This window comes from Rhodococcus sp. PSBB066 (genome assembly GCF_017068255.1).
GTDB lineage: Bacteria > Actinomycetota > Actinomycetes > Mycobacteriales > Mycobacteriaceae > Rhodococcus > Rhodococcus aetherivorans.
In genome coordinates this window covers 3,534,982-3,592,652 of record NZ_CP070859.1, presented here as the reverse complement: position 1 = coordinate 3,592,652, position 57,671 = coordinate 3,534,982, and the positions used below count along the sequence as shown (strand labels likewise).

The 57,671-nt window shown below is 72.5% G+C and carries 54 protein-coding genes and 1 riboswitch (1 of these 55 running past the window's edge); of the genes, 16 read left to right on the top strand and 38 right to left on the bottom strand.

The window, feature by feature from the left end; all coding sequences use genetic code 11:
• The 22 genes from ileS to JYA75_RS16360 all read right to left on the bottom strand — a co-directional run.
• Positions 1–738, bottom strand: the beginning of a protein-coding gene (ileS, locus tag JYA75_RS16465; RefSeq protein ID WP_006933421.1) for an isoleucine--tRNA ligase. The gene continues 2,424 nt to the left of window position 1, outside the view; 738 of the gene's 3,162 nt are visible here — the first part of the coding sequence; its start codon is at positions 736–738; its stop codon lies beyond the left edge, outside the window.
• A gap of 289 nt (positions 739–1,027) precedes the next feature.
• Positions 1,028–1,249 carry a hypothetical protein gene (locus tag JYA75_RS16460; RefSeq protein WP_006933419.1) on the bottom strand — a complete coding sequence of 74 codons (222 nt, stop codon included), beginning with the start codon at positions 1,247–1,249 and terminating at the stop codon, positions 1,028–1,030.
• Positions 1,250–1,292: 43 nt separating this feature from the next.
• Positions 1,293–2,147 carry a DivIVA domain-containing protein gene (locus tag JYA75_RS16455; RefSeq protein WP_043801962.1) on the bottom strand — a complete coding sequence of 285 codons (855 nt, stop codon included), beginning with the start codon at positions 2,145–2,147 and terminating at the stop codon, positions 1,293–1,295.
• Between the two features lie 148 nt (positions 2,148–2,295).
• Positions 2,296–2,586: a YggT family protein gene (locus JYA75_RS16450; protein ID WP_003938221.1), complete on the bottom strand. Its 291-nt coding sequence runs from the start codon at positions 2,584–2,586 to the stop codon at positions 2,296–2,298.
• A gap of 114 nt (positions 2,587–2,700) precedes the next feature.
• Complete coding sequence (locus JYA75_RS16445; protein WP_006933414.1) at positions 2,701–3,369, bottom strand: cell division protein SepF; 669 nt, start codon at positions 3,367–3,369, stop codon at positions 2,701–2,703.
• A 31-nt stretch (positions 3,370–3,400) separates the two neighbouring features.
• Entirely contained in the window at positions 3,401–4,138 is a 738-nt protein-coding gene (locus tag JYA75_RS16440; protein ID WP_043801958.1) for a YggS family pyridoxal phosphate-dependent enzyme, read from the bottom strand.
• Positions 4,135–4,890, bottom strand: a complete 756-nt coding sequence (gene pgeF / locus JYA75_RS16435) for a peptidoglycan editing factor PgeF (protein WP_006933412.1) — start codon at positions 4,888–4,890, stop codon at positions 4,135–4,137. The genes JYA75_RS16440 and pgeF overlap by 4 nt, the downstream gene beginning before the upstream one ends.
• Positions 4,887–6,083, bottom strand: a complete 1,197-nt coding sequence (gene ftsZ / locus JYA75_RS16430) for a cell division protein FtsZ (protein ID WP_006933411.1) — start codon at positions 6,081–6,083, stop codon at positions 4,887–4,889. The genes pgeF and ftsZ overlap by 4 nt, the downstream gene beginning before the upstream one ends.
• Positions 6,084–6,285: 202 nt before the next feature.
• Positions 6,286–7,020 carry an FtsQ-type POTRA domain-containing protein gene (locus JYA75_RS16425; protein WP_006933410.1) on the bottom strand — a complete coding sequence of 245 codons (735 nt, stop codon included), beginning with the start codon at positions 7,018–7,020 and terminating at the stop codon, positions 6,286–6,288.
• Positions 7,017–8,549 carry a UDP-N-acetylmuramate--L-alanine ligase gene (gene murC / locus JYA75_RS16420; RefSeq protein WP_029544177.1) on the bottom strand — a complete coding sequence of 511 codons (1,533 nt, stop codon included), beginning with the start codon at positions 8,547–8,549 and terminating at the stop codon, positions 7,017–7,019. Before murC ends, JYA75_RS16425 begins: the two co-directional genes overlap by 4 nt.
• Entirely contained in the window at positions 8,546–9,700 is a 1,155-nt protein-coding gene (gene murG / locus JYA75_RS16415; protein ID WP_006933407.1) for an undecaprenyldiphospho-muramoylpentapeptide beta-N-acetylglucosaminyltransferase, read from the bottom strand. Before murG ends, murC begins: the two co-directional genes overlap by 4 nt.
• The gene (gene ftsW, locus JYA75_RS16410; protein WP_006933403.1) at positions 9,697–11,205 is read right to left on the bottom strand and encodes a putative lipid II flippase FtsW; all 1,509 of its coding nucleotides are present in this window, start codon (positions 11,203–11,205) and stop codon (positions 9,697–9,699) included. Before ftsW ends, murG begins: the two co-directional genes overlap by 4 nt.
• Positions 11,202–12,707, bottom strand: coding sequence for a UDP-N-acetylmuramoyl-L-alanine--D-glutamate ligase (gene murD / locus JYA75_RS16405; RefSeq protein ID WP_029544179.1), 1,506 nt, complete (start codon positions 12,705–12,707; stop codon positions 11,202–11,204). The genes ftsW and murD overlap by 4 nt, the downstream gene beginning before the upstream one ends.
• Before the next feature lie 4 nt (positions 12,708–12,711).
• A complete protein-coding gene (gene mraY, locus JYA75_RS16400; RefSeq protein ID WP_003934158.1) occupies positions 12,712–13,794 on the bottom strand; it encodes a phospho-N-acetylmuramoyl-pentapeptide-transferase in 1,083 nt (360 codons plus the stop codon).
• Positions 13,791–15,317: a UDP-N-acetylmuramoyl-tripeptide--D-alanyl-D-alanine ligase gene (gene murF / locus JYA75_RS16395; protein WP_050035361.1), complete on the bottom strand. Its 1,527-nt coding sequence runs from the start codon at positions 15,315–15,317 to the stop codon at positions 13,791–13,793. Before murF ends, mraY begins: the two co-directional genes overlap by 4 nt.
• Complete coding sequence (locus tag JYA75_RS16390) at positions 15,314–16,897, bottom strand: UDP-N-acetylmuramoyl-L-alanyl-D-glutamate--2,6-diaminopimelate ligase (RefSeq protein ID WP_044475739.1); 1,584 nt, start codon at positions 16,895–16,897, stop codon at positions 15,314–15,316. Before JYA75_RS16390 ends, murF begins: the two co-directional genes overlap by 4 nt.
• Before the next feature lie 236 nt (positions 16,898–17,133).
• Positions 17,134–19,047, bottom strand: coding sequence for a penicillin-binding protein 2 (locus tag JYA75_RS16385; protein ID WP_006933393.1), 1,914 nt, complete (start codon positions 19,045–19,047; stop codon positions 17,134–17,136).
• A complete protein-coding gene (locus JYA75_RS16380; protein ID WP_231772756.1) occupies positions 19,044–19,769 on the bottom strand; it encodes a hypothetical protein in 726 nt (241 codons plus the stop codon). The genes JYA75_RS16385 and JYA75_RS16380 overlap by 4 nt, the downstream gene beginning before the upstream one ends.
• 165 nt (positions 19,770–19,934) lie before the next feature.
• Complete coding sequence (gene rsmH, locus JYA75_RS16375; protein ID WP_006933391.1) at positions 19,935–20,945, bottom strand: 16S rRNA (cytosine(1402)-N(4))-methyltransferase RsmH; 1,011 nt, start codon at positions 20,943–20,945, stop codon at positions 19,935–19,937.
• 256 nt (positions 20,946–21,201) lie between these two features.
• Positions 21,202–21,633 carry a division/cell wall cluster transcriptional repressor MraZ gene (mraZ, locus tag JYA75_RS16370; protein ID WP_006933390.1) on the bottom strand — a complete coding sequence of 144 codons (432 nt, stop codon included), beginning with the start codon at positions 21,631–21,633 and terminating at the stop codon, positions 21,202–21,204.
• A 438-nt stretch (positions 21,634–22,071) separates the two neighbouring features.
• A complete protein-coding gene (locus tag JYA75_RS16365) occupies positions 22,072–22,488 on the bottom strand; it encodes a DUF3040 domain-containing protein (RefSeq protein ID WP_006933389.1) in 417 nt (138 codons plus the stop codon).
• Positions 22,489–22,707: 219 nt separating this feature from the next.
• Positions 22,708–23,217, bottom strand: a complete 510-nt coding sequence (locus tag JYA75_RS16360) for an SAV_6107 family HEPN domain-containing protein (RefSeq protein ID WP_081636941.1) — start codon at positions 23,215–23,217, stop codon at positions 22,708–22,710.
• Positions 23,218–23,395: 178 nt separating this feature from the next.
• Here JYA75_RS16360 and JYA75_RS16355 point away from each other — a divergent pair, with 178 nt between their 5' ends.
• From JYA75_RS16355 to JYA75_RS16335, 5 genes are read left to right on the top strand one after another with little or no spacing between them, the layout of a single operon-like run.
• On the top strand, positions 23,396–23,995 hold the full coding sequence (locus JYA75_RS16355; protein WP_029544191.1) for a GNAT family N-acetyltransferase: 600 nt from the start codon (positions 23,396–23,398) through the stop codon (positions 23,993–23,995).
• A 10-nt stretch (positions 23,996–24,005) separates the two neighbouring features.
• Positions 24,006–25,595, top strand: a complete 1,590-nt coding sequence (locus tag JYA75_RS16350) for an NAD(P)/FAD-dependent oxidoreductase (protein ID WP_203329204.1) — start codon at positions 24,006–24,008, stop codon at positions 25,593–25,595.
• On the top strand, positions 25,592–26,395 hold the full coding sequence (locus tag JYA75_RS16345) for a carotenoid biosynthesis protein (RefSeq protein ID WP_006933385.1): 804 nt from the start codon (positions 25,592–25,594) through the stop codon (positions 26,393–26,395). The genes JYA75_RS16350 and JYA75_RS16345 overlap by 4 nt, the downstream gene beginning before the upstream one ends.
• A 31-nt stretch (positions 26,396–26,426) precedes the next feature.
• Positions 26,427–27,128 (top strand): DUF3153 domain-containing protein, encoded by a 702-nt coding sequence (locus JYA75_RS16340; RefSeq protein ID WP_006933384.1) that lies wholly within the window; start codon positions 26,427–26,429, stop codon positions 27,126–27,128.
• Between the two features lie 4 nt (positions 27,129–27,132).
• On the top strand, positions 27,133–28,269 hold the full coding sequence (locus JYA75_RS16335; RefSeq protein WP_006933383.1) for a glycosyltransferase family A protein: 1,137 nt from the start codon (positions 27,133–27,135) through the stop codon (positions 28,267–28,269).
• 8 nt (positions 28,270–28,277) lie between these two features.
• Here the strand turns inward: JYA75_RS16335 and metF are convergent, their stop codons facing one another.
• Positions 28,278–29,186, bottom strand: coding sequence for a methylenetetrahydrofolate reductase [NAD(P)H] (metF, locus tag JYA75_RS16330; RefSeq protein WP_029544197.1), 909 nt, complete (start codon positions 29,184–29,186; stop codon positions 28,278–28,280).
• A gap of 241 nt (positions 29,187–29,427) precedes the next feature.
• Between metF and JYA75_RS16325 the strand changes: the two genes are divergently transcribed.
• From JYA75_RS16325 to JYA75_RS16310, 4 genes are all read left to right on the top strand, one after another.
• Positions 29,428–30,501, top strand: a complete 1,074-nt coding sequence (locus tag JYA75_RS16325) for a polyprenyl synthetase family protein (protein WP_232334180.1) — start codon at positions 29,428–29,430, stop codon at positions 30,499–30,501.
• Positions 30,501–32,033: a phytoene desaturase family protein gene (crtI, locus tag JYA75_RS16320; protein WP_029544201.1), complete on the top strand. Its 1,533-nt coding sequence runs from the start codon at positions 30,501–30,503 to the stop codon at positions 32,031–32,033. The genes JYA75_RS16325 and crtI overlap by 1 nt, the downstream gene beginning before the upstream one ends.
• A 116-nt stretch (positions 32,034–32,149) precedes the next feature.
• Positions 32,150–33,748 carry an alpha-(1->6)-mannopyranosyltransferase A gene (locus JYA75_RS16315; RefSeq protein WP_050035366.1) on the top strand — a complete coding sequence of 533 codons (1,599 nt, stop codon included), beginning with the start codon at positions 32,150–32,152 and terminating at the stop codon, positions 33,746–33,748.
• Positions 33,745–34,653 (top strand): phytoene/squalene synthase family protein, encoded by a 909-nt coding sequence (locus JYA75_RS16310; protein WP_029544205.1) that lies wholly within the window; start codon positions 33,745–33,747, stop codon positions 34,651–34,653. Before JYA75_RS16315 ends, JYA75_RS16310 begins: the two co-directional genes overlap by 4 nt.
• A 10-nt stretch (positions 34,654–34,663) precedes the next feature.
• On the opposite strand, the gene JYA75_RS16305 is transcribed toward JYA75_RS16310, so the two are convergent.
• Positions 34,664–35,035 (bottom strand): Rv2175c family DNA-binding protein, encoded by a 372-nt coding sequence (locus tag JYA75_RS16305; RefSeq protein WP_241009807.1) that lies wholly within the window; start codon positions 35,033–35,035, stop codon positions 34,664–34,666.
• 259 nt (positions 35,036–35,294) lie between these two features.
• Between JYA75_RS16305 and pknB the strand changes: the two genes are divergently transcribed.
• Positions 35,295–37,313, top strand: a complete 2,019-nt coding sequence (gene pknB, locus JYA75_RS16300; protein ID WP_029544209.1) for a Stk1 family PASTA domain-containing Ser/Thr kinase — start codon at positions 35,295–35,297, stop codon at positions 37,311–37,313.
• 49 nt (positions 37,314–37,362) lie between these two features.
• On the opposite strand, the gene JYA75_RS16295 is transcribed toward pknB, so the two are convergent.
• The 12 genes from JYA75_RS16295 to JYA75_RS16240 form a co-directional block, all read right to left on the bottom strand.
• On the bottom strand, positions 37,363–38,748 hold the full coding sequence (locus tag JYA75_RS16295; protein WP_006933364.1) for a 3-deoxy-7-phosphoheptulonate synthase class II: 1,386 nt from the start codon (positions 38,746–38,748) through the stop codon (positions 37,363–37,365).
• A gap of 102 nt (positions 38,749–38,850) precedes the next feature.
• On the bottom strand, positions 38,851–39,342 hold the full coding sequence (locus JYA75_RS16290; RefSeq protein WP_006933363.1) for a polyadenylate-specific 3'-exoribonuclease AS: 492 nt from the start codon (positions 39,340–39,342) through the stop codon (positions 38,851–38,853).
• A 52-nt stretch (positions 39,343–39,394) separates the two neighbouring features.
• Positions 39,395–40,132, bottom strand: a complete 738-nt coding sequence (locus JYA75_RS16285; RefSeq protein WP_006933354.1) for a lysophospholipid acyltransferase family protein — start codon at positions 40,130–40,132, stop codon at positions 39,395–39,397.
• 131 nt (positions 40,133–40,263) lie between these two features.
• Positions 40,264–41,244: an ROK family protein gene (locus JYA75_RS16280; RefSeq protein ID WP_203329203.1), complete on the bottom strand. Its 981-nt coding sequence runs from the start codon at positions 41,242–41,244 to the stop codon at positions 40,264–40,266.
• A gap of 13 nt (positions 41,245–41,257) precedes the next feature.
• Positions 41,258–41,665: a hypothetical protein gene (locus tag JYA75_RS16275; RefSeq protein ID WP_203329202.1), complete on the bottom strand. Its 408-nt coding sequence runs from the start codon at positions 41,663–41,665 to the stop codon at positions 41,258–41,260.
• Positions 41,662–42,882, bottom strand: a complete 1,221-nt coding sequence (locus tag JYA75_RS16270) for an ArsA-related P-loop ATPase (RefSeq protein ID WP_203329201.1) — start codon at positions 42,880–42,882, stop codon at positions 41,662–41,664. Before JYA75_RS16270 ends, JYA75_RS16275 begins: the two co-directional genes overlap by 4 nt.
• Before the next feature lie 32 nt (positions 42,883–42,914).
• The gene (locus tag JYA75_RS16265) at positions 42,915–43,352 is read right to left on the bottom strand and encodes an SRPBCC family protein (protein ID WP_006933347.1); all 438 of its coding nucleotides are present in this window, start codon (positions 43,350–43,352) and stop codon (positions 42,915–42,917) included.
• A 129-nt stretch (positions 43,353–43,481) separates the two neighbouring features.
• Positions 43,482–43,880 (bottom strand): polyketide cyclase / dehydrase and lipid transport, encoded by a 399-nt coding sequence (locus JYA75_RS16260; protein WP_203329200.1) that lies wholly within the window; start codon positions 43,878–43,880, stop codon positions 43,482–43,484.
• Positions 43,881–43,957: 77 nt separating this feature from the next.
• Positions 43,958–45,085 carry a glycosyltransferase family 4 protein gene (locus JYA75_RS16255; protein ID WP_006933343.1) on the bottom strand — a complete coding sequence of 376 codons (1,128 nt, stop codon included), beginning with the start codon at positions 45,083–45,085 and terminating at the stop codon, positions 43,958–43,960.
• A gap of 42 nt (positions 45,086–45,127) precedes the next feature.
• Positions 45,128–46,456 carry a hypothetical protein gene (locus tag JYA75_RS16250; protein ID WP_029544220.1) on the bottom strand — a complete coding sequence of 443 codons (1,329 nt, stop codon included), beginning with the start codon at positions 46,454–46,456 and terminating at the stop codon, positions 45,128–45,130.
• 58 nt (positions 46,457–46,514) lie between these two features.
• Positions 46,515–47,561, bottom strand: a complete 1,047-nt coding sequence (locus JYA75_RS16245; RefSeq protein WP_006933341.1) for an NlpC/P60 family protein — start codon at positions 47,559–47,561, stop codon at positions 46,515–46,517.
• A 202-nt stretch (positions 47,562–47,763) separates the two neighbouring features.
• A complete protein-coding gene (locus tag JYA75_RS16240; protein WP_006932087.1) occupies positions 47,764–48,345 on the bottom strand; it encodes a C40 family peptidase in 582 nt (193 codons plus the stop codon).
• Positions 48,346–48,359: 14 nt separating this feature from the next.
• Positions 48,360–48,527, bottom strand: a riboswitch (cyclic di-AMP (ydaO/yuaA leader).
• Between the two features lie 488 nt (positions 48,528–49,015).
• Here JYA75_RS16240 and JYA75_RS16235 point away from each other — a divergent pair.
• Positions 49,016–50,761, top strand: a complete 1,746-nt coding sequence (locus JYA75_RS16235; protein ID WP_050036378.1) for a DEDD exonuclease domain-containing protein — start codon at positions 49,016–49,018, stop codon at positions 50,759–50,761.
• Positions 50,762–50,802: 41 nt separating this feature from the next.
• Complete coding sequence (locus JYA75_RS16230; protein WP_006932084.1) at positions 50,803–51,078, top strand: Lrp/AsnC ligand binding domain-containing protein; 276 nt, start codon at positions 50,803–50,805, stop codon at positions 51,076–51,078.
• Between the two features lie 26 nt (positions 51,079–51,104).
• On the opposite strand, the gene trpD is transcribed toward JYA75_RS16230, so the two are convergent.
• Positions 51,105–52,175, bottom strand: a complete 1,071-nt coding sequence (trpD, locus tag JYA75_RS16225; protein WP_180986951.1) for an anthranilate phosphoribosyltransferase — start codon at positions 52,173–52,175, stop codon at positions 51,105–51,107.
• Positions 52,176–52,243: 68 nt separating this feature from the next.
• Positions 52,244–52,690, bottom strand: a complete 447-nt coding sequence (locus JYA75_RS16220; RefSeq protein ID WP_029544227.1) for a hypothetical protein — start codon at positions 52,688–52,690, stop codon at positions 52,244–52,246.
• Between the two features lie 137 nt (positions 52,691–52,827).
• On the opposite strand from JYA75_RS16220, the gene JYA75_RS16215 reads away from it, so the two are divergent.
• The 4 genes from JYA75_RS16215 (at position 52,828) to JYA75_RS16200 (ending at position 57,139) form a co-directional block, all read left to right on the top strand.
• Positions 52,828–53,439 (top strand): heme-copper oxidase subunit III, encoded by a 612-nt coding sequence (locus JYA75_RS16215; RefSeq protein WP_006932077.1) that lies wholly within the window; start codon positions 52,828–52,830, stop codon positions 53,437–53,439.
• Positions 53,440–53,538: 99 nt separating this feature from the next.
• Positions 53,539–54,372 carry a cytochrome c gene (locus JYA75_RS16210; protein ID WP_044475654.1) on the top strand — a complete coding sequence of 278 codons (834 nt, stop codon included), beginning with the start codon at positions 53,539–53,541 and terminating at the stop codon, positions 54,370–54,372.
• Positions 54,369–55,496: a ubiquinol-cytochrome c reductase iron-sulfur subunit gene (locus JYA75_RS16205; protein ID WP_029544230.1), complete on the top strand. Its 1,128-nt coding sequence runs from the start codon at positions 54,369–54,371 to the stop codon at positions 55,494–55,496. The genes JYA75_RS16210 and JYA75_RS16205 overlap by 4 nt, the downstream gene beginning before the upstream one ends.
• Positions 55,493–57,139 (top strand): cytochrome bc complex cytochrome b subunit, encoded by a 1,647-nt coding sequence (locus JYA75_RS16200; protein WP_029544233.1) that lies wholly within the window; start codon positions 55,493–55,495, stop codon positions 57,137–57,139. Before JYA75_RS16205 ends, JYA75_RS16200 begins: the two co-directional genes overlap by 4 nt.
• Positions 57,140–57,671 lie beyond the last annotated feature (532 nt).

Below are 57,671 nucleotides of genomic sequence, written 5' to 3'. Positions count from 1 at the left end.
GCCGTCGAGTTCGCTGCCCGGTGCGCGCACCACCATGTCGACGGTGACGGCCGGGTCCTGACGCATCTTGTAGGCGTCGTCGAGCCGGGTCTCCTGGTTCGACAGCGGGGTCTGCTCGTACCACGAGTACGGCAGGACCCGGAAGCCCTGGTAGATCAGGCCCTTGTCGTAGAGCTGCTTGAAGGCCCACATGACCGACTCCATGAAGTCGAGGTCCAGGGTCTTGTAGTCGTTGTCGAAGTCCACCCAGCGGGCCTGCCGGGTGACGTAGTCGCGCCACTCCCCGGTGTACCGCAGCACCGACGTCTTGCAGTAGGCGTTGAACTCGGCCAGCCCCATCGTGTCGATCTCGGACTTGTCCTTGATCCCGAGCTGCTTCTCCGCCTCGAGCTCGGCGGGCAGGCCGTGACAGTCCCAGCCGAAGCGCCGTTCGACCTTCTTGCCGCGCATCGTCTGGAAGCGCGGGATGAGGTCCTTGACGTAGCCGGTGAGCAGGTGCCCGTAGTGGGGCAGGCCGTTCGCGAAGGGCGGGCCGTCGTAGAAGACGAACTCGTCGGCGCCGTCGCGATTCGCGACCGAGGCGCGGAAGGTGTCGTCCTTCGCCCACCCGTCGAGGACCTTCACCTCGAGCTCGGGGAAGTCGATGCCCGAGTCCTTGGCGACCCCGTAGTCGACGCGCGGGTATCCGCCGGTCGGTGCGTCGGGGGCCTGCGGGCGGTCGGGGGTGCTCTTCGTCACAGCGTGACTCCTCGTGCCTAGACGTGTCCGGCACGGGGACGATCGCCGCGCCCTGTGCGCCGGCAACCGCGGTACCACCCCGCTTGCACCGTCCCTCCGGGCTCTGCCGGCCGGACGGGCCTCTCGTTCGGGCTGTGACGGGCCCACCCGTTCGGTTCTACTGAGTCGTGCCGGTCGGCACGGCCGTTCTTCCGAAGGCTCCCCGGTGATGGCCGGATCGACGCCGTCCCCGGCGGCTGCCGGGGGAAAGCACTGCAAACTGTTCTCGGACTATTCTATGCCGCCGCGCTCACTCGCTCGGATCGCGTCCCTCGCGGCGCCGTCTCGGCTCGGATCCCGTCGTCGTCGGGGGCGCGGTCCGCTTGCCACTCAATGCGCTGATCAGCAACAGGACCGCGCCCACCACACACACGACGATGCAACCCCAGGCCCACAGCACGGACCCCGTCATGAGGGCCACGACGAGCATGCCGAAGCCGACGGCTGCAAGGGCGAGAGTCACCACCAGCACGGCGCACCCTCATCGGAACCCGACCATCGGACCGCCGCCTCGATCAGCTGTTGCCCTTGGCGAAGGACGTGGAACCGAACGAGGAGTTCGACTGATTGAACGCCTCCTGGCCACCGTCGACCGGCACGGCGGAACCGCGCTGTTCGAGCTCCTCGAGCTGAGATTCGAGGTAGGACTTCAGGCGCACCCGGTACTCGCGCTCGAAGGTCTTGAGCTGCTCGATGCGGCCCTCGAGCACCGAGCGCTGCTGGTTGATCGTCGCCATGATCTCGGTGTGCTTCTTCTCGGCGTCCGCCTGCAGCGCGTCGGCCTTCTCCTTGGCCTGGCGCAGCTGCGTCTCGGAGCGGGTGCGGGCGTCGGCGAGCATCGCCTCGGACTTCTGCCGCGCGTCGGCGATCATCGCCTCGCTGCGGGTGCGCGCATCGGAGATGAGCTGCTCGGAATTGGTGCGGGCGTTGCGCAGCAGCTCCTCGGCCTCGGCCTTGGCGTCGCCGGTGAGGCGGTCCGCCATCTCCTGGGCCAGGCCCAGGACCTTGGCGGCCTGCATGCTCGCGTCTCCGGAGGCCGGTGCGGCCGCAACCGGTGCGGGGGCCGGTGCGGGCGCCGGCGCCGGAGCGGGTTCCGGCGGCTTCGGCGCCTCGACGACGCGAGCGGGCTCCGGTTTGGCCGGCTGGGCCGGTGCCGCCGCGCCGGGTCGGGCACCCTTCTTGGCCTCGGCGAGCTCCTGGTCGAGCTCGGCCACCCGCTGCCGCAGGTCGGCGTTCTCCTCGATCAGGTGGGTCAGTTCCTGCTCGACGAGATCCAGGAACGCGTCGACCTCGTCCTCGTTGTAGCCACGCTTTCCGATCGGCGGCTTGCTGAACGCGACATTGTGCACATCAGCTGGGGTCAGCGGCATGGAAGGATCCCTTCACGCGTCGTGTGAGCGGTCAAGCAAGCATTCAGTTATATCCACAGTGCGTCACGCGTATCAAACTCACTGTAACTGGCACCCCATTCTGGCACAGGGCGGCTTTCGCGCGGATCGTCCGAGCAGGTGTCGGCCCTCAGAGCGTCCCACCTCGGGGAATGAACGCCATCAGGAAGTAGACGATGAACAGCAGCACCATGATGGACAGATCCAGTCGCACTCCCCCGAGATTCAGCGGAGGAATGAGCCGGCGCAACAGTTTCACCGGCGGATCGGTGACCGTGAAGATTGCTTCGAGAACGACGACGACGAATCCCGTCGGCTTCCAGTCCCGCGCGAACGTCCGGATGAACTCGACAATGATCCGGCCGATCAGCAGCAGCCAGAAAATGAACAGCAGGAACCAGAGCACCTCGAATACGGCCACCCGCCCACTCTGCCCGACGACGGCGGATCGAGCCAAACCGAAACGCCCGGCGTCCGGTGTTGTACACCGGGCACCGGGCGTCGACCGTGCCGGAACCGCCGCTGCGGGTTCAGGTCACTGCTGGTTGTAGAACCCCGTCTCCGCGATCCGGCGGCGCTCCTCGGCGGAGACGTCGATGTCCGCCGGGGAGAGCAGGAACACCTTGGTGGCGACCTTGTCGAACGAGCCGCGCAGCGCGAAGGCCAGCCCGGCGGCGAAGTCGACGAGCCGTTTGGCGTCGGCGTTGCTCATCTCCACCAAATCCATGATCACCGGGGTGCCGTCGCGGAACCGCTCGCCGATGGTGCGGGCCTCGCCGTAGTCCCGGGGACGCAGCGTGGTGATCTTCGACAACGGGCCTCCCTCGTCGAACAGTGCGCCGCGACGGGCCTCGGACCGTTCGAGCCGGCCCTCGGAGCCGAGCGACGACCGCGCGGCGGCGCGGGCCGGCGGCGGGGTCGGGCGCGGTGCGCGGGCCGTGATCGGCTCCACGCGGGCCGCCCGCACGGGGGGCTCGTAGCGATCGAAGCCGTCCGGCTCGAAGTCGCGGCCGGCGTCCTCCCGGCGCGCCGCCTTGTACTCGTCGCGGTGCGACGGGCCGTAACCACCGCCGGCGTACGGCGGCTCGTCGTACTCCCGGTCGCGCTCACGGCGGGCGCTCGCGGGGTCGTCGAGGTAGTCGTCCTCGTATTCCTCGAGCGGCACCATCCCGAAGTACGCCTTGAACTTGTGGAGTGAGCTCATGGATCAACCTTCCTCGCGCGGCGGTCGACACTCAGGCTAACGGCCGCGAGCCCAACACCGCGGTTCCGACACGCACGCATGTCGAACCCCATCGCACCGCCGCCTCGAGGTCGCCGGACATGCCGGCCGACAGTTCGGTGGCCTCGGGATGATCTGAGCGCAGCCCGCTGTGGAGACCGGCGAGCCGTTCGAATGCGGCGTCCGGGTCCCATCCCAGTGGCGGCACCGCCATCAGGCCCCGCAACTCGAGTCCGCCGGCGGCGGCGACCTCGTCCGCGAGTGCGGGCAGGTCCGCGGCGCTCACCCCGCCCCGCTGCGGATCGTCGTCGAGGCTGACCTGCAGCAGCACCCGTACGGGCGTCTCGCGGTCGCCGGACTCCTGCGCGGCCTGCGCACCGGCGTCCAGTGCGTGCGCCAACCGGACGCTGTCGACCGAGTGCACGGTGTGGGCCCAGCGGGCGACGGCACGCGCCTTGTTGCGCTGCAGCCGGCCGATCATGTGCCATGCGACAGCGGGATCGGTTGTACGCGAACGGAATTCGGCAACCTTCGCGGCGGCCTCCTGTTCGCGGGATTCGCCGAAGGCCCGGCACCCGAGTCCGTAGAGGATCTCCACGTCGGAGACCGGGAAGAACTTCGTCACCGGCAGCAGGGCGATCTCCGCCGGGTCGCGGCCGGCGGCCCGGGCCGCGGCGTCGAGCCGCTCGCGTGCCCGCCGCAGCCCGTCCGCGATCTCGGCGCGCCGCGCGCCGGGATCCGCTGCGCTCACCGGCCACCTCCGGCACCGGTGGCCGATACGGCCTCGAGCCAGATCACCGCCGCCAACCGTCCGGTCGGCGCCTGACGGCGATGACTGAACAACGTCGGATCCTCGATGGTGCACCGGGGATCCTCCGCGACCGCCACGACGCCGTGCGCGCGCAGTTGCCGGCGCAGCCCCGCGCGCAGGTCCAGCCCGGGCGTGCCCCGAACGGTGCGGGTGGCGCTGCCGGGCAGGTGCGCCTCCACGTCGGCCTGCATCGAGGCGGGCACCTCGTACCGGCGTCCGCTCGCGGCGGGCCCGAGGAACGCGCCGATGCGCTCGCGGTGCGCACCGAGCTCGACCATCGTGTCCAGGACGCGGGGAACGATGCCCACGCGGGCGCCGATCCGGCCCGCGTGCACCGCGGCGATCACGCCCGCCTCCTCGTCCGAGAGCAGCACCGGCACACAGTCCGCGCTCAGGGTGACGAGCGCGAGGCCGGGCTCGCGCGTGACCAGGGCGTCGGTCGCGGGCACCGGGCCGTCGACCGGGCCGTCCACGACGGTGACGTTGCGGCTGTGGATCTGCTCCATCCACACCAGCCGCTCGTAGGGCTGCCCGATCGCCGCGGCGAGGCGGCGACGGTTCGCCTCGACCGCCGCCGGGTCGTCACCCACGTGGTCACCGAGATTGAACGAGTCGTAGGGCGGGGCGGAGACGCCGCCGGCGCGGGTGGTGACGACCCGCCGCGCCCGGAGAGCCGACTGTGCCACCGTCACCGGCGCATGAAGATCGGCACGTCGACGTCGTCGTCGCCGTCCTCGTCGACCTCCACCGGCCGTGCCGGCTGCGCAGACCCGATCGGCGGCAGCGAACTGCCCGCGACGGGCTGCTGCTCACGCGCCGGCATCTCCTCGGCCCGCTCCCGCTCCGGGCGGCCGACGTCGCCGGCACGTCCCGCGCCGATGGTGCCGCCGCGCGTTGCGGTGGTCGGCGGGGCCGATTCCACGGGACGCCGCGCCGGGGTGCCGCCGTCGAACCCGGCCGCGATGACGGTGACGCGCACCTCGTCGCCCAGGGAGTCGTCGATGACGGTGCCGAAGATGATGTTCGCGTCGATGTGGGCGGCCTCCTGCACCAGCGAAGCCGCCTCGTTGATCTCGAACAGGCCGAGGTCGGAGCCGCCGGCGATGGACAGCAGCACGCCGCGCGCGCCTTCCATCGACGCCTCGAGCAGCGGCGAGTTGATCGCCGCCTCGGCGGCCTTGATGGCCCGGCCCTCCCCGCGGGAGGAACCGATGCCCATCAGCGCGCTGCCGGCGCCGGACATCACGCCCTTGACGTCGGCGAAGTCGACGTTGATCAGGCCGGGGGTGGTGATGAGGTCGGTGATGCCCTGGACACCGTTGAGCAGCACCTCGTCGGCGGAGCGGAACGCGTCCATGAGGCTGACGGCGGCGTCGCCGAGCTGCAGCAGCCGGTCGTTGGGGATGACGATGAGGGTGTCGCAGGACTCGCGCAGGGTCTGGATGCCCGTGTCGGCCTGGCCGCCGCGGCGCTTGCCCTCGAACGAGAACGGCCGCGTGACGACGCCGACGGTCAGCGCACCGAGCTTGCGGGCGATGCTCGCGACCACGGGCGCGCCGCCGGTGCCGGTCCCGCCGCCCTCGCCGGCGGTGACGAAGACCATGTCGGCGCCCTTGAGCACCTCTTCGATCTCGTCCTTGTGGTCCTCGGCGGCCTTGCGGCCGACCTCGGGATCCGCGCCGGCGCCGAGCCCCCGGGTGAGTTCACGGCCCACGTCGAGCTTGACGTCGGCGTCGGACATGAGCAGGGCCTGGGCGTCGGTGTTCACCGCGATGAACTCGACTCCCTTGAGTCCCTGTTCGATCATGCGGTTGACCGCGTTCACGCCGCCACCGCCGATACCGACGACCTTGATTACGGCGAGGTAGTTGTGCGGGGGCGTCATGGGCTCTCGCCTTCCTGAGAAATCGGTCACGCTTCGATCATCATCGGGTGAGGTACGGACAAACCCTCAACCACAGGTCGATGGTTATGTCAAGTATCTCGACTGCTGCGAAACGCTATGGCACGGTGGCGGCGATCCGCCAGCAGGCGCGCCGACGGCGGTCACGATTTTCGTCGCCGTGCCTCGATCGCCGTCCGCGCCGTCATCGCACCGTCGGCAGGTCGGGGCCCGCCACGTCGTAGGTCCGGCCGGGCTGGGTGAGCAGCGGCAGCACCACCTGCGCCTTGCGCTCCGAGCGTTCCACCCCACCCCACACCACGATCCGGCCGTCGTGCAGCGTGAGCGAGACCTCCGACGCCGACGGAGCGGCCACCTCGCCCACCTGGACGCGCAGCTCGGGCGGCAGCGCCTCGAGCACCTCGATCGCCGCGGCCGTCGCCGGATCGCCGGGACCGGGGCCGGGGGTGACGAGGCGCGGGGTCAGCATGGGCGGCGGCTCGACCGCGAAGTCCACCCCGTCCGCGTCGAGCGAGTGGGTGCCGTCCGGCGCGTCGACGAAGAACACCGCCTCCCGCTCGGTCACCGTGACCCGCACGGTGGACGGGTACACGCGCTGTACCCGCACCGACGCGGCCCGCGGCAACGTGGCGACCCGCTGCGCCGCCGCCGCGGTGTCGACCTGCAGCAGCGGCGTGCCCTCCGCCAGCTCGAGGCGGGCCAGCACCTCGTCCTGCGGGATCGCCGTCGCGCCGACGACCTCCACGTTGCGCACCGACAGCAGCGGGGACAGCCAGGCGGCCGCGATCAGTCCGAGCACGGCCGCCACCACCGCCGCGCCGATCAGCACGGTCCGCACCCGCACGGACCGGCCCGACGGCCGTCGCGCGGGCCGCGCCGCCCGGCGGGGCCGGGTGCGGGTGGCGGAGGCGGGCGTCACGACCCGACCGGCCCCGGTCCGGCAGGAGCCCCCGGCCGCAGCCGGCCCGGCTTGCTGCGCAATGCGTCGAGGATCTGGCGCCCGAGCATGGTCACGTCGCCGGCGCCCATGGTGATCACGACGTCGCCGGGACGGCTCAGCCGCGCGACCTGCCGCGGCACGAGGGACAGATCCGGCTGGTAGTGCACGGGCTTGGACACCGATCGCGCGACGAGGGCTCCGCTCACGCCCGGCCGGGGCTCCTCCCGCGCACCGTAGACGTCCAGCACCACGACCTCGTCGGCGAGGTCGAGGGCCGCACCGAACTCGGTGGCGAAGGTCTCGGTGCGCGAGTACAGGTGCGGCTGGAAGACGACGATCACGCGGGGTCGTTCGGTGCCGGTCTCGGTGTAGCGGACCGGTTCGCCGGCGACCAGTTCCGCGGCCGCGGCGAGGACGGCGCGGACCTCGGTGGGATGGTGGGCGTAGTCGTCGAACACCCGCACGCCGTGCTCGCGGCCGCTGTACTGGAATCGCCGGTGCACGCCCCCGAAGCCGGCCAGGCCCTCGACGGCCTCCTCGACCTGGGCGCCCGCCTCGAGGGAGGCGAGCAGTGCGGCGAGCGCGTTGAGGGCCATGTGCCGGCCGGGGACGGACAACCGCACCGTGCGCGGCGCCGCCTCGTCGGCGAGGTGGAACTCGGCGACTCCCCCGACGTCCTTGGCCTCCCAGTTGAGCAGCCGCACGCCGACCGGCACGCCGTCCACCTCGGCGCGGTCGCCCACCACTGCCGCCGTGCCGTATCCGGTGATCCGCAGGTCGTCGGCGCGACGGGCCGTCGCCCGCCGCGCCAGGGCGGCCGAGCCGGGGTCGTCGAGGCACGCCACGAGCAGCCCGCCGGGGGCGATGCGGTCGACGAACTCGTCGAACACCCGCACGTATGCCTCTTCCGTGCCGAAGAAGTCGAGGTGGTCCGCCTCGATGTTGGTCACGATCACCACGTCGGGGTCGTACTGCAGCAGCGAGCCGTCGCTCTCGTCGGCCTCGGCGACGAACACGTCACCGCTGCCGTGGTGCGCGTTGGTGCCGGACTCGTTGAGCTCGCCGCCCACCGCGAAGGACGGGTCGAAGCCGCAGTGCTGCAGCGTCACCACCAGCATCGATGTCGTCGATGTCTTGCCGTGCGTGCCGGCGACCAGGAAGGTGCGGTGCCCGCGCATCAGGGCCGCCAGCACCGCCGGGCGCAGCAGGACGGGAACGCCGCGTTCCCGGGCGGCGACCAGCTCGGGGTTGTCCTGGGGGATCGCGGCGTGGGTCGTCACCACGGCGGTGGGGCCGCCCTCGAGCAGATCCAGCGCGCTCGCGTCGTGTCCGATGCGCACCGAGGCCCCCCGCGCGCGCAACGCCAGCACGCCGCGGCTCTCCTTGGCGTCCGATCCGGAGACCTTCCCGCCGCGAGCGAGCAGGATCCGGGCGATGCCGGACATCCCGGCCCCGCCGATACCCACCATGTGCACCCGCTCGAGCTGCGGGGGCAGCTGCTCGCTCATCGATCACTCCTGTTCGCTTCCACGCCTGCGACGTCCAGCACGATCCGCGCCACCTCGGCGGCGGCGCTGCGGTGGCCCGCCCCTGCCGCACGCCGTCCCATCTCGGTCAGGCGGGCTGCGTCGCGCAGCAGGGGGATCACCGCATCGGCCACGAACGCCGGCGTCAGTTCCTCGTCCGCCACGATCATTCCACCTCCCGCCGCCACCACCGGCCGGGCATTGAGTTCCTGCTCCCCGTTGCCGTGCGGCAGCGGCACGTACACCGCCGGCAGGCCGACCGCGGACACCTCGGCGACGGTCATCGCCCCGGAGCGGCAGATCACCGCGTCGGCGGCGGAGTACGCCAGGTCCATCCGGGTCAGGTAGGGCACGGCGACGTAGGGATACCGGTCGTGCTCGGGACGTGCGGGCACGTCGAGGGTGTTCTTCGGGCCGTGGGCGTGCAGCACGGCGATGCCCGCCGCGGCGAGCGGACCGGCGGCTCCCGAGACGGCCTCGTTGAGCGAACGGGCGCCCTGCGAGCCACCGAACACCAGCAGCACCGGCCCCTCCGGGGGGAGCCCGAAGTGCGCCCGCGCCTGCGCCCGCAGCGCCGCCCGGTCCAGCCCGGTGATCGACGACCGGACCGGGATGCCGACGATTTCGGCGTCGCCGCGGCGCACGATGCCCGAACCCGGGACGGCGGCCAGGACACGCTCGGCGCGCAGGGCCCCGATCTTGTTGGCGATGCCGGCGCGGGCGTTGGCCTCGTGCACGACGACGGGGATGCGGCGCCGGCGGCGCAGCGGTCCGGCACCGGCGGCCAGGTAGGCGGGCAGCGCCACGTAGCCCCCGAATCCGACGACGACGTCGGCGTGGGTGTGGTCGAGCACCTCGCGGGTCCGGCGGACCGAGGCGAGGACCCGCGCCGGCAGCTTGGCCAGGTCGGCGGTGAGCTTGCGGGGCAGCGGCACCGGCGGGATCAGCTCGAGTGGATACCCGCGCTGCGGCACGAGGGTGGTCTCGAGCCCCCGCTCGGTGCCCAGCGCGGTGATCGTCGCCGTCGGCACCAGCCGGCGGATCGCGTCGGCGACCGCGAGGGCCGGCTCGATGTGCCCGGCGGTGCCACCCCCGGCCACCACCACGGACAGGGCAGACTGCTCGCCGCTCACCTACGGTTTCCTCGCTCTCCGGTTCGTCCGTCTCTGCTGTTCGTCGTCGTGCCCGCGCGGCGCCGCGGCTGCCGTGGGGGTTGGTCCCGCGGGGCGGCGGGCTGCGCCGCGCGGCCCTGACCGCGGGCGCGTTCCTGCGGCGTGCGGCCCCGTGGGGTCTGCCGCTCCCGGGTCGCCGTGCCGCCGCCCCGGTCGGCGGTGCCGGCCCGGCGTGCCTCGATCCGGCCGGGGTCGGCACGCCGGGAGGCGTCGAGCCGCACGGGTTCACCGCGCGACGGCGTGTACTGCTCCGGCTTGGGCAGCCGCAGCAGCCGCCCGAAGCGGCCGTCCTGCCCGGCGTGCAGGGCGGCGACGGCCTCGGGTTCGTGCCGCGCCGCGTTGGCGATCAGGCCGAACATCAGCAGCGTCGTCGCGGTGGAGGTGCCGCCGGCCGAGACGAGCGGAAGCTGCAGGCCGGTGACGGGCAGCAACCCGACGACATAGCCGATGTTGATGAAGGCCTGCCCGATGATCCAGGTGGTGGCGGTGGCGGTGAGCAGCCGCAGGAACGGATCCACCGATCGCAGCGAGATCCGCAGGCCGGCGTAGGCGAACAGACCGAACAGGCCGATCACCGCCAGGCCGCCGAGGAAGCCGAGCTCCTCGCCGATGATGGCGAAGATGAAGTCGTTGTGTGCGTTGGGCAGGTAGCTCCACTTGGCGCGGCTCTGCCCGAGCCCACGGCCCCAGAACCCGCCGTCGGCCAGGGAGAACTTCGCCTGACGGGCCTGATAGCCGATGCCTTGCGGGTCCGCGCCGGGGTTGAAGAAGGCCCGCACCCGCGCGGACCGGTACCCGGCGGTCAGCGCGAGGAGCACCGCCAGGCCGGCGGCGGTACCGACGATCGTCAGGAACACCCGCAGCCGCAGACCCGCGAACCAGAGCAGCGCGAGGACGATGATGGCGAGCGAGACGGTGGTGCCCAGGTCGGGCTGGAGGATGATCAGCAGGGTCACCACCAGGGTCGCCGGGACCAGCGGAACCATCATCTCGCGGGCGCTGGAGCGGTCGCCGCGGCGCGACGCCAGCAGGTGCGCGCCCCACACGGCGATGGCGATCTTGGCCAGCTCCGACGGCTGCAGCGACACGCCGGCGATGACGAACCACCCCCGGGTGCCCTGGGACAGCGTGCCGATGCCGGGGATGAGCACCAGCACCAGCAGCACGACGGTGACCGCGAACGCCGGGAACGAGAACCGGCGCAGCACCCGCACCGGAACGATCAGGGCGAAATAGAAGATGACCAGGCCGAGAGCGGCGAAGATCGCCTGCGAGGTGAACAGGCCGTAGGCCGAGCCGTTGGTGGCGACGGCCTCGACGCTCGACGACGACAGGACCATCACCAGGCCCAGCACGGTGAGCAGCACCGCGATCGTGACGATCAGGTGGAACGAGGCCAGCGGCCGGGCCAGCCACAGCCCGACCCGGTTCCGCGCCGTCCCGTCGGCGGGCTGCGGGGCGTTCACTGCCCCGTCCCGCCCCCGCGCAGCTCCTCGACCGCGGCGGCGAACGCGCGACCACGCTGCGCGTAGTCGGCGAACATGTCCAGCGACGCGGCGGCCGGCGCCAGCAGCACGGTGTCGCCCGCCGTCGCCAGCGACGCCGCCTCACGCACCGCGACCCGCATGGCCGCGGGTCCGTCCGCCCCCGGCAGCGCCACCCGGCGCGCCGCAGCCGGGGCCGTCCTCGGTTCGCTCGTGCTCATCTGCCCATCGTCGCGCGTGTCGAGGAGGACCATGGGGACCTCGGGGGCGTGTCGCGCCAGCGCGTCGGCGATGCGGTCGGCGTCGCGGCCGAGCAGCACCACCCCGGCGAGGCGGGGTGCGACCTCCGCCACCAGGTCGTCGACGTGGGCGCCCTTGAGCAGGCCCCCGGCCACCCACACCACCCGGTCGTGGGCGAGCAGCGACGTGCGGGCCGCGTGCGGATTGGTGGCCTTCGAATCGTCGACGTACTCCACGCCGCCGACGGTGCCGACCGGGGCGGCGCGGTGCGGACCGACCCGGTGCCGGCGCAGACCGTCGTGCACCGCGGAGGCGGGGACGTCGATCGCGCGGGCCAGCGCGGCGGCGGCGAGCGCATCCGACAGGCCGGCCGGCCCGGCAGGGGTCACGTCGACGACCGAGGCGAGCACCGCCGAGTCGGCGAAGGCCCGGTCGACCAGAACGTCGCCACTGATGCCGAGCTCACCGGGCTGCGGGTAGCCGAGCGTGAAGCCGACGGTGACGACGGCACGGGACCGGTCGCGCAGGCCCCCGGCGATCGGATCGTCGAGGCCGAGCACCCCCACGGTGCCGGACAGCGCCCGTGCCTTGGCGTCGATGTAGCCCGCCATCCCGCCGTGCCAGTCCAGGTGGTCCTCGGCGATGTTGAGGATCACGCCGGCCTCGGGCCGCACGGACGGCGCCCAGTGCAGCTGGAACGACGACAGTTCCACGGCGAGGACGTCGGCGCGGGGGTCCGCGCGGCGCAGCGCGTCGAGGACCGGCAGGCCGATGTTGCCGCACGCCACGGACGCGAGCCCGGCGGCCTCGAGGATCGACTGCAGCATCGTCGTCGTCGTGGTCTTGCCGTTGGTGCCGGTGACGACGAGCCAGCGCCGCGGCGGGCCGTAGATCTCGGCGCGGTCGATGCGCCAGGACAGCTCGATGTCGCCCCAGATCGGCACGGCGGCGCCGGCGGCGTGCGAGAGCAGCGGCGCGTCGGGCGCGAAGCCGGGGCTCGTCACGACCAGCGCATACTCGTGCAGCGACGACGCGTCCGCGACGAGGTCGTCGAGATCGACGGTGTCGGCGCCGAGCTCACGGCAGCGCGCGAGGGCCTGCGGGTCGCGGTCGGTGACGGTCACCGTCGCGCCGAGGTCGCTGAGGGGGGCGAGGGTGGCACGACCGGACATCCCGCCGCCGGCGACGAGCACGCGGGCGCCGCGGAGCCGGTCCAGGTCTTGGCGGCGCAGTTCGTCTGTCACGGTGTCAGTCCCCGATCGCCGCTAGGTATTCGCTGTAGAACAGGGCCATGCCGATGGCCGACGCGATGGCGGCGAGCAACCAGAACCGGATGATCACCGTCGTCTCCGCCCAGCCGCCGAGCTCGAAGTGGTGATGGAACGGCGCCATCCGGAACACGCGACGCCGGCTGGACCGGAACACCGCCACCTGGATGACGACGGACGCCGCCTCGGCGACGAACAGGGCGCCGATGACCACCATGAGCAGCTCGGTGCGCGTGGTGACGGACAGGCCCGCGAGCATGCCGCCGAGGGCGAGCGAGCCGGTGTCGCCCATGAAGATCTTCGCGGGGGCGGCGTTCCACCACAGGAAGCCGATGCACGCGGCGGCGCCGGCGGCGCACAGCAGCGCCAGGTCGAGCGGGTCCCGCACGTCGTAGCAGCCCTTGCCGGGGTCGGCGACGCACGAGTTGCGGTACTGCCAGAACGTGATGATCACGTAGGCGCCGAGCACGAGGCTCATCGACCCGGCGGCGAGCCCGTCGAGGCCGTCGGTGAGGTTGACCGCGTTGGACCACGCGCTGACGAGCAGGTACACGAAGAGGATGAACACCACCGCGCCCATCGAGACGGTGGCGATGTCGCGCACGTAGGACAGGTGGGTGCTGCCCGGGGTGAGTCCGTCGCCGTTGCGGAACTGCAGGGCGAGGATGCCGAACGCGACCGCGGCGACGAGCTGGCCGACCAGTTTGGCGGTCTTGTTCAGGCCCAGATTGCGCTGCTTGCGGATCTTGATGAAGTCGTCGAGGAAGCCGACGCCGCCGAGGGCGGTGGTCAGGCCCAGCACGAGCAGACCCGAGGCCGACGGTCCCTCCGCACCCTCGTAGGCCAGGCCGATCGCGTGCGCACCGAAGTATCCGGCCCACAGGCCGGCGAGGATCGCGACGCCGCCCATGGTCGGTGTGCCGCGCTTGGACTGGTGGCTCTGCGGTCCTTCGACGCGGATCTCCTGACCGAATCCCTGCCGCGAGAATGCCTTGATCAGCACCGGCGTCAGCAGGATCGACACCGCCAGGGCGATTCCCGCGGCGAAGAGGATCTGTCTCACCGTGCGGCCTCCGTTTCCGTTCCTGCCGTACCCGCCGTTCCCGCGAGGATCGCCTCCGCCACCGTCCACAACCGGACGGACTGCGAGGCCTTGACCAGTACCAGGTCGCCGGGCCGCAGCTCGCGCTCGAGGAGCTCGATCGCGGCGGCGGCGTCGGGGACGTGGCTCGCCTCGTCGCCCCAGGATCCTTCCATCACCGCACCCTGGTAGAGACCGCGGACCGGGCGGGTCGCGCCGACCGCGACGATGCGGGTGACGTCCAGGCGCACCGCGAGCCGGCCGATGGCGTCGTGCTCGACGACGGACTCGTCACCGAGTTCGCCCATCTCCCCCAGCACCGCCCAGGTCCGGCGCGGGCTGTCGCCGGCGCGGGCCATGGTCACCAGCGCCTTGAGCGCCGCCCGCATCGAGTCCGGGTTGGCGTTGTACGCGTCGTCGACGACGGTGACGCCGTCGGCACGGGTGCGCACGTCCATACGGTGCGCCGACACCGCGCCGGCACCGCCGAGCGCGGTCGCGACCTGCTCGGGCGTGGCGCCGCACTCGAGCGCGACGGCCGCGGCCGCCAGGGCGTTGCCGATGTGGTGCTCGCCGTGCACCGCGAGGGTGACCGTGGTGCGGCGCTCGGTGCCGTCGTCGCGCACGACGAGGGTGAACGTGGGACGGGCGTGCTCGTCGAGGTGGACGTCGGTGGCCCGGACCTGCGCGGCCGGGTCGCTGCCGACGAGCACCACGCGGGCGCGGGTGCGCGGTGCCATCGCGGCGACCAGGGGGTCGTCCGCGTTGAGGATCGCCACGCCGCCCTCCTCGGCGGCCGGCAGGGCCTCGACGAGCTCCCCCTTCGTCCGGGCGATGACCTCCTGGGAACCGAATTCCCCCAGGTGGGCGGTGCCGACGTTGAGCACCACCCCGATGCGGGGCGGCGCGACGGTGGCGAGGGCGGCGATGTGCCCGGGTCCGCGGGCCGACATCTCCAGCACCAGGAATCGGGTGTCGGTGGTGGCGCGCAGCGCCGTCCACGGATGCCCGAGCTCGTTGTTGAAGGAGCCGGGAGGGGCGACGACCGGGCCGAGCGGCGCGAGCACCGCGGCAAGCAGGTCCTTCGTGGAGGTCTTGCCCGCGGATCCGGTGACGCCGACGACGGTCAGCCCGTCGGCGGTGAGCTCGTCGACCACGGCGCGGGCGAGGGCACCCAGCGCGGCGAGGACGGCGGCACCCGAGCCGTCGGGGTCGTGTTCGAAGGCCAGCGAGTTGGTCTCGACCGGCGGCACCGGCGGCACCACGACGGCGGGCACACCCACCGGTCGGGCGGCGAGCACCGCGGCGGCGCCGGCGGCGATGGCGTCGGCGGCGTGATCGTGCCCGTCGGAGCGGGCCCCCGGCAGCGCCAGGAACAGCCCGCGCGGGGTGACCTTGCGGGAGTCGAACTCGACGGTGCCCGTCACCTCGACGGCCGGGTCGTCGACGTCGTGCAGTGTCCCGCCGACCACCTCCGCGATGCGGGCGAGTGTCATCGGGATCATTCGGTGCCTCCGTACTGCTCGCTACCTGCGCCGGCGAACCGGTCGATGGCCGCGGCGAGCACTTCGCGGTCGTCGAAGGGGTGCTTGACCCCGTGGATCTCCTGGCCGGTCTCGTGGCCCTTGCCTGCCACGAGGACGATGTCGCCCGGGCGTGCCCAGCGCACGGCCGCCTCGACGGCGGCGGCCCGGTCACCGATCTCGCGGATCTCCCCCCGCTGCTGTTCGGGGACGGCGCGGGCACCGGCGAGCAGCGCGGCGCGGATGACCGCCGGATCCTCGGTGCGGGGGTTGTCGTCGGTGACGACGAGCAGGTCCGCCCCACGGGCTCCGACGTCGCCCATGAGCGGACGCTTGCCGTGGTCGCGGTCGCCGCCCGCACCGACGACGACGGCGAGCCGGCCGCCGGCCGCCCGTCCGCGCAACGTCGCGATGACGGCCTCGAGCGCGGCCGGCTTGTGCGCATAGTCGACGACGGCGAGGAAACCCTGCCCGCGGTCGACCCGCTCCACCCGTCCGGGTACGTCGACGTCGGCGATGCCGGCGGCCGCGGCGTCGACGTCGACCCCGACCGCCGCGCACACCGCGACGGCGAGGGCGGCGTTGGCGACGTTGTAGTGGCCGGGCAGGCGCACCGCGACGCGCCGTGCGGTGCCGTCGGGCCCGGCGAGGGTGAACACCTGGGATCCGGACGGCTCGGTGCGGACCGCCGTCGCCGTCCAGTCGGCGGTTCCGGTGGTGGCGACGGTGCGCACCGCCTCGGGCTCCGCAGGGTGGGCGGCCCGGGCGATCCCGGCCATCCGCACGCCCCACTCGTCGTCGATGCACACGACGGCACGGCGGGCCCGCACGGGCGAGTCCGCCGCGAACAGCCGGGCCTTCGCCCCGAAGTAGTCGTCGAGGTCGCGATGGAAGTCGAGGTGGTCCTGGGACAGGTTCGTGAAGGCACCGACCGCGAAGCGGACCCCGGCGACCCGCCCCAGGGACAGGGCGTGGCTCGAGACCTCCATCACCACGGTGTCGATGCCCTGCTCGCGCATGGCCGCGAACAGCGCGTGCAGCTGCGGGGCCTCGGGGGTGGTGAGCGCGCTGGGGACCCGCCGGCCCGCGAGGCGGGTCTCGATGGTGCCGACCAGGCCCGTGACCCGCCCGGCGGCGGCGAGCCCCGCCTCGACCAGATAGGCGCTGGTGGTCTTGCCGGAGGTGCCGGTGATGCCGACGACCTGCATGTGCTGCGACGGGTCGCCGTAGATGGCGGCGGAGACGACGCCGAGGACCGACCGCGGATCCGGGTGGACCAGCACCGGCACGGGGCGGGTGACGACGGCGGCGAGGTGCTCGCATCCGGCGGCGTCGGTGAGGACGGCGACAGCACCCCGTTCCAGGGCCTCCGCGGCGTATTCGGCGCCGTGCGCGCGGGCGCCCGGGAGTGCGGCGAACAGGTCGCCGGGCTGCACCCCCTGGGCCCGCAGGTCGACGCCGGTCACGGACACCGGGATGCCCGCGGCGGGGGTCGTGGCGCCCGGTGCGACGGTGCCGACGGTGGCGCCCACGGCGGCAGCGAGGTCGCGGAGCTGCGTCACCGGTGGATGCTCGGGTCTCAGGCCGCCTCCCGGCGGGGACGGGTCCGGACTCGACGGCACAGGCACCAGGCTCCTCTCGCTCCGCGGCAGTGTCTCCTGCCGTTCCTCTACTCCCGCGGCCGCGCTGTTCCCGAGCACCGGGGCTCGACCGCGGTGTCACGGTACCGACGTGTCAGGTTACCGACGGGCGGCGGTGCCGCCGACACGTGCTCGGCGATCGACCGCACCCGCGCGGCTCAGTCCACCTGCAGGATCAGCTTGCTGCCCGGGTCCGCCGACAGCGGCACGCCCTCGCGCTGCAGCAACCACGAGGCGATCGTGTGGAACAGCGGTGCGGCGGACTGCCCGCCGCTGCCGTCGGCGCTGCGGGTGGGCGCGTCGAGCATGATGCCGATCACGTAGCGGGGGCGGTCGGCGGGCGCGATCCCCGCGAAGGTGATCCAGTAGTTCGAGTTCGAGTAGCACTTGCATGCGGGGTCGACCTGCTGGGCGGTGCCGGTCTTGCCGGAGACCTGGTAGCCCTCGATCGCCGCCGGGGTGCCGGTGCCGCGCTGGTTCCCGGTGTCGTCCTGCACCACGGCGCGGAACATGTCGCGCACGGTGGCGGCGGTCTGCGGGCTGACCACCCGCACCGGGTCCGGCCGGGGTGTCTCGGTGCGGGTGCCGTCGGGTGCGACGACCGCCCGGACGACGCGCGGCGGAATCCGCTCGCCGTCGTTGGCGATGGCCTGGTAGATCCCTGCCATCTGGAGCAGCGTCATCGACAGGCCCTGCCCGATCGGCAGGTTGGCGAAGGTGCCGCCGGACCACTGCTCGCGGCTCGGCACGCTGCCGGCGGACTCGCCCGGCAGGCCCACGTCGGTGCGCTGCCCGAGGCCGAACAGGCCGAGCATCTGCGCGAACCGGTCCTCGCCGACCCGTTCCGCGAGCATCAGGGTCCCCACGTTGGAGGACTTCCCGAACACACCGGTGGCGGTGTAGGGCACGACGCCGTGGTCCCACGCGTCCTTGACGGTGACGCCGGCCATGCGGATCGTGCCGGGCACCTGCAGCACCTCGTCGGGGGTGGTGAGGCCGTCCTCGATCGCGGCGGACGCGGTGACGATCTTGTTCACCGACCCCGGCTCGAAGGGGGTGCTGACGGCGGGATTCCCGAGTTCGGCGTCCTTCGGGTTGTTGCCGACCCCGATCGACGGGTCGAACGTGCCGTCGTTGGCCATGGCGACGACCTCGCCGGTCCGGGCGTCGAGCACGACGGCGGACGCGTTCTTCGCCCCGGACAGGTCCTTGGCGCGCTGCACCTGCTGCTGCACGTAGTACTGGATGTCGGAGTCGATGGTCAGTTCCACCGCGGAACCGTCGACGGCAGGTTGCTGATCGCGCCAGCTGCCGGGGATCACCGCGCCGTCGGAGCCCCGATCGTACGTCGAGGAGCCGTCGGTGCCGGCGAGCACGGAGTCCATGGAATCCTCGAGACCGAGGAGGCCGTGCCCGTCCCAGCCCGTCGCGCCGACGAGGTTGGCGGCGAGCGAGCCGCCGGGATACAGCCGGATGTCCTGACGCTCGAGACCGACCTTGTCGTACTCGTCGACGAGCGAGGTCGCCACGGCCGGATCGACGCCGCGCGCCAGATAGACGAAGGTCTCGTCGCTGCGCAGCTTGTCGAGGATCTCGTCCTCGGGGGCGGCCGCTCCGAGCGCCTCGTGGATCGCCTTCGCGAGACCCTCCAGATACGCGTCGGTCTCCGGCTGCGTCGGGTCCTCGGCGCGCGCCTCGTCCAGCTCTCGCCGGACGCGGACGGGCTGGAAGGTGAGCGCCTTCGCCTCCATCGTGTAGGCCAGCGGACTGCCGTTCCGGTCGGCGATGGTGCCGCGGGTGGCAGGCTCGACGAGCCGCGTCGTGCGCTGGCTGGCCGACTCGGCGGTCAGCTGCGGCGCCTGGACGACCTGAACCCACAGCAGTTGCACGGCCGCGACCCCGAGGGCCAGGAACATGACTGCGCGCCCGTACCGGTAGCGGAACCGGAACCCGGTGGTGTCCGCTCCGCCGGAGGCCTTGCGCGGGCGGGTGCGCCGGGCGGGCGCCGGCCGGCGGGAAGGAGCAGGGCGGCCGCGGACCGGCCGGGAAGACGGTGGGGTCCCTCGCCTCACCGGCGCCCGTCCTCGGCGTGCGTCGCAGGGGTCACGGGCACCAATTGTTCCGGCTGACCGGGCGCGGCCCCGGCATTGCCGGGCGACGGCGTGGCGTCCGGGGGTGCCGGGGCAGGCTCCCCGGCCGGTACCGCCGCAGTAGCCCCGGGCGGCACCGCCGCAGTAGCCCCGGGCGGCACCGCCGCAGTAGCCCCGGGCGGCACCGCCGCCGCAGCCCCGGGCGGCACCGCCGCCGCAGCGGACGGCGCGGCGCCCGGGGTCGTCGCGGTGGGGGCCTCACCCGCGGCGCCGGCCGACGGCGCGGCGGCCCGGTCGGTGCCGGCGGACGGGGTCAGCGGCCGCGGGTTCTCGCTCCCCGCGCTACCCGCGAGCGGCGGAAGCTGGGCCCGGGTCCGGTCATCGGCCGCCGGGGGGTTCAGCGGCGCGGCCGGTGCCCCCTCGGCGGGGGCCGGGGTTCCCACCACGCGCACACCGCCGTCGTCGCCGACGACCAGGCGCGCGACCTCGCCGGTGGGGATCATGCCGAGCTTTGCAGCCTGCATCGCCAGCACCGGCGCCGAGTTGCCGGTTTCGACGTCGCGCTGCAGCACGGCGCGCTCCTGGATCAGGCGCTGGTTGTAGTCGCGTGCGGCGCTGAGCTGGTAGGAGTCCTCCGCGGCGCGCGTGGTCAGCAGCAGGGTTACGGCCATGCCGATGCCGAGGAGACCGATAATGGTGGCCACGAACGGAATTCGCGCCGCCACACTACCGCCGCGGCGAGCCGGTGCGGGAGTCGCCGTGTCCGGGGTCAGGTGCGCCGTGCGACGGCTGCGCCGCTGATACGCCCGCTGCGCAGCCGTGGATCGAGCCGGACGGCGAGCAGGTGCTGCCACCTGTACGGTCATCGGTTACCTCCTGGCGATTCGTTCCGCGGCACGCAGGCGCACGGGCGCCGAACGCGGATTGGCCTCGATCTCCTGCTCCGTCGCCCGTTCCGCCCCGCGGGTGAGCATCCGCAATTCGGGCCCGGTACCCGGAAGTTCCACCGGGAGCCCCTCCGGGCTCTTCGACTTCGTCAGCGGGGTGAGAATCTGCTTGACCACGCGGTCCTCGAGGGACTGGTACGACATGAACACCACCCGTCCCCCGACGGCGAGAGCGTCCAGGGCGTCCGGGATCGCGGCGCGCAGCGAGTCGAGTTCCCCGTTGACCTCGACCCGCAGCGCCTGGAACGTGCGCTTGGCGGGATGGCCGCCGGTGCGGCGGGACGCGGCCGGAATCGCCCGGTACAGCAGCTCCACCAGCTCCCCGCTCGTGCGCAGCGGCGTCTTCGCCCGCTGCCGCACGATCTCCGAGGCGATCTTCCCGGCGAACCGCTCCTCCCCGTAGGTGCTGAGTATGCGGGCGAGGTCGCCGTGGCTGTAGGTGTTGAGCACGTCGGCCGCGGTGACGCCCGTGGTGGGGTCCATGCGCATGTCCAGGGGTGCGTCGCGGGAGTAGGCGAAGCCGCGCTCGGCCTCGTCGAGCTGCATCGAGGACACGCCGAGGTCGAACAGGATCGCATGCACGGAGCCGACCCGATCCAGCCCGCACGAGGCGAGGGCGTCGGCGATGCCGTCGTAGCGGGTGTGCACGAACTGCGTGCGGTCGGCGAACGGCGCGAGCCGCCGGCGGGCGACGGCGAGGGCCTCGGGGTCGCGATCGAGCCCGATCAGGCGCACACCCGGATAGGTCCGCAGGAAGTGCTCGGAGTGTCCGCCGAGACCGAGGGTGGCGTCCACATAGATCGCGCCCGGGCCGGCGGCATCGATGGCGGGGCCGAGCAGTTCGTCGGCGCGGCCGAGCAGGACGGGGATGTGACCGAAGCTCTCCGGACTCCCGGCCTCCGGAACTGCCGCCGCGTCCTGACCCTCCGCCATTCTTCCTCCGGTTGTCCTGCTCGGTTCGTGGGCGATCGGATCGTGGCTTCGGTCGGGGGGTTCGCAGTCACGCCTCCGGATACGACCGCGGCGAATGCATCGAGGTCTCTGTCCGAACTGGAAACCTGGCGTTGGGGAAGTACGTCAGGGTTCCGTTTCACGAACCTGGCACTGGGGAAGTGTGTCAGGGTCGCTGTCGGGCAGAGGCCTCGCGGCACTCGCCGCGGTGGCACTGCGGTCGCTGCTGCGGTTCCGGTCACAGAATGTCGTGCAGGGCCTCGTCTCTCGCTTCCGAAAACTCTTCCTCGTGCTCGGCGAGGTATTGCTCCCACGCCGCCGCGTCCCAGATCTCCAGGTGTTTGACGGCACCGATCACGACGCAGTCCTTCGTGAGCCCCGCGTACTTGCGGTGGGCGGCGGACAGGGTGATCCGGCCCTGCGCATCGGGACGCTGCTCGTCGGTTCCCGCCGCCAGGCTCCGGAGGAACGCCCGGGCCTGCGGATTGCTCCGCGAGGCCGCGGCGGCGCGCTCGGCCAGGGCGGCGAACTCGTCGCGCGGAAAGATGGAAAGGCTGTGGTCCTGACCCTTCGTGATCATCAACCCTCCCGCCAGTTCGTCTCGGTACTTCGCGGGCAGCGTGAGCCGCCCCTTGTCGTCCAGCTTGGGTGTGTGGGTACCGAGGAACACTCGACACCCCCCGCCACGCCCCGGCCGGACCCTGCCTACTACCCGACGGAGGAAACCCCTCCGCCGCGACCCACACTACCCCACTTTCCCCCACGTTCAACCGCTTACGCGCCCGCGCGCGGCGCCGTTTTTCGACTGTGCGCAGTTCACGGCGGGTGGGGCGGAGTGGGCGACGACGCACGGCGCGGGCAGCGTCGCGACGCGCGGACCGAGACGCGGGCGCGGGACAGCGAACCCGGACGCGGGAAACACGCTGGTCGGCTCCGTCGCCTCCGCTGCGCGCCGGTCCCGGGAGCCGGAGTGGGCGGAAGTGGGGTACGAACGTGGGGGACGGTGGGGCGCCCGGCGCCGCGGCCGCCGCTCGTCCGGGAACGACGAACGGCGCGTCCCGTGGCGGGACGCGCCGTTCGTGAGAACTCGCGTGGAAGTACTGTCGCGCTACTCCTGCTCGAAACGCCGGCGGAAGCGGTCCTCCATCCTCTTGCTGAACCCTCCACCGGACTTGCGGCCGCCGCGGGACCTACCATCCCCGGCACCGCGGCTTGCCCCGCGGGGACCGTCACCGACGCCTGGACCGCGCTTGCCTCCGAGGAGGAGCAGGACCCCCGCGCCGAACATGACGATGAATCCGACGAGACTGATGATCGGGAACCCACCCGGCTTCACCGGGAGGGCGACGCCCGCGATCAACAACGCCAAACCCAGTGCGAACAACGCGCCGGCCTGGAGCCGACGCCGACTGGACGCCATCCCCATCCGGCTTCCCCGGACGGTAGAGGCGAACTTGGGATCCTCAGCATAGAGCGCGCTCTCGATCTGTTCGAGCATGCGCTGCTCGTGCTCGGAGAGTGGCACGGTACCTCCCCCGGCACTAAAACGGTGGCCGCCGGATCTGCGGTCCAGATCGACGGGGGGCCGACTTTGACGGCCGCCTGGCTCAATAATACGAGTACATCCCGGCGGGGACCACCAACTGGGGATTCGAGTTCGATCACGGTTCCGAAGGTCCTGCGTATGACGGACCGACGACCCTGGCCCGGGCCGTCGAACGACCCGGGCTGCCCCCTGCACCGATCATGCGCTGCGCCGGTCGTCCCCCGACCTCGAATTCCCGGACGCCGACGGGTCGTCCGCGCTCGTCAGGTAGTCCTCCACCTCGTGGAGAAAGCGGCCCACCTCGTCGTAGAAGCGGCTCGCCTCGTCGGCGGGCACGGAACGCGTGACCCCCGCCTCGATCGCCGCGCGGGTGTCCGAACGATCGGCGAAGAAGTCCGCCCAGGCGGCGAACTCCGGCTCCGCGCGGGCCATGAGCACCCAGGCGTTGCGGGTGCGGGGACGCCGCGCCGGCCGCACCGCCCGCAACTCGGCGCCCGCGAGCACGGCGCCGGCACCGCGCAGGGCGGCGAGATAGGCCAGGTGGAATCGCTCGGACGGTTCCGGAGTGCCGGCGGCCGCCGAGAGCAGCTCGTCGGCACGGTCGAGCAATGTCGCGGCGCGCGACGACACCGGGCGGGCGGCGCAGTCCGATCGGCCGACGGCCCGCGGGCCGGTCGCACCCGACTGTGCGGTTCGTGACGTGACCATCACTCCGAACACCTCCTGCACCCCGCCGGGGCACCGGCCGGGTCACGGCCCCGGCGATCCGGCGATGTTCGCTTCCCTCGAACATCGCCGGATCCCCGGTATCGAACATCCGTTCGACGTATTCAATATAGCTGCACCTACCGACACGTCGTCAAGGGAAGGCGGTCCAGTCCCCGTCATGAGTACGGATGCGACCCCGCGGGGCGCGGCGCCGATCCTCGTCGATCTGTCCGCTGCCGAGTTCCGCGCGCGACTGCCCGAGGTGCTGCCCATCTACGTGGCCGCCATGCGATACCCGCGCGGCACCGAGTACCACCGCGCGCCCATGTGGTCCGAGCACTCCGCCCGGCCGGGATGGAAAGCTGTCGCGGCGGCACTGCCGGACGAACCGTCGAGGCTCGTCGCGATCGCCTACGGCTATCGCGGGTCGCCGCACCAGTGGTGGAATCAGCAGGTGCGGACCGGGATGCGCCACGCCGGCTACCCCCCGGAGACGATCGACGCCGTCCTCGGCGACTACTTCGAGCTGACCGAACTGCACGTGCGGCCGGACGCCCAGGGTCACCGCATCGGGGAGGCGCTCCTGCGCCGGTTGCTGAGCGACCGCCCCGAGCGCACGGTCCTGCTGTCCACTCCCGAGATCGCCGGCGAGGACAACCGGGCCTGGCGGCTGTACCGGCGATTCGGGTTCCGCGACGTCGTCCGGCAGTTCCGGTTCACCGGGGACGCCCGCCCCTTCGCCGTCCTGGGACGGGACCTTCCGCTCGAAGGTCCGTAGCGTGGGCGGGGTGATCGATGCCGTCGTCGTGGGTTCCGGGCACAACGCCCTGGTGAGCGCGTGCTATCTGGCCCGTGCCGGCTGGTCGGTGGAGGTGCTCGAGAAGGACACCGTGCTCGGCGGCGCCGTGTCGACCGTGGAACGCTTCCCGGGCCACGCCGTCGACCGCGGCTCGTCGGCCCACGTCATGATCCGGCACACCGGCATCGTCGAGGAACTCGAGCTCGCCGCCCACGGCCTGCGCTACGTCGACTGCGACCCGTGGGCGTTCGCGCCCGCCCCCGTGGGCAGCGACCGTCCGGGCATCGTCTTCCATCGTGATCTCGACCGCACCTGCCGATCCGTCGAGGCCGCATGCGGAGCGCGCGAGGCCGACGCCTACCGCCGCTTCGTGACGGTGTGGGGTCCGCGCAGCGCCCGGGTGATGCGCTCGTTCTCGGTGCCGCCGACCGGCCGGCACCTGCTGTCGTCCTTCTGGGGCCTCGACACCGGCAGTGGCGGCAGCGACCTCTCCCGGCAGTTCCTCACCACCGGCGACGCCCTGCTCGACGAGTACTTCGACGACGAGCCGCTCAAGGCCGCCCTCGCCTGGTTCGGTGCCCAGTCCGGCCCCCCGATGTCCGAACCCGGCACCGCCCCCATGGTCGGCTTCGCCGCGCTGATGCACACGCTGCCGCCCGGCCGCGCCGTCGGCGGAAGCGGCGCGCTGACCCGGGCCCTGGCCGCCCGCCTCGCGGTCGACGGCGGCGTCGTCACCCTCGGCGACGCCGCCGCCGAGATCCGCCGGGCCGGGGACGGCTGGGCGGTACGTACCGACTCGGGACGCTCCGTCACCGCGCGCACCGTGATCGCCGGCTGCCACGTGCTGACCACGTTCGATCTGCTCGAACGCGGCGGATTCGACCGCGCCCGCCTGAACGCATGGCGGCGCCGGATCCGCGTCGGCCCCGGCATCGGCATGGTGCTGCGCCTGGCGACCGACGCGCTGCCGCGGTACCCCAGCGGTCCCGCCGACGAGTCCGACGCCGTGCGGGGCCTGCAACTGCTCGTCGAGGACCGCGCCCGGCTCCGGCTCGCGCACGGCGCGGCACTGGCGGGGGAACTACCGCCGCGGCCGGCCGTGCTGGCCATGAGTTTCACGGCGCTCGATCCGTCGATCGCACCGCCCGGCGAACACCAGGTGACCCTGTGGTCGCAGTGGCACCCGTACCGGCTCTCCGGTGGCCGGCGGTGGCCCGCACTGGCCGAGTCGGAGGCGGATCGGATCGTCGCCGAGATGGAGCGCTTCGCCCCCGGCTTCGCCGGTTCCGTCCGGCACCGGCACATCCAGACCCCGCACGAGATCGAACGCGAACTGGGCCTGATCGGCGGCAACGTCATGCATGTGGAGATGTCGCTGGACCAGATGTTCATGTGGCGGCCGCTGCCGGAGCTGTCCGGGCACCGGGTGCCGGGTGCCGACGGGCTCTATCTGACCGGCGCGTCCACCCATCCCGGGGGCGGGGTCTCCGGCGCGAGCGGGCGCAACGCCGCGCAGCGCGCGCTCGCCGACGCCGGGGGTGGCCCCCTGCGCCGGGTGCTGGGGCGGTGGCGGCGATGAATCGCCTGCCCGCCGTTCTCGCCGGCGGCGCGATCGCCGCGCAGATCGCCTATCCGCTGACCACCGGCCAGGCCCGCGACGTCGTCACCGTCGCGGTGGTCACCCTCCTCGCGGCCGCCGGGCTCGCGCACGCTGCGGCGCGGCGCGGCCTCGCCTGGACCGCCGGGTTCTTCGTGATCACGGCGGGTGTCGGCTTCGCCTCCGAGGTCGTGGGGACCGCCACCGGATACCCGTACGGCTGCTACGCGTACGCCACCGACCGGCTGGGTCCCGCCCTGTTCGACGTGCCCCTCGTGGTGCCGCTCGCCTGGACCGCGGGGATGTACCCGGTCTGGTACGTGGCCTCGCTGCTCGCCCGCGGCGGGATGCCGTGGCCGGGCGGGAACCGCGAGCGGGTGACCCGTATCGCGCTCACCACGGTGGGGATGGTCGGCTGGGACCTGTACCTCGACCCGCAGATGGTGTCCGACGGACAGTGGAGCTGGTGCAACGGCGGCGGCCTGCCGGGCATCGAGCAGATCCCACTCACCAATTATCTCGGCTGGGTCCTCGTCGCCACGCTGATGGCGGTGGGGCTGGACCTGCTCGACCGGACCGGCCGGGTACACCCGGGCAACGACACCGTGCCGCTGGTGCTGTTCCTGTGGACGTGGCTCGGGTCTGCGCTCGCCCACGGCGTGCTCCTGAGCGCCCCGGAGCTGCGGTACTCGGCCGTCTACGGCTTCGCGGTCATGAGCGTGCTCGGCGTCCCGCTGCTGTGGTCGCTGCGGCGACGCGCCGGGGCAGGGGCTCGCGTCTGACACGTCCCCGCGCTCCTGGCACGATGGCGCTGTGCGCCTGCCCACCTCGCCCCGCTCCCGCCGACGGACCCTCTCGGCGGCGCTCCTGCTCCTGCTCGTCCCCGTGCTCGCCGGCTGCCTGCGGGTGCAGGCGACGATGGGGGTCTCGGCCGACGACCGCGTCTCCGGCCAGATCGTCGCCGCGACCATTCCCGCCGACGAGAACGACAAGGGACCGCAGCTGGTGGCCCCGGACTCGCTCGCCGACCGGGTCCGCGTGCAGGAGTACGACCAGGACGGGTACGTCGGCAGCCAGGTGTTCTTCAGCGATCTGAGCTTCGGCGACGTCCAACAGCTCGGGTCGATGTCCGACCAGACCTCGGGCACCTTCCAGCTCGCGCTGCAGCGCGCCGGAGACCTGGTGAGCGTCAACGGCAAGGTCGATCTCGAGTCGGTGCCCGTGCAGGGCACCGACGTCCAGATCACGATCGCGTTCCCGGCGCGGGTGGCCACGACCAACGGCACCCGTGAATCCGACTCGATCGTCACGTGGAAGCTGCCGGCCGGTGAGGTGAGCACGTTGCGCGCCGAGGTCCGCTACGCCGACCCGAACACCCGGGGATTCGCCGGCTGGGCGGGAATCGTCGCCGGCGTCACGACAGGCGTCGCCGCGATCATCGGGGTCCTCGCCTGGATGAACCGCAACCCCGCTCCCCCGCGGCAGCGCACACGCGGCGACGCGACGGCGTCCTAGGGCGATGCGGGCGCTGGTCGGGGTCGTCCGCGCCGGGGCGGCCGCCGCGACGCTGGGAGCTGCCGTCGCCGTCGTCAATCGCCTCACCCTGCCCCGGCTCGTCCCGGGTGGTGTGGTCGAGGAAGCGGTGACCGTGATCGTTCCGGCCCGCAACGAGGCCCGGCGCCTGCCGGATCTCGTCGCGGATCTGCGGGCCCAGCGGGGTCTGCGCCGGCTACGGGTGGTGATCTTCGACGACGACTCGGCCGACGGCACCGCCGAGGCGGCCCGGCTGGCGGCCGGGGACGATCCCCACGTCACGGTGATCCGCTCGACCGCGCCGCCGCCGCCCGGCTGGACGGGCAAGGCCGCGGCGTGCGCCCGCGCGTACGCGGCCACCGATCCGTCCGGCGTGGTCGTCTTCGTCGACGCGGACGTGCGGTTGGAGCCGGGCGCGGTGGCGGCAGCGGTGACGCTGCTGCGGGACCGGCGGGCCGACCTGCTCACCCCGTGGCCCTTCCAGCGGGCCGGCTCCGCCGCCGAACAGCTCGTGCAGCCGCTGCTGTTCTGGTCCTGGTTCGCGACGCTGCCGGTCGCGGTGTCCCACCGCTCGCGCCGGCCGTCGACCGCGGTCTCGTGCGGCCAGTTCCTGGTGTTCGACGCGCCGGCGTATGCCGCTGTCGGCGGGCACGTCGCGGTCGCGTCCAGTCCCACCGAGGACCTCGACCTCGCCCGGGCACTGCGCCGGGCCGGCCGGCGCACGATGGTGGCTGCGGCCGGCGACGTCGCGTCCTGCCGGATGTACGAGGGCGCTGCGCCGCTGCGGGCCGGGTACACGCGCTGGCTGTGGTCGGCGTTCGGCCCGCCCGCCGGATCCGCTGCGGTGCTCGTCGCCGCGGCGGCGACCTACGTGCTGCCTCCCGCGGCGGCTCTCCTCGGCCGCGGACCGGTCCGCGGCTGGGGGGTGGTCGGCACCGCCGCGGCGGTCGTCTCCCGGACCCTGGCCCGTGCGACCGAACGCGGCGGTGAGCCCGGCCCGTCCGACGTGGCGGCCGCACTCACCCACCCGTTCGCGGTGTGCGGGTTCGCGGCGCTGACGATCGACTCGCTCCGCGCGCGCCGCGCCGGCCGGCTCGGCTGGAAGGACAGGCCGCTGCCCTGACCGCTCGATCAGACCGCCGTCGGCACCGCGATGCCCAGGCGGGCCAGCACCTCGCGGGTGGCCCGGGCGAAATTCAGGGTGATGAAGTGCAGGCAGGGCGCACCCTCGGCGATGAGCCGCTCGGCCATCTCGGTGGCGACATCGATGCCCACCTCGCGCACGGCGGCGCGATCCTCCTCCGGGCCGTTCCCGGCGGCCCGGACGAGGCGCTCCTCGAGCGCGGCCGGCAGCCTCGACCCGGAGAGTTCGAGGCTGCGCCGCGCGGTACGCAGCGACGTGATCGGCATGATCTCCGGAATGATCGGCTTGGCGCCCTGCTCCGGGTCGTAGGCCACGACCCGGTCCCGCAGCCGCAGATAGTCCTCGACGTCGAAGAACATCTGGGTGATCGAGTACTCGGCGCCGGCGCGCAGCTTGTGGACCAGGTACCGCGTGTCGTGCTCGAGGTCCGGGGAGCGGTGGTGCCCCTCGGGGAACGACGCCACCCCGACGTGGAAGTCACCGAGGTCGCGGACCAGCCGAACGAGTTCCTCGGCGTACTCGAGGCCCTCCGGATGCCTGGTCCATTCTCCCAGCGGGTTGCCCGGCGGGTCGCCGCGCAACGCCAGGATGTTGGTGATGCCGCGATCGGCGTATGCGCCGACCATGGCGCGCAGTTCGTCGATGCTGTGCCCGACGGCGGTCAGGTGCGCCACCGGCAGGAGCGTGGTTTCCTGCGCCAGCTGACCGGTGACCCGGACGGTGCGGTCGCGGGTGGAACCGCCCGCTCCGTACGTCATCGACACGAAGGCCGGGCCGAGGCGCTCGAACTCGCGCACGGCGCGCCACAGGCGCGCCTCCGCGTCGGCGTCGCGCGGCGGGGAGAACTCCACCGAGAACGGGATCCGTGCGCCTCGGGGCGCACGGAATCGGTCCACCACCGACGGCGTACGGGATTCTCCGCCGCCGTCCGGCCCGCTGTCGGAATCGAAAGTCACCCGACCAGCATAGGGGCACGTCGGAGCGGGCCGAACCGGGGCAAGCCCCTCGACCGCCGGATAGGGTGGGCTCGGGTGTGCCCAGCGCCTTTCGGGCTCGATCCGTGGCCGCACCCACCGTCGCCCGACGGGCCCGTCCACACACGACCAGGAGGACGCCCTGTTCACCGGATCCGAACCCGTGCCCGCCGCCTTGTTCCCCGATCTCGTCGAGGGCGCCCTGCGCGACTTCTTCGTCTCCCGGATCGAACTCGTGGAGCCGATCGGCGGCGGCTACCCCGAGGCCGTCACGGCACTCGAATCGTTCGTGCTGCGAGGCGGCAAGCGGGTACGCCCGGCGTTCGCGTGGAACGGCTGGCTCGGGGCCGGCGGCGACCCGTCGGGGCTCGACGCGCCCGCGGTGCTGCGGGTCTGCTCCGCACTCGAACTGGTACAGGCCTGCGCCCTGGTGCACGACGACATCATCGACGCGTCCACCACCCGGCGCGGCTTCCCGACCGTGCACGTCGAGTTCGCCGACCGGCACCGCGCGTCGGGCTGGCGCGGCCGGCCCGAGCAGTTCGGTGCCGCCGTGGCCATCCTCCTCGGCGATCTCGCTCTGGCCTGGGCCGACGACATGGTCCGGGAGGCGGGACTGGAGCCGGCCGCGACCGCGCGGATCGCACCGGTGTGGTCGGCGATGCGCACGGAGGTCCTCGGCGGGCAGTTCCTCGACATCGCCGGAGAGGTGTCGGCCGACGAGTCCGTCCCCGCGGCGATGCGGGTCAACCGGTACAAGACCGCCGCGTACACGATCGAACGGCCGCTGCACCTCGGCGCGGCCCTCGCCGGGGCCGACGACGCGCTGATCACCGCCTACCGGGAATTCGGCACCGACATCGGGCTCGCCTTCCAGCTTCGCGACGATCTGCTCGGGGTGTTCGGGGATCCGGAGGTCACCGGCAAGCCGTCCGGCGACGACCTGCGCTCGGGCAAGCGAACGGTGCTGTATGCGCTGGCCCTGGAATCCGCCGACGCCCGTGACCCCGGCGCCGCGCGGTTGCTGCGCGAGAGTATCGGCTCGGACCTGTCCGACGCGGACGTGGAGAGGCTGCGGACGGTCATCATCGAGCTCGGGGCCGTGGAGCGGGTGGAACGCCGCATCGCCGCGCTCACCGACACCGCGCTGGCGACCCTCGACGCCTCGGGCGCGACGGACGAAGGCAAAGCCCGCCTGCGGGCGGCGGCGCTCCACGCGACGCGGCGGGCCGCGTGATGCGCACCGTGACCGGCGCGGAGCGGGTCGTCGTCGTCGGGGCCGGACTGGCCGGGCTCTCGACCGCGCTGTACCTGCTCGGTGCGGGCCGCAAGGTGACCGTCCTCGAGCGCGAGGCGACCGTCGGCGGGCGGGTGGGTGTGCACGCCGGGCCCGGATACGAGATCGACAACGGGGCCACGGTGCTCACCATGCCGGAGCTCATCGCGGACGCCCTGGCGGCGGTCGGCGCGGACTTCGAGTCCGTCACCCCGGCGGTGCGGCTGCGACGGCTCGCCCCCGCGTACCACGCCCGGTTCGCCGACGGCACGACCCTGGACGTGCACACCGATCCGGACGCGATGGTCGCCGAGGTCACCCGGGTGTGCGGCGCCGAGGAAGCGCAGCGCTACCTGCGGCTGCGCTCCTGGCTCGCCGAGATCTTCGACGCCGAATTCGACCGGTTCATGGCCGCGAACTTCGACTCCCCCCTCGACCTGGTCGCCTCCCCCGCGGCGGCGCGCGACCTGGCGACGTTGCTCCGCCTGGGCGGGTTCGGCCGGCTCGGGGCGCAGGTGAACCGCCGGATCACCGACCCGCGGCTGCGCCGGGTGTTCACCTTCCAGGCGCTGTACGCGGGCGTCGCGCCCGCGCGGGCCCTGGCGGTGTACGGCGCCATCGCCCACATGGACACCTCCCTCGGTGTGTACGCGGTGGAGGGCGGCATGCGGGTGCTGGCCCGCGCCATGGCCGACGCGATCGTCGCCGCCGGCGGCGACCTGCGCCTCGGCACCGAGGTCACGGGCCTCGACTTCGACGGCCGGACGGCCACCGCCGTCCGCACCGCCTCGGGCGAACGCGTCCCGTGCGACGCCGTGGTGCTGAGCCCGGATCTTCCCGTCGTGGACACGCTGCTGCCCCCACGCCGGCGACGACGCGTGCTCGCGTCGCCGTCGGCCGTGGTGCTGCACGGAAGCGTGCCGTCCGCCGTCGCCGCGCAGTGGCCCGCCACGCACCACCACACCATCGACTTCGGTGCGTCGTGGGAGGAGACGTTCGCCGAGATCAGCGCGGGCCGGGGCCGCGGCCGGCTGATGAGCGACCCCTCGCTGCTGATCACCCGGCCGGCGCTGAGCGACCCGGGTCAGAGGTTCCTCCGCGACGGCGTGTCGCACGAGCCGCTGTCGGTGCTCGCGCCCTGCCCCAATCTGGACAGCGCCCCGTACGACTGGTCCGCTCTGGCCGACCCCTACGCGGCAGAGCTCCTCACCGTCCTCGGCCGGCGTGGATACGGCGCCGTCGCCGACGAGTTCCGCATCGACCACATCGACACCCCGGCCACTTGGCAGGCCAGGGGCATGCTTGCGGGCAGCCCGTTCTCCGGGGCACACGTCTTCCGGCAGACCGGACCCTTCCGGCGACGGAACCTGGATCCGCGCCACCCCAACGTCGTGCTCGCGGGATCCGGAACCGTGCCGGGCGTGGGCGTGCCGACGGTCGTGCTGTCGGGCCGGCTCGCCGCCGAGCGGCTCGGCGTCCGCGCCGCGCGGTGAGCGGTGGACCGCCGGCGGCCGCGGCTGAACTAAACTGTCACCTCGTTCACCTGTCCGCCCGCGCCGCGCCCGGGCCCCGCACCGTCCACGACTTCCCGGGGGAGGAACTCGCAACCATGTCGTCCCCTGCCCCTTCCGACGCTGCACCACAGCATCCGTCGAAACCGCAGCCTCCGTCGGAATCGCAGCCGCCCGCCTCGCCGCCCGTGCGGAGCAGACCCGGCGACTTCCTGCGAAGCCCGGCCGGCAACGCCGGCCTGCTGGGTGCGCTCGGCGCCGCATTCGTCACGTTCGGTGGCTTCGGTGCGGGCAGCGTCCGGCGGGAGGACCCGCTGCTCGAGGACCTGTACCTGTCCTGGTTGCGGTTCGGGCACGGCCTGCTGCTCTCGACGATCCTGATCTGGGCCGGCGTCCTGTTGATGATCGCCGCCTGGGTGCGGCTGGGCCGGAGCACCCTCGCCGGGCACGTGACGCTGCGCGAGCTGTGGACGGTGCTGCCCATGTGGGTGGCGCCGCTGCTGGTGGCCTCGCCGATGTTCAGCCGCGACGCCTACTCCTATCTCGCCCAGGGGGCGATGCTCCGCGACGGCTTCGACCCCTACCTCGACGGTCCGGTCGTCAACCCGGGCGTCCTGCTGGACAACGTGAGCAACGTGTGGAAGACGACCACCACCCCGTACGGTCCGGTGCATCTGCTGCTCGGTGCCGGCATCACGTCGCTGACGGGGGACGACGTCGTCACCGGCACCTGGTTGCTGCGACTGACGATGCTGCCGGGACTGGTGCTCACCGCGTGGGCGGTGCCGAAGCTGGCGCGCCGGCTCGGCGGCAACCCCCGCATCGCCCTCTGGCTGGCAGTGCTCAACCCGCTGATCCTGATTCATCTCATCGGCGGTGTCCACAACGAGATGCTGATGGTCGGTTTCATGATCGCCGGCATCGTGCTCGTGCTGGAGGGCCGGCACGTCGGCGGCATCGCACTCGTGTCCGTCGGTGCGGCCGTCAAGGCGTCGGCGGGCATCGCCCTGCCGTTCCTGGTGTGGATCTGGATTCTGCACGAACGTGACCGCGCCCGGGCGCAGGGCCGCGAACCGGCCGCTCCGATCGTGCTGTTCGTGAAGACCGCAGGCGCGGGGCTGCTGGTGTTCGCGGCCGTGTTCGGAGCGGCTTCGGCGCTCGCAGGCGTCGGTATCGGCTGGCTGACGGCCCTGTCCGGCTCCTCGAAGATCATCAACTGGCTGTCGCTGCCGACGATCATGGCGCACGCGGTCACGTGGTTCACGCCCTGGCAGCTGGGGTCCATCCTCGACGTCACCCGCATGCTCTGCGCCGTGGCCCTGGGGGTGATCATGGTGGTGACGTGGTGGCGGTTCCGGCACACCGAGCGCGACGCCGTGCTCGGGATCGTGATCACGCTGACCGCGATCACGGTGCTCTCGCCGGCCGCCCTGCCGTGGTACTACTCGTGGCCGCTCGCGGTGGCCGCGGGCTTCGCCCTGTCGACGACCACGTTGGCAGTGCTCGTAGGCCTGTCCAGCTGGCTGATGTTGATCTTCAATCCCGACGGCTCGATCGGCATGTACAACCTTGCCCACGTGATCCTGGCGATCGTCATCTCGGTGATCGCCGCCGTGTCGCTTCGCACCGTCGACCCGCTGCGGCTGCGCGCGCGGCGCGAGCCGCCGATCACCGCCGTCTCCCTGGATCCGAGGTGACCGTGACCGAGACCGACGCGGGATTCCGCTACTGCGAGGAGCTGGCGGCCACGCACGGCCGGACGTACTACCTCGCCACCCGCCTCCTGCCCCGCCCGCGACGGTCGGCGGTCCACGCCCTCTACGGGTTCGCCCGCCTCGTCGACGACATCGTCGACGTGACCGCGGTCGACGACCCGGCCGGCGCGGCGCTGCAGGTGACCGCGACGGAGCGCCGGCTGCACGCCGCGCTCGCCGGTGATCCCGGACCGGCGGACGCCACCGGGTTGGTGGTCGGGGCGCTGGCCGAGACGATCCGGCGCTACGACCTGCCGCTGGACTACTTCGAGGCGTTCGTCCGGTCGATGCGCATGGACATTCCCGGCACGCCCGAGTTCCGGGCCCGCTACGACGACATGCCGCAACTGCGGGAGTACATGTACGGCTCCGCGGCGGTCATCGGGCTGCAGTTGCTGCCGGTGTTCGACGTGGCCGACATCGACGCCGCCGCACCCTACGCCGCGGCGCTCGGGGAAGCCTTCCAGCTCACGAACTTCATCCGCGACGTGGGTGAGGACCTCGATCGGGGGCGCACCTACCTGCCGGCCGACACCTGGGCCGCGTTCGGGGTGGACGTCGCACTGCTCGAGCACGGCCGACGCACCGGCGGGAGCCCGGATCCGCGGGTGCGCCGGGCCCTGGCCCACTTCGTGGCGCTGACGCGCGCGGAGTACCGCCGCGCCGAGCCCGGTCTGGCGCTGCTGCCGGACCGGATCCGGCCCGGCATCCGCACCGCCTTCGAGCTGTACGGAGGAATCCTCGACGAGGTCGAGCGCAGCGGGTACCGCGTCCTCGACGTGCGCGCCGTGGTCCCCACGCGGCGCCGTGCGCGGGTCGCGCTGACACAGCTGGTCCGCCTGCGCTGAGCCGCCGGAGTCAGAAACCGAGCGCCTGCGCCCGGCGCATGACCTCCCGCCTCGCGTGGGTGTGCATCGCCGCCGCCGGGGAGCCGCCCGCGAGCGTGTCGTCCTCCCGGAACATCCAGTTCAGGATCTCGTCGTCCCGGAATCCCCCGTCGTGCAGCACCGCGATGAGACCGGGGATGCCCGTGAGGATCCAACCGTCGTCGTCGAAGAACGCCGCCGGCACGGCCAGCACGCCGTCCCGCTTGATCGCCAGCAGCTGGCGGTCGCGCAGCAGCTGGTGGACCCGGGTGATCACCAGGCCGAGCTGCTTCGCCACGTCGACCAGTTGCAGCACGGGTACGGAGCGGTCGAGGACGTCTTCGCTGTAAGGGATAGCACTCACGCCGCTAACGTTATCGGGTTCGCGGCGGCTGCCACGACGGGCCGTCGGGTGATCACCGCGGCGAGCCGCGCAGTGTCACCGCGGCGAGCCGCGCACGTGTAACCGCGGCGAGCCGCGCAGTGTCACCGCGGCGAGCCGCGCACGTGTAACCGGGTGGTTCGTGCGCTGGCTACGATCGACAGAGGCGCACCCGACGGCCCGACCCGTCGCACGCCGCACCTACGCAGGAATCGACGGCATGAACACGGGGGTACACCGGGTGAGCTCTGGAGGCGACCGCCTGATCGGCACGGTGCTCGAACGGCGCTACCGCATCGAGGCACCGATCGCCCGTGGCGGCATGTCCACCGTGTACCGCGGCACGGACCTGCGGCTCGACCGTCCGGTAGCCGTGAAGGTCATGGATCCGCAGTTCGCGGCCGATCCTCAGTTCCTTGCGCGGTTCGAGTTCGAGGCGCGGTCGGTGGCCCGGTTGACCCATCCGGGTCTGGTGGCGGTGTACGACCAGGGGCAGGACGGGGACCATGTCTTCCTGGTGATGGAACTCGTCGAGGGCGGCACGCTGCGCGAACTGCTGCGCGAACGGGGCCCGATGCCACCACACGCGGCGGCCGCCGTCGCGGCGCCGGTGCTGGGGGCGCTGGCGGTGGCGCACCGCGCCGGCCTGGTGCACCGCGACGTCAAGCCGGAGAATGTGCTGATCTCCGACGCCGGGGAGGTGAAGATCGCCGACTTCGGGCTCGTGCGCGCGGTCGCCGCGGCGACGACGACGTCGCGCAGCGTCATCCTGGGTACCGCCGCCTATCTGTCGCCGGAGCAGGTGACCACGGGCACCGCCGACGCGCGCAGCGACGTGTACGCGACCGGGATCCTGCTGTTCGAGATGCTCACCGGGCGCACCCCGTTCACCGGCGACACGTCGCTCTCGGTGGCCTATCAGCGGGTCGACAGGGATGTCCCGGACCCCGGTTCCCTCATCGACGGGGTCCCGGAGCAGTTCGACGAACTGGTCCGGCACGCCACCGAGCGGGAGCCGGGTGAGCGGTTCCCGGACGCCGCGGCGATGGCCGCTGCGCTGAGCGAGGTCTGCGACGTCCTGGCGCTGCCCCGCTACCGGGTGCCCGCACCGCGACGGTCCGCGCAGCATCTTTCGGCCGTCGCGGAACCGGCGACGGCCGCGGTGGATCCTGCGCCGCCGACGGTGGCGGTGCGCGCCGCGGCCCCACCCTCGCGGCCGCTGCCCCCGCCCGCGATGCCGCCCGGACCGGCGGCCCAGCTCGCCCCCGTGGGCCCGCAGCACACGAAGGTCGTGACCCAGCAGCACCCGCGTGCCGAGTTGTCGGGGCCGCAGGCCGAGCCTGCCCGGGTCCCGGTCGCCGATTTCGCCGCCGAGCGCCGACGTAACCGGCGGACGACGCTGCTGTGGCTGCTGGCGATCCTGGTGCTGGCCCTGGCCGTCGGTTTCGGCGGATGGTGGCTCGGGTCCGGACGGATGACCACCGTGCCCAGCGTGCTCGGAGCCGATCGGGACACCGCGCTCGCGGCGCTGCAGGCGGCCGAGGTGACTCCCGAGGTGCAGGGCGAGTACTCCGACGACGCCTCGGTCGACACCGTGCTCGGTACCGACCCGGAGGCGGGCAGCCGGGTCGCCCGGGGTGACGAGGTGGTGCTGCTCGTCTCGCTGGGCCGGCCGACCGTGCCCACCATCGTCGGGGGCGGCGACCGCGACGTGGTGGAGCAGGAACTGCGCAACCGGACCCTCGTCCCCGTGGACGGCGGCACCGCCTACAGCACGGCCGTCGAGGAGGGCGGGGTCGCGGCCCTCGATCCGGCGCCCGGCACGGTCCTGCCGGTGGGAGCGGAAGTCAAGGTGATCGTCAGCAAGGGATCACCGCCGGTGGATGTGCCCGACGTCGCGGGCCGCACGGTCGACGAGGCCCGGCGGGCCCTGGACACGGTCGGCCTCACGGTGCGCGAGACGCGGGAGGTGTTCGACGCGGAGGTCGACGCGGGACGGGTGGCGGGCACCGACCCGGCGGTCGGGAACCGGGTCAACGCCGGCGGTAGCGTCACGCTGCTGGTGTCGAACGCGGTGAAGGTGCCCTCGCTGCTGGGCCGCACGGTCGCCGCGGCACGCGACGAGCTCGGCCGGCTGGGGCTGGACGTGGAGGTGCGCCAGTTCGCGGGCTCCGACCGTTCGGTGGTGATCGGTCAGAGCCCGGGCGCGGGCGACCGGGTCGAGCCGGGCGGCACGGTGACTCTCACCGCACTGCCCTGAGGCCCCTGACGACCCGGAAGGCCCCGGGACCCGGCCGCTCCGCGGAGGGTCAGCCGCGGAGCATCTCCGCGACCAGGAACGCCAGCTCGAGCGACTGCTGGGTGTTCAGGCGCGGGTCGCACGCGGTCTCGTAACGGCCGTGCAGGTCGATGTCGGAGATGTCCTGTGCGCCGCCGAGGCATTCCGTGACGTTCTCACCGGTGAGTTCGATGTGGATGCCGCCGGGATGGGTGCCCAGGGCGTTGTGCACCTCGAAGAAGCCCTGCACCTCGTCGACGATCCGGTCGAAGTGCCGGGTCTTGTACCCCGTGGACGCCTCGTGGGTATTGCCGTGCATCGGGTCGCACTGCCAGATGACCTGGTGACCGGTCGCCTGCACCTTGGCGATGATCGGGGGCAGCAGATCTCGCACCTTCGCGTGCCCCATCCGGGAGATGAGGGTCAGCCGGCCCGGCTTGTTGGTGGGATCGAGCCGCTCGACGTACTCGGCCGCCATCTCGGGTGTGGTGCTGGGGCCGATCTTCAGGCCGATCGGGTTGGCCAGCAGCTCGGCGAAGGCGATGTGGGCGCCGTCGAGCTGGCGGGTGCGGTCACCGATCCACAGGAAGTGCGCCGACAGGTCGTAGAGCCGGGGGTGCCCGTCGGTGTTGTCGAGCCGGAGCATGGCCCGCTCGTAGTCGAGGACCAGCGCCTCGTGGCTGGCGTAGATGGTGGCGGCCTTCAGGTTGGGATCGACGACGCCGCACGCGTCCATGAAGCGCAGGCCGCGGTCGATCTCGGAGGCGAGGGCCTCGTACCGCGCGCCGGCCGGGGAGGATGCGACGAACTCTCGGTTCCAGTCGTGCACCCGGTGCAGGTCCGCCTCGCCGGCGGCGGTGATGGCCCGGACCAGGTTCATCGCGGCGCTGGCGTTGGCGTAGGCGCGGATCAGCCGGGACGGGTCGTGCGCACGCACGGCGGAATCGGCGACCAGTGAGTTGATCATGTCGCCCCGGTACGACTGCAGCCCGAGCGCGTCGATGTCCGACGACCGCGGCTTGGCGTACTGTCCGGCAATCCGCGCGACCTTCACGACCGGCAGCGACGCGCCGTAGGTCAGCACGACGGCCATCTGCAGCAGCGTGCGGATGTTGGCCTTGATGTGCGGCTCGGTGTTGTCGGCGAAGGTCTCGGCGCAGTCACCGCCCTGGAGCAGGAAGGCCTCACCCCGCGCGACCGCGGCGAGGTGGTTCTGTAGGTCCTCGACCTCGCGGGCCACGGTGATCGGCGGCACGCTCTCGAGCACGGTACGCATCGCCGACGCCTGGTCCTCGGGCCAGCTCGGCTGCTGCAGGGCGGGCTTGGCCAGGGCCGCGTCCAGCCTTTCGCGCAGCTCGGCGGGGAGCGGCGGAAGGGTCGGCAAGCGGTCGATCGGCACATCGACAGTCCAGTTCACACCACCAGGATATGGCCCCGGCGCGACGAGGGACACGCACCCCCGGGTGGGTCGATGCCACACCCCGTCCCGCCGGCCCGCCCGGCGGCCGCGGCACCCGGTTCAGCGGTACAGCCGCGCGGCCTCGATCGCCTCGAACTTGGCGAGGTTGTGGCGGGCATCGGCGAGGGCGTCGTGGTTGTCGTCCGGCACCGGCGGCAGGGGGGGCTTGCCGTGCTGCTCCCAGTGCTGGCGCAGCTCGCGGGTGAATTTGGGCAGCGCGTCGGGCAGTTCCGGCATGGTTCCCCAGAGCTGGACGAGCGCGACGTGATCGTAGGCCCCGAGCCAGGCCCACAGCTCGGGCTGGATGCCCGGCCGCGGGATCAGGAAGGACATCAGGTCGTCGCGGATGCGGGTCCGGGACTTCCAGGCGGGATGCGCCGGGGGCGGCAGCTTCGGCAGCACGTGCCGCCGCACCCAGGGCCCGGCCCGCTCGGGGTCGAACTCCGTCGACACCGCATAGAATTCGCGCCCGTCCTCGCAGGCGACACCGATCGACACGAGCTCGATGGTGCGACCATCCTCGATGAACTCGCAGTCGTAGAAGTAACGCACGTGCGCACATTATGCCCGGCCGCGGCCGGGCGGGTGTCGCCGGTATCCGGCGTCAGCCGGCCTGCGTGTCGGGCAGGCGATCGGCGTCGGCGGCCGTGGCGGCCGCATCCTGTTCGGCGGGCCGGTTCTTCAGGGAGGCCGCGTAGATGTCGACGTATTGCTGGCCCGACAGGCGCATCAGCGCGTACATCACCTCGTCGGTGACGGTGCGCTCGACGAAACGGTTGCCGCCCATGCCCTCGAAGCGGGAGAAGTCGATCGGTTCCCCGATCCGGACCGTCACCTTGGCCGGCTTCCACATCTTCGACCCGATGGGGTTCATCTCGTCGGTGCCGATCATCGCCACCGGGATGACCTTCACGCCGGTCTGCAGGGCCAGCCGGGCGATACCGGTCTTGCCCTTGTAGAGGCGGCCGTCCGGCGACCGGGTGCCCTCCGGGTAGATGCCGAGCAGCTTGCCCTGGGAGAGGACGCGGACGCCGGCGTTGAGGGCGTCCTGCGCGGCGTCGGCGCCGGTGCGGTCGATCGGGACCTGCCCGACCGCGGAGAAGAACCAGCGCTGGAACCGGCCCTTGAGCCCGGGGCCGGTGAAGTACTCGCTCTTGGCGAGGAAGGTGATGCGCCGCGGTACCACCAGGGGAAGGAAGAAGGAGTCGAGGACGGCTTTGTGATTACTGGCGAGGATCGCGGGGCCGTCGGTCGGGATGTGCTCCGCCCCTTCGATTTTCGGCCGCCCCATGAGCCAGAGCAGCGGCCCCAGCAGGACGTACTTGAAAAGCCAATACCACATGGCGTCCTTCCCCGTCTCCGAAACGCGCAGGCAGATCGTGCCTGCCGGTCGACTCTACGACGGCGGGGTGTCGCCGTGCACACCGTGGCACGCCGCGGTCCCGCCTCACAGCGATGGACGTGACGATCATCTCAGCCGCCTGGTCCGTTTCGTCCGGACCGGGACGATTCGCGGGCGAGGTCGGCCGCGCCCACCAGGCCGGCGGCGTCGCCGAGGTGCGCGGCGCGGACCCCGGCGAGCGGCCGGTGACCACGCCCGGTCAGGGCCGCCGCGTAGTGACCGCGGGCGTCGTCGAGGAACAGAGACGCCGACCCCGACACCCCACCCGCGATGACGACCAGGTCCGGGTCGTAGAGGTCGGCGACCATCGCCAGGCCCAGCCCGAGCCAACGGGCGAACTCGGCCATCGCCGCGACGGCGAGCGGGTCGCCGTCCTGCGCGGCCCCGGCGATCCGTCGTCCGGTCAGCGCCCCGGGATCCGCCGCGACGTCACGGGTGAGCGGGGAGGACCGGTCCGGGTCTGCCGCGAGCAATTCGATCGCCGTGTCGACCAGCGCGGTGCCGCTGCAGTACCGCTCCCAGCAGCCCCGCTTCCCGCACGCGCAGGGCCGCCCGTCGGGAACCACCTGCAGGTGCCCGAGTTCGGGGGCGATGCCGTGCGCGCCCCGGAACGGCACACCGTCCAGGAGCAGGGCGGCGCCGATGCCGGTGCCGACGGCCACCAGCACGGTCGTGCGGACACCGGCGGCCGCACCGAACCGGTACTCGGCCCACGCCGCGGCGTTGGCGTCGTGCTCGAGGATCACCGGCAGGCCGATCCGCGCGCTCATCCGCTCGGCCACGGGCACGTCCGCCCACGGCAGGTGCGGGGCGAAACGGACGACGCGACGGTCGGCGGTGAGGAATCCGGCGACGGCGAGCCCGACGGCGGTGACCTCGTTGCGTCCCGCCAGGCGGGCGACGGTGCGGTCGAGGGCATCCTCGAGGGCGCGGCCCGAGTGCGGGGTCGGCGACCGGACGGTGTCGACGACGGAACCGGTGCCGTCGACGACGGCCGCGCGAATGCTGGTGCCGCCCACGTCGATTCCGATCGTGAGTCGATCCGTGCTCACGGTGTGGACCCGATCAGCGCCGGATCGTGACCGAGATCGGCACGAACGCACCGCTGCGGCCGGGAGCCGGGGGCGGGGTCTGCGGATCCGGCCCGTCGGGGCCGGCCCCTGGGGGCGGAAGGTACCGGGCGAGCAGGTCCCGCAGCAGGGCGATCAGGGCCGCGATCTGGGTGGCGAGGCGGGTGAGGAGCTCATGTGGCTCGCCCCGCACCGCGGCCGCGACGGCGCACAGCGGGCACCAGCTGCATCCGCTCGCCGCCGAGGCGGGCGCGGCGGCCGCGTCCCCGGTCGTCGCGCCGGGCGCGGGCCGGGCGGGCGGTGCGGGTTCGGCGAATCGCTGCACCGTCTGCTCGAGTCGGTCGAGGACGGCGTCGGCCAGCGCCCGCAGTTCGGCGACGAGGACGTCGTGATCGGCGCTCACTGCGGCCACACCGCGGGATCGGGACGGAACCGCACCAGCAGGTCGGATCCCTCGAACTCGGCGCCGGAGACGGTGCAGCGCCGCAGACCGGACGCGAGCCGCACCCGGCGGCGCATCCCGTCGGCGCCGATCACCAGGTCGTCGTCCACCCGGCCGAGTGTCAGCGATGCCGCGTCCGCCAGCGGCAGATGCATCCGCATCGTGTACACCGCATCCACCCCTGTCCCCGATTCGCGCTGTACCCGCACCGGCTCCACGCCGGAATCCTCCGGCGTATGCGGCGCCACGCCATCCGGGTACAGCGACTCCGCAAGCGCCGCCAGAGAGACCAACCCTACCGGTTCGGTGCATCGCTGCTCGCACTCGACCACGGCGACGGCGCCGAGAATCGTCGCGATCTCCGCCACGATCCGGCGCTGCCCTCCGCGCTGCTCGGCGAGCCAGGTCGCGGCGGGCCCGGCCTCGTCCGCCGGGAAGTCCGGGACGGTCCGATTGACGAGCACGCGCGCCAGCCGCAGACCGGACAGGGCCGTCCAGGACCGCAGCCGCCGCGCCTCCGCGACGCCGAGTCGATCGGCGGTGGCGACGAGGTGGACCGAGGTGCGGGAGTGGTCGGCGAGCAGGTCCCGCACGGTCGCGGTGTGGTCGACGACGCGGTCGACGAGCGCCACGACCAGGGCCAGACGCGGGTCGGCACCCGTCGCCGCGACGATGCGGCTGTGCCGGGGCCAGATCCGCTCGATGTACTCCGACACCGTCGCCGGCGCGGCGAGCGTGCGGAAGGCGTCCGCGGAGGCGGGGAGGTCGACGATCACCGCGTCCCAGCGTCCCGTGTCGGCCAGGCGGGCCACCTCGCCGACGGCGAGGATCTCCTGCACGCCGGGCAGCCCGGTGACTTCCTCGGGTGCCGGGATGCCGAACCGGTCGCCGTGCTCGTGAGCGCCGCCGGCGGCGGCGAGCGCGGCCAGGAGCGCGAAGCGCTGCTCGAGCAGGGCGAGCGAATCGATCTCCAGCGCGTCGAGGCCGTCGGTGACCGGGACGATGCGCGCATCGACGGATCCCGGCGTCGCCGGGTCGACGGCGAACACATCCGCCAGCGAGTGCGCCTGATCGAGGGAGACCACGAGCGTGCGAACCCCGGAACGAGCCGCCGCGAGGGCGGTCGCCGCCGCGAGGGTCGTCTTGCCGGTGCCCCCCTTGCCGACGAAGAGCTGCACGGCGGCGGGGCCGGGCCGCCCGGCGTGCCCGCTCAGCCTTCCACCCGCTTCTTGAGTTCCTTCAGCGCGGTGTCGGTGATCACCTTCTCGGCCTTTCGTTTGAACAGGCCGATCATCGGGATGGTCAGGTCCACCGTCAGCTCGTAGTACACGGTGGTGCCGCCCTCCGGCGCTTCGGTCAGGATGTAGGAGCCGAACTGGGCCTTCTGGATCTCGCCCGCGACGAGCTCCCAGCTGACCGATCGGCCGTCCGGGGCCCACTGGTAGACCAGCTCGTAGGTGTCGCGCACCACCCCTGCGTCGAGCACGAACCGGACCCGCTCCGCGCGTCCTCCGGACTCGACGGCGAGCACTTCCACGGACTTCGCCGCCGAAACCCAGGCGGGGTACGCGTCGAAGTCGGCGATCACGGCCATCACCCGATCGGACGGAGCATCGATGGTGATCGACCTCTTGGTCTTCTCGGCCATGCGACCAACGCTTCCTTTCCCTCTGTCCCCGCCGTCCGTCCCACCGGTCGGCGCACGCGGGAACCGTTGTCTATCACACCGTAGTAGTTCCGGGGAGGGCTCGTCGCCTGCAGGTGCTCGGCCGTCGGATCAGGGATTTCCGTCCCGGGGCGGTTCGCCGGCGGCGCGGCCCGCATCCAGTCGCCGTTTGACGTCGAAGGTCATGGCCTTGCCGGCGACGCGACGCCGGTGGTTCATCGTGGCGAGGTCGAGTCCGCCCACCCGCTCCGGCGGCACCCCGGTCGGTTCGCAGTGCAGGAAGTAGTGCACGATCGCGCCGTCGAGCATCGGCTCGAGCCAGACCTCCATCGTGCCGTTCAGCGCGCCGGCGACCGACCACCGGATGCCCTTGTCGGCCCGGTCCTCGCGGACCGTCAGAGCCAGGTCGGGCCACCACGCACGCCAGCGGCGGGGCTCGGCGATCTCGGCCGCGATCCGCCGCGGCGACGCGGCGACGAAGGTCTGATCGGCCACCTGAATGCTGCTCACGGGGAAAGCTTCACACACCGCCGGTTCCGGCTCGTCCAGGGGGCCGGGTCGGTCGGGCGCGCGGGCCGGTCGGGGCGTCAGGCCAGCAGGCGCCGCAGTTTCGCACCGAGCACGTCCCACCGCCATTCGGCGCCGACCCAGGCGCGGCCCGCCGCGCCCATCGCCGCCGCCCGGTCGCGGTCGGCGAGGACGTCGGCGACGGCGCCCGCGACCGCCGCGACCGACGTGCCGTCGACGACGACCCCGGTCTCCCCTGCGCGTACGGTCTCCGGCGCACCGCCGGACCGGCCCGCCACCACGGGCACCCCGGTGGCGGACGCCTCGAGGTAGACGATCCCGAGACCCTCGACGTCGAGGCCGGCGCCGCGCGTACGGCACGGCATCGCGAACACGTCCGCGATGGTGTGGTGGGCGGGGAGTTCGGCAGCCGGCACCCCGCCGGTGATCACGACGTGGTCGTCGACCCCGACCGCGCGGACCAAGTCCCGGAGGCGGTCCTGGTACGGGCCGCCGCCGACGATCACGAGCACCGCCCCGTCGATGCGACGGCGGACCTCCGGCAGCGCACGGATGAGCATGTCCTGGCCCTTGCGGGGCACGAGCCGGGACAGGCACAGCACGGTGGGCCGGTCGCCCAGCCCGTACCGGGCGCGCAGTTCCGCGCGAGCGGCGGGGTCCGGCCGGAACACCTCGGTGTCCACGCCGGAGGGCAGATGCTCGAGCCCCGCGCCGGGCCCGAACGCCGAGGCGAATCGACCGCGGGTGTACCGGCTGACGTACGTGACGGCGTCGGTGTGGTCACCGATGCGGCGCAGCGCCTGCCGTCCGGCGGGCACCATCGACCAGCCCACCTCGTGCCCGTGGGTGCTGGCCAGGACCCGGCGGGCACCGGCGCGGCGCAGCACGGGCGCGAGCAGGGCGAGCGGCGCCGCGGCGCCGAACCACACGTTCTCGCAGGCCCGGTCGCTCATCAGCCGGGTGGCCCGCCGTGCCACTGCGGGGGTCGGCAGCATCAGGGTGGTGGGGTGGCGGACAACCTCGAAGGGTTGCCGGGCGTCGAACTTCACGTGGCTGTCACCGCGCCATCGCGGGGCGTACACGACGAGTTCGTCCGGGGGCAACTGGGACGCGAACGCCTGCAGGTAGGACTGGATCCCCCCGGGCCGGGGCGGAAAGTCGTTGGTGACCAGCAGCGTTCGGGGCATGCGCTCACCGTAGGCGGTGCCGTGGCGGGCGCGGACGCCGGGTCAGCCGACCCGGGCCGGCACCTGCGCCTCGAGCCAGGTCTGCCATCGGGCGACGAATTGCTCCGCATCCGCACCGAGCACGTCGCCGAGCGCGGCGTCGAGTTCCGCGGCGTCGACGGGCCCGGTGGCCAGCCGCCGGTACAGGGCGGTGAGACGATCGCCGCCGAACTCCCCGGCGACGAACGTCGCGATCGACCACGCGCTCTCGTACGCCAGACGCGCACCGTCGCCGGCGAAGTCGGCGTCTGTAGGCAGCGCGGTGGGCGCCCCACGCTCGGCGACGGCGGCGGCGAGGGTGGGCGCGATGACGCCGAGGGCACCGTCGGCGTTGCGGTAGCCCACGTAGTCGGCGTAGCCCTCGAGGATCCACAGCGGCGACCCGTCGACCGTGTCGGTGCGGGCCGCGACGTGGGTGAGTTCGTGGCGCAGGATCGCCCGCAGGCCCGCCGCGTCCAGCCGCTGCCCGGCGGCGGGGCTGAAGACGATGCGCTGGCCGGTGGTCTCGCCGCGCTCGTGGTCGACAGCGTCGGACACGGCGACGGCGGCGATCTCCGCGCCGTTGTAGCGGCTGCCGACCTGGGCGGTGAACTCGTCGTGCGAGGCGGTGACGAGCACGAGGGCGCGGCGGGGCCACTCGGTTCCCCACGCGGCGTCCACGGCCTCCACCGCGGCCTCGAGTTCGCCGGCGATGTCCGAGACGAGGGACGAGTGCTCGGGGTGCCCGACGACGAGGGACCGCCCCCCGGCCCCGGTGTCCACGGCCCGGACCAGCAGCGGTCCGTAGTCCCACGGCCCCCGCCAGGTGGTGGTCTCCGCACCCGGCAGCGGGCGGTCGTCGACGAGGCGCCACTGCTCACCCCGGCGGGCGAGGAGCAGCGTGACGGGCTTGCGCGTCGGTTCGTCGTCGATGCCCTCGACGGCGTAGCGCAGCAGGACGGTGTGGGCGCGGGCCTCGTCGGCGCCGAGGCGGGCCCCGACGTCGTCGGTCACGTCGGTTCCGGGGTCCTGGCCGAGCTCGTAACCGAAGTCCGCCAGCGGCAACGCGGCGAGGGCCTCAGCGCGCCGCACCTCCGCGTCGAGCAACCCCGGGCGGGCCTGCGGGTCCACGAGGGCCGCCAACGCCGCCCGGTCGGCGGAGCGCACGGCCCGGGACCAGGTGTCGAGCAGCCCCTGCACGGCCGTGCGCGACGCCGGTTCGGCCGGCTCGTCGTCGGGCGTGAACGCGAGCGTGAGGCCGACGGCCACGACCGCGACGATCAGCCCGGCCACGCCGAGTCGCTCCCACCGGCGGCTGCCGGGGGGACGGCGGGACGAATCGGGCGCGGGCACGGCGGCCAGTGTAGGTCGCGCTCACACCGGCACCGTGGGGGTGGCGGCACGACGGGCGTCAGTACCGGCGGGCGTTGTGGAACGGCATCCTGTCCATCGGGGCGACCTTGACGGGCACGCCGTACGTGGAGGCGTGCAGGACGTTGCCGTTGCCCGCGTACAGCCCCACGTGCGAGGCGTCGTCGTAGAAGGTCACGACGTCGCCGGGCTGGAGCTGGTCGCGCGGGACGGGGGTGCCGCCCTGGGCCTGGGCCTGGCTCGAGCGCGGCAGGCTCTTGCCGATCTGCTTGTAGGCCCACACCACGAGGCCGGAGCAGTCGAACGCGGAGGGGCCGGTGGCCCCCCAGCTGTACGGGCTGCCGATCCTGGTCATGCCGGCCTGCAGGGCACCGCTGCCGCTACCGGGGGCGAGGCCCGACAGGATCTTCTCGGCGTCGAATCCCGGCGGGAACGGCGCGCCGGCCAGCGTGGCCTTCTCCTCGGCGCTCAGCTCGGCGAAGGCGGCGAGCACCTCGTCGATCTGGGCCTCGAGCTCGCTCTGCTGCCGCTGCAGATCGTCGCGCACGGCTTGCGCCTGCTCGGCGGCGGCACGCGCCTCGTCGACCGAGCGCTGGGACGCCAGCGCCGCCTCCGCGGCGGCCGACGACGCGGTGCGGAATCCCGCGACCTGGTCGGCGGTCTCCTGGGCGATGACGTCGAGTGCCGACATCTGGTCGAGCAGCTGCTGGGGTGAGTCGCTGACCATCAGGGCGAACAGCCGGTTGGTGCGGGCACCGCGGTAATTGGCGACGGCGAGCTTGTCCACGGTCGGGCGGAAGACCGCGAGTTCTGCTTCCGCGGCGGCCAGCGCCTCGCGGTCGCGGGCCAGCTCCGCGTCGGCGGCGCGCTGGGCGTCGACCTTCGCGTCGAGATCGATTCCGGCATTGTGCAGCGCCTCGGTGGTCTGCTCGGACTTGCGCGACAGCTCGGCGAGCCGCTCCAGGGCGACGGTGGGGCTCTCCCCCACCGGGTCGGCTCCGGCCGGGGCGGCCGCGAACGCCACCGTCAGCAGCACTCCGATTGCCACCAGCGCCCGAAGCGACCGTTTCGTCCTGTCCACCACCACGGGACCAGGTCCTTTCGTTCGACGTTGCGCACCCGTTACCCGAAAAATCTCGATCAGGTTACGGAAGGGCATTGGTTCGTGTCTACCCACCGGTAGGTCACGCAGCGCCGGGTAGGCGAATCCCGGAAAACCGGCGGGGGCGGACCGGCATCGACCGGTCCGCCCCCGCTGCGCCACTGCGTGGCAGTCGTCGAGTCGTCGCTCAGTAGCGACGGGCCCCGTCGACCGGCATCGAGTTCACCGGGGCGACCTTCACGGGCTGGCCCGAGGTCGACGCGTGGATGACGTTGCCGTTGCCGATGTAGATGCCGGAGTGGCTGCCGCCGTAGAAGGACACGACGTCGCCGGGCTGCAGCGCCGAAACGTCCACGGCGCGACCGGCGGAGGCCTGCTCGTAGCTGGTGCGCGGCAGGTTCAGGCCGGCCTGCTTGTAGGCCCACTGCACCAGGCCGGAGCAGTCGAAGGCGTCCGGGCCGGCGGCGCCGTAGACGTACGGGGCGCCGAGCTTGGTGTGAGCGGCGTCCACGGCGCGCTGTGCGACCGAGGTGACCGGCGCGCTGAAGGGCGCGGCCGGCGCCGGCGCGGCACCCTGCGGGGCCGGCGGGACGAGGTTGGTGACCTCCGGCGGGAGGGTCACACCCGCCGGCAGCTCGAACGAGCCGACGCCGGGAATGGTGATCGGTTCCGCGAGGGCGGGACCCGCCGAAACAGTGACCGCGCCGAGAGCGAGGGCACCGGCGACGACGGCGCGCCGCACGGTGCGCTTGGAAATCTGAGACGCCACGAGGGGGTTGCTCCATTTCTTCCGTTCGTCCGCCGACCGAGTTAGCTGACGGGTTCGGGCTGGGAAGATCAGCCCTACCCCTCGTCCCGCTGGCGCGGTCGGAGGGGATTCACCCCAGAGGACAACGTGGGTCCCCGGCTCGGGCACCCGCTGCGGGTGCGCCGATTAGGCGGTGACCGAGCGGCGTCTCCCCTCTGGTGGTTCGACATCCTCACCGCTTGGTCTCGAAAAGATTACGAAATCGCATCGGAGGATGTCGACCGTCCGCGCCGGAGACGCCGCGGATTGACGGGTATGTCCGATTCGGGTCCGACGGCCCGGCCCGTTCGATCACGGAAACATAACGGTCGGTTCGGGACGCGGCAGGCCCGCGGCCGCTCCGGGCGCCTCCGGCGGCCTGCGCCCGGAACCCGTCGCGTTGTCGCAGGTCGAACCGGCGATCACGAGCGCATCGACGAAGCGAGAAGCCGCCGACCGAGGCGGCGCCTGCCCTCCGGTCGCGGTATCGATACCCTCTCGCGCCGCCGCCCACACCCACACGGCCGACCGAAGGTGTGATCCTCGTCTCTCCGGACCGTTCCGGGTGTCTCCGCCCCGTCCCCGGGGTGTCGGACCCGCCCCCTACCCTGGCGTCGTGACCGTGCCCCACCGAACCGAGCCCGCCGTCGGGGTGCAGCTCGGTTTCGACGAATTGGACACGCCGCTGCGGGAGACCACCTTCGTCGTCGTCGATCTCGAGACCACCGGCGGCAGCTCCACGGACGACGCGATCACGGAGATCGGGGCGGTCAAGATCCGCGGCGGCGAGGTGCTCGGCGAGTTCGCCACGCTCGTCGACCCGGGCCGGTCGATCCCCCCGAACATCGTGCAGCTCACCGGCATCACGACCGCCATGGTCCGTGCCGCGCCCCGGATCGAGCAGGTCCTGCCCTCGTTCCTCGAGTTCGCCGCCGGATCCGTGCTCGTCGCGCACAACGCGGGCTTCGACGTGGGATTCCTGCGGGCCGCGGCGTCCCGGTCCGAGGTCGCGTGGCCCCGCTTGCAGGTACTGTGCACGGTCAAGCTCGCGCGCCGCGTCCTCGGCCGGGACGAGGCACCGTCCGTGCGGCTGTCCGCGCTCGCCGAGCTGTTCCGGGTGTCCACCACGCCCACGCACCGCGCCCTCGACGACGCCCGGGCAACCGTCGACGTCCTGCACGCGCTCATCGACCGCGTCGGCAACCAAGGGGTACACAGCCTCACCGAACTGCGGGACTATCTGCCGGCCGTCACCGCCGAGCAACGCGCCAAACGGTCCCTCGCGGCGCACCTGCCGCGGCGGCCCGGCGTGTACCTGTTCCGCGGGCCCTCGGACGAGGTGCTGTACATCGGGACCGCGGTCGACCTGCGCCGCCGCGTGCGCAACTACTTCACCGGATCCGAGACCCGGCCCCGCCTGAAGGAGATGGTGGCACTCACCACCCGGATCGATCACGTCGAGTGCGCCCATGCCCTCGAGGCCGGGGTGCGGGAGCTGCGGCTGCTCGCCGCGCACGCCCCGCCCTACAACCGTCGCTCCAAGTTCCCCACCCGGGGCTGGTGGATCACCCTCACGGACGAGGCGTTCCCCCGGCTGTCCGTCGTCCGCACACCGACCACGGCGCCCCCGGCCCCGACGTGCGGCGGCCCGACCGACGCCGTCGGCCCGTTCTCGTCGCGGGCCGACGCCGTCGCCGTCGCCACCACCGTCGCCGAGTTCTGCCTGCTGCGGACCTGCACCCGGCGCATCCCCCGCACGAAACGGCACGGCGAGCACTGCCCTCCGGAGGCCGTGGGGGCCTGCGCCGCCGCCGCGGCCGGGCTGCAGACCCCCGTCGAGTACGCGCGGCAGGTGGACCTCGCCCGGGCGCTGCTGCGCGGGGAGGACGACGCGCCGCTGCATCGGATGCGCGAGCGCATCGACCACCTCGGCGCCGCCGAACTGTTCGAGGGCGCGGCCCGGCTGCGGGACCGGGCGGCCGACGCCGTGTTCGCGCTGCGCCGGACGCAGCGCCTGGCCGCCCTAGCGGCGGTGGACGAGCTGATCGCCGCCCGCCGACGCGCCGAAGGGGGTTGGGAGTTCGCGGTGATCCGGGCCGGCCGGCTCGCGGCAGCGGGAGTCGCTCCACGCGGCGTCCCGCCGATGCCCGTCGTCGACGCGATCGCCGCCGCGGCCGAGACCGTGCGCCCGACGACCGCGCCGCTGCGGGGTGCGCTCGTCGAGGAACTGGGACTGCTGGCCCGCTGGCTCCACGACGACGGAGTCCGCATCGTCCGGACCACCCAGGGCTGGTCCGAGCCGCTCCGCGGCGCCGGGGCGTGGGCGCAGTGGGGTGAGCTCGCCCGAACGGCACGCGCCGGGGCCGAGCCGGTCACGATCGCGCACCCCCTACGCTGAGGGCTCGCCCGCAGGTCCGTCCCCGGAAGCCGAGGAGAGCAATGATCCACGCCATCGTCCTGATCCACGCCGACGCCCACCGCATCCCGGAGACCGCCCAGGCGGTCGCGGACCTGGCCGGCGTCGACAAGGTGTACTCGTGCGCCGGCGACATCGACCTGATCGCGCTGCTGCGGGTGCGCGACCACGAGGAGATCGCCGAGGTGGTCACCCGCGGGATCAACAAACTCGACGGCGTGACCAGGACGGCGACGCACATCGCCTTCCAGTCGTACTCGAGCGCCGACGTCGAGGCCGGGTTCTCGATCGGCGAATAGGACGGACGCCCGGCCCGTCGTCGCGCTCAGCCCGCGGCGGCGAGCCGGTTGGTCACCTCGACCCAGCGGGCGAGCACCGCCGCCGCCGCGCCCGAGTCCAGCGCCTCGGCTGCCGTCTGCATCCCCGCCGCCAGGGCACTGGCGAGCGATCCCTCGAACCCCCGGAAGGCGGCGATCGCCCCGGCGGCGTTCAGCAGGACCGCGTCGCGTACCGGCCCGTGCTCCCCGGCGAGCACCGCCCGCGCGATCACGGCGTTCTCGGCGGCGTCGCCGCCGCGCAGCGCGTCCAGCGGCACCCGGGCGACGCCGAGGTCGGTGGGATCCAGGCTCACGGTGCTCACGCTGCCGTCCCGGACGACGTACACCGTCGACGTCGTGGAGGTGGTCAGTTCGTCCAGTCCGTCGTCGCCCCGCACGACGAGCGCCGAGTTGCCCCGCTCGGCGAGGACACCGGCGACCGTGCCGATCAGCTCCGGGAAGGCACATCCGATCAGGCCGGCGCGGGGCCGGGCCGGGTTGGTCAGCGGCCCGAGCACGTTGAACACCGTCGGGATACCGATCTCCTTACGCGGTGCGGCCGCGAACCGGAGCGCCGGGTGGTAGACGGGGGCGAAGCAGAACCCGATGCCGGCCTCGGCGACCGACTCCGCGACGGCCTCGGGACCGAGGCTGATGTGCACGCCGAGCGCCTCGAGCACGTCCGCGCCGCCGCTCTTCGACGAGGCCGCCCGGTTGCCGTGCTTGACGACGCGGATGCCGCACGCGGCCACCACCAGCGACGCCATGGTCGAGATGTTGACCGTGTTCGCCCGGTCCCCGCCGGTGCCCACGATGTCGACGACGTCGTCGTCCACCGGCACCAGCCGGGCGTGGCCCAGCATCGAGTCGGCGAGGCCGAGCAGCTCCTCGGGCGTCTCCCCCTTCATCTTCAGCGCGACGCCGAACGCGGCGATCTGCGCGGCCGTGGCGTTGTCGGACATGATCTCGTCCATCGCCCACTGGGCCTCCGCACGCGCGAGGTCGCGTCCGGCGGTGAGCCCACCGAGGACCGCCGGCCAGCTCCGGGCCACCGCATCCGCCTGTCGTCCAGCGTTCATCGCACCTGCCCTCGCCGCATCTCGCTCCTCGGTGCGCCGCCGTCGTCGGCGGCGCATGCCGGAAGAGCTTAGCCAGGGCCGATCTCCGGCTGCAGGGCGTCCCACCCGAGCGCGGTACCGCCGAGCCGTTGCGCCAGACCGGCCATCCGCGACCGCTCCTGCGAACAGTGCAGCGCATCGAGCACCTGCACCCGCTGCAGCAGGACGGCCTGGAGGCCGGGCCCGGCCGGGTTCGCCGGCTGCGCCGGGGCGTACCCGTCCTGCGCGGCCAGGGCGATCGCCCGCTCCACGGAATCGGCCGGCAGCTCGAGATGGTGCCGCAGGACGGCCTCCGACTCCGGCGACCAGGCCGGTTCGGTCGCCGCGCCCCGCTCGAGGGCGGTCGAACAGGCCTCGACGTCGTCGAAGGACGAGACCACCACCACCAGGTCCGGCCGTGCCGGATCCAGGGGCTCCGGACCCCTGCGCGAGAACGCTCGCCGGACCCGGCCCCACACCCCTCCGCCACTGCTCATCGCACCACGATCCCACGCGCCACGGGCAGTGCACGACCGCCCCCGGAAAACGCGATCGCACGGCGCCCACCAGCGAAGACGCGCCGATTTCGGCCCCGATTGCCCACGAGTTACTACGAGCAGTCATACTTGCGAACGTGACGAGCGCAGTAGGGACTTCAGGAACTGCAATCACCCAGCGCGTGCACTCGCTGAACCGGCCCAATCTGGTCAGCGTCGGCACCATCGTGTGGTTGTCCAGTGAGCTCATGTTTTTCGCAGGGCTCTTCGCCATGTACTTCGTGGCGCGGGCGCAGGCCGACGGCAACTGGCCGCCGGAGCCTGTCCACCTCAATCTGGCGTTGGCGGTGCCGGTCACCCTCGTGCTGATCGCCTCCTCCTTCACCTGCCAGATGGGTGTGTTCGCAGCCGAACGTGGCGACGTGTTCGGCCTCCGGCGGTGGTACATCATCACCCTCGCCATGGGCACGTTCTTCGTGCTCGGCCAGGGCTTCGAGTACACCCAGCTGGTCGGCGAGGGCGTGACGATCTCGAGCATGGTGTGGGGTTCGGTCTTCTACATCACGACCGGCTTCCACGGCCTGCACGTCATCGGCGGCCTCGTCGCCTTCGTGTTCCTCCTCGTGCGCACGAGGGTCAGCAAGTTCACGCCGGCGCAGGCCACCGCGGCGATCGTCGTCTCCTACTACTGGCACTTCGTCGACATCGTGTGGATCGCGCTGTTTGCCACGATTTATTTCATCCGTTAGCCAGCTGAACGCCCAGGCAGCCCCCTGACGTCCAGTCCGTCCCGACATACCAAAGGGATACAGATGAGTTCATCCCCACCTCTCGCTTCCGAGGGTGACATGCCCGGTCAGTCCGCGGCCGCGTCCGCCAAGTCCCGCCGTCAGCGCAAGCTGCGCCGCCGCGTCACCGGTGCGCTGGTGCTCGCCCTCGGCCTGCTCAGCGCCGGCTTCCTCGCCTCCGCGCTGACTCCCGCGCCGCAGGTGGCGACGGCGAACGAGGACCAGTCGGCCCTGATCCGCGAAGGCAAGCAGCTCTACGAGACCTCCTGCGTCACGTGCCACGGCGCCAACCTGCAGGGTGTGCAGGACCGCGGCCCCAGCCTGATCGGTGTCGGCGAGGCGGCCGTGTACTTCCAGGTCTCCACCGGCCGCATGCCGATGATGCGCAACGAGGCCCAGGCCGTGCGCAAGACGCCGAAGTTCGACGCGGCCCAGACGGACGCCCTCGGCGCGTACATCCAGGCCAACGGCGGCGGCCCGACGCTCATCCGTGACGAGAACGGCGAGATCGCCCAGTCCTCGCTGCGCGGCAACGACGTTGCCCGCGGCAGCGAGCTGTTCCGCCAGAACTGCGCCTCATGCCACAACTTCACCGGCCGCGGCGGCGCGCTGTCGTCCGGCAAGTTCGCGCCGGCGCTGGATCCGGCGAACGAGCAGCAGATCTACACGGCGATGCTGACCGGCCCGCAGAACATGCCCAAGTTCTCCGATCGTCAGCTCACGCTGGAGGAGAAGGAGGACATCATCGCCTACGTCAAGGCCTCCGGCGAGACGAACAGCCCCGGCGGATACGGCCTGGGCGGTTTCGGCCCCGCCTCCGAGGGCCCGACGATGTGGGTGGTCGGGATCGTCGCCGTCGTCGGTGCGGCACTGTGGATCGGAGCAAGGTCATGAGTGGCGGCGAAACGCCGAACAAGCACACGATCGAGAACCTCGATCAGATGAGCCGCGACGATCTCGTCGCGCTCGGCACCAACCTCGACGGCGTGGACGTGGCGTTCCGCAAGGACCGCTGGCCCGTCGCGGGCACGCGCGCCGAGAAGCGCGCGGAACGGAACGTCGCCTTCTGGTTCGGGCTGGCGGGTGTGTCGGCTCTCGCGTTCATCGCGGTCTTCATCTTCTGGCCGTGGGAGTACCAGGGCCCCGGTGAGGACAACTACACGCTGTACAACCTGTACACGCCGCTGCTGGGCCTGACCCTGGGTCTGGCCATCCTCGGCGTCGGCGTCGGCGCGGTGCAGTTCACCAAGAAGTTCATCCCGGAAGAGGTGTCGATCCAGGATCGGCACGACGGAGTCTCTTCGGAGGTCGATCGGCGGACGATCGTCGCCGAGCTCTCCGACTCGCTGGACACCTCCACGCTGCCGCGTCGCAAGCTGATCAAGCGCACGGCACTGTTCGGTGGCGGCGCGCTCGGCCTCGGCCTGATCATGCCGCTCGGCGGCCTGATCAAGAACCCCTGGGCCGAGGGCGACGAGTCGCCGCTGTGGGTCTCGGGCTGGACGCCCCGGTACCCGGGCGAGACGATCTACCTGCGTCGCGACACCGGACGCCCGAACGACATCGTCCTGGTCCGCCCGGAGGACCTCGATGCCGGCGGCATGGAGACCGTGTTCCCCTTCCGCGAGTCGGACCGCGGTGACGAGCACGCCCTCCTCGAGGGCCTGCGCGGCATCCGCAACGCCGTCATGCTGATCCGCCTCCGGACCGAGGACACGGCGAGGGCGATCAAGCGCAAGGGTCAGGAGAGCTTCAACTACGGCGACTACTTCGCCTACTCGAAGATCTGCACCCACCTGGGCTGCCCGACGTCGTTGTACGAACAGCAGACCAACCGCATCCTGTGCCCCTGCCACCAGTCGCAGTTCAATGCCCTGGAGTACGGCAAGCCCCTGTTCGGTCCTGCTGCTCGCGCACTGCCGCAGTTGCCTATTACAGTGAACGAAGAGGGCTTCCTCGTCGCCAACGGTGACTTCATCGAGGCTCTCGGTCCGGCATTTTGGGAGCGTCGCCCGTGAGTACTGCAACACCATCCCGCGCCGCCCACGCGGCGGAGAACATCGACTCGCGCTATCACCCGGCCGCCGGGCTGCGGCGTCAGATCAACAAGGTGTTCCCCACCCACTGGTCCTTCCTCCTGGGTGAGATCGCCCTGTACAGCTTCGTGATCCTGCTGATCTCGGGTGTGTACCTGACGTTGTTCTTCGATCCGTCCCTCGCGCACGTCACCTACGACGGCGCCTACACCCCGCTGCGCGGCGTCACGATGTCGCGTGCGTACGAGACGACCCTGGACATCTCCTTCGAGGTGCGCGGCGGTCTGTTCGTCCGGCAGATCCACCACTGGGCTGCGCTGATGTTCGCCGCGTCGATCATCGTGCACCTGCTGCGCGTGTTCTTCACCGGTGCGTTCCGCCGTCCGCGTGAAGCGAACTGGGTGATCGGCTCGCTGCTGCTGATCCTGGCGATGTTCGAGGGCTTCTTCGGCTACTCGCTGCCCGACGACCTGCTTTCCGGCACCGGCCTGCGGGCCGCGCTGTCCGGCATCACCATCAGCATCCCGGTGATCGGCACCTGGATGCACTGGCTGATCTTCGGCGGCGACTTCCCCGGCATGCTCATCATCCCGCGCCTGTACGTCGCGCACGTGCTGCTGATTCCGGGCATCATCCTCGCCCTGATCGCAGCCCACCTGGCCCTGGTCTGGTACCAGAAGCACACCCAGTTCCCCGGCCCCGGCCGTACCGAGCAGAACGTCGTCGGTGTCCGGATCCTGCCGGTGTTCGCGGTCAAGTCCGGTGCGTTCTTCGCCATCACCTTCGCCGTGCTGGCGCTGATGAGCGGTCTGCTGCAGATCAACCCGGTCTGGAACATCGGCCCGTACAACCCGTCGCAGGTGTCCGCCGGCTCGCAGCCCGACATCTACATGATGTGGACGGACGGCCTGGCCCGTATCTGGCCGGCGTGGGAGATCTACCTGTTCGGCCGCTACACGATCCCCGCGGTGTTCTGGATCGCAGTGATCATGGGCCTGGTCTTCACGGTCCTCATCGCCTACCCGTGGATCGAGAAGAAGTTCACCAAGGACGATGCGCACCACAACCTGCTGCAGCGTCCGCGGGACGTGCCGGTCCGGACCGCGATCGGCGCGATGGCTCTGACGTTCTACGCCATCGCGACCATCATGTGCATCAACGACATCATCGCCTACAAGTTCGACATCTCGCTGAACGCGATGACGTGGATCGGCCGCATCGGCATCCTGCTCGGCCCGCCGCTCGCCTACTACCTGACCTACCGGTTTTGCCTGGGCCTGCAGCGCAGCGACCGCCAGGTGCTCGAGCACGGCATCGAGACGGGCATCGTCCGTCGACTGCCGCACGGCGAGTACATCGAGATCCACCAGCCGCTCGGCCCGGTGGACGACCACGGTCACCCGATTCCACTCGAGTACCAGGGTGCACCGGTGCCGAAGCGCATGAACAAGCTCGGCACCGCCGGCAAGCCCGGCGCGGGCAGCTGGTGGAGCGCGGACCCGGCCGAGGAGGCGACGGCACTCGAGGCCGCGCACCACGAGGCCGAGGTCGAGCAGCGCGCCATCCTGAGCGAGTACCAGACGCGCGTCCACGGCACCACGGACGGCGACGGCAAGGCGCACTGACGGTCGCTCGAGTCCGAAACCACGGGAGGGGCCCCGAACCGGAAACGGTTCGGGGCCCCTCCCGTTTCTCCGTGGTCCCTGCGGCTTCCATCCCCGGTGGCTTCCGGTCGGTGCGGACGACCGGATCCGGTCCCCGCACCCCACCCCTCCCCCACTGCGACGGACGGCCGGGAACCCGAGCGGACCGTCGGCTCACCGGCCCTCGGACGGGCCGGGCGTGTCGCGGTACGCGAGTCGGTTCGAGCGCGGTACCGCATCGGCGTCTGCCCGGGGGCGCGCGGTGTCCTGCCGCCGCGTTCCGCGCGGTGTCCTGCCGCCGCGTTCCGCGCGGTGTCCTGCCGCCGCGTTCCGCGCGGTGTCCTGCCGCCGCGTTCCGACGGGACCATCCGGGTTCGATTCCGACCCGCGGCGCGGTATCACCCCACCGCCGGCACGGCGGCGAGCGCCACCTCGACGAGGTCGCCGCCGTAGTACCTCAGCAGCGCCCGCCTGTGGATCCGCCGTGGCTACGCCGGGCGGGTGAGTAGGCGTG

Coding starts and splice junctions, on each gene's coding strand:
- ftsZ (WP_006933411.1), bottom strand. CDS start 6,083: ATGACGCCCCCGCACAACTACCTCGCCGTAATCAAGGTCGTCGGTATC.
- JYA75_RS16265 (WP_006933347.1), bottom strand. CDS start 43,352: ATGGCCGAGAAGACCAAGAGGTCGATCACCATCGATGCTCCGTCCGAT.
- JYA75_RS16205 (WP_029544230.1), top strand. CDS start 54,369: ATGAGTGGCGGCGAAACGCCGAACAAGCACACGATCGAGAACCTCGAT.
- JYA75_RS16445 (WP_006933414.1), bottom strand. CDS start 3,369: ATGAGCTCACTCCACAAGTTCAAGGCGTACTTCGGGATGGTGCCGCTC.
- JYA75_RS16255 (WP_006933343.1), bottom strand. CDS start 45,085: ATGCCCCGAACGCTGCTGGTCACCAACGACTTTCCGCCCCGGCCCGGG.
- murC (WP_029544177.1), bottom strand. CDS start 8,549: ATGAGCGAGCAGCTGCCCCCGCAGCTCGAGCGGGTGCACATGGTGGGT.
- JYA75_RS16220 (WP_029544227.1), bottom strand. CDS start 52,690: ATGAGCAGTGGCGGAGGGGTGTGGGGCCGGGTCCGGCGAGCGTTCTCG.
- JYA75_RS16345 (WP_006933385.1), top strand. CDS start 25,592: ATGAATCGCCTGCCCGCCGTTCTCGCCGGCGGCGCGATCGCCGCGCAG.
- JYA75_RS16210 (WP_044475654.1), top strand. CDS start 53,539: ATGCCCGGTCAGTCCGCGGCCGCGTCCGCCAAGTCCCGCCGTCAGCGC.
- JYA75_RS16230 (WP_006932084.1), top strand. CDS start 50,803: ATGATCCACGCCATCGTCCTGATCCACGCCGACGCCCACCGCATCCCG.
- JYA75_RS16315 (WP_050035366.1), top strand. CDS start 32,150: ATGTCGTCCCCTGCCCCTTCCGACGCTGCACCACAGCATCCGTCGAAA.
- JYA75_RS16455 (WP_043801962.1), bottom strand. CDS start 2,147: ATGCCGCTGACCCCAGCTGATGTGCACAATGTCGCGTTCAGCAAGCCG.
- JYA75_RS16360 (WP_081636941.1), bottom strand. CDS start 23,217: ATGGTCACGTCACGAACCGCACAGTCGGGTGCGACCGGCCCGCGGGCC.
- crtI (WP_029544201.1), top strand. CDS start 30,501: ATGCGCACCGTGACCGGCGCGGAGCGGGTCGTCGTCGTCGGGGCCGGA.
- trpD (WP_180986951.1), bottom strand. CDS start 52,175: ATGAACGCTGGACGACAGGCGGATGCGGTGGCCCGGAGCTGGCCGGCG.
- rsmH (WP_006933391.1), bottom strand. CDS start 20,945: ATGGCGGAGGGTCAGGACGCGGCGGCAGTTCCGGAGGCCGGGAGTCCG.
- murF (WP_050035361.1), bottom strand. CDS start 15,317: ATGATCCCGATGACACTCGCCCGCATCGCGGAGGTGGTCGGCGGGACA.
- JYA75_RS16285 (WP_006933354.1), bottom strand. CDS start 40,132: ATGTGGTATTGGCTTTTCAAGTACGTCCTGCTGGGGCCGCTGCTCTGG.
- JYA75_RS16355 (WP_029544191.1), top strand. CDS start 23,396: ATGAGTACGGATGCGACCCCGCGGGGCGCGGCGCCGATCCTCGTCGAT.
- JYA75_RS16335 (WP_006933383.1), top strand. CDS start 27,133: ATGCGGGCGCTGGTCGGGGTCGTCCGCGCCGGGGCGGCCGCCGCGACG.